This window comes from Streptomyces geranii (assembly GCF_002954775.1).
Classification (GTDB): Bacteria; Actinomycetota; Actinomycetes; order Streptomycetales; family Streptomycetaceae; genus Streptomyces; species Streptomyces geranii.
Map to the genome: position 1 here is coordinate 1 of NZ_PJME01000039.1, position 57211 is coordinate 57211.

Below are 57211 nucleotides of genomic sequence, written 5' to 3' on the forward strand. Positions count from 1 at the left end.
CGCCGGACGGGCTGGGGGTGGCGGGCGTTGCTGGGGAGGGCGGGGGACGGGTGGGTGGGTAAGTCGCGCTGAACGCGCTCGTCCTCAATCGCCGGACGGGCTGAAAACCAAGCGCCGGCCGGCACCCCTCAGCCCGTCCGGCGTTTGAGGACGAGGCCGTCAAGGCCGATCCACCACCCACTCACCCCCGCCTTGCCCACCCACCCAGGGGGGTCTGGGGGCACAGCCCCCAGGGATGGGACGGGTAGGGGCGGCGGGGGCGAAGAAACTCCCCTACCTCCCGCGCAACTCCCGATACTTCGCAACCAACGCCACCGTAGACGCATCCAACCCCGCCACCCCCACCCCCTCCGTCAACGCCGGCTCAACCCTCTTCGCCAGCACCTTCCCCAACTCAACCCCCCACTGATCGAACGAGTCGATGTCCCACACAGCCCCCTGCACAAACACTTTGTGCTCGTAGAGCGCGATCAACTGGCCGAGCACGGACGGGGTCAGCTCGCGCGCCAGCACGGTCGTCGTCGGGTGGTTGCCCTGGAAGGTCTTGTGGGCGACCAGTTCCTCCGGAACCCCCTCCCCCCGCACCTCCTCCGGCGTCTTCCCGAACGCCAGCGCCTGCGTCTGCGCGAAGAAGTTGGCCATCAACAGGTCGTGCTGCCCCCGGAGTTCCTCGCTCAACTCCCCCACCGGCGAAGCGAACCCGATGAAGTCCGCCGGGATCAGCTTCGTCCCCTGGTGGATCAACTGGTAGTACGCGTGCTGCCCGTTCGTCCCCGGCGTACCCCACACCACCGGCCCCGTCTCCCACTCCACCGGCACCCCGTCCCGCCCCACCGACTTGCCGTTGGACTCCATGTCCAACTGCTGCAGGTACGCCGTGAACTTGGACAGGTAGTGCGAGTAGGGCAGCACCGCATGCGACTGCGCACCGAGGAAATTGCCGTACCAGATGCCCAACAGACCCAGCAGCAGCGGCGCGTTCTCCTCCGCCGGAGCCGTCCGGAAGTGCTCGTCGACCAGCGCGAAGCCGTCCAGCATCTCCCGGAAGCGGTCCGGGCCGATGGCGATCATCAGCGACAGGCCGATCGCCGAGTCGTAGGAGTAGCGTCCGCCGACCCAGTCCCAGAACTCGAACATGTTCGCCGTGTCGATCCCGAAGTCGCCGACCTTGCCGGAGTTCGTCGACAGCGCCACGAAGTGCTTCGCGACCGCCGCCTCCTCACCCCCGAGCCCCGCGACCAGCCAGGACCGGGCCGAGGTCGCGTTGGTGATCGTCTCGATCGTCGTGAACGTCTTCGACGCGACGATGAACAGCGTCTCGGCCGGGTCCAGGTCCCGCACGGCCTCGTGCAGGTCGGCGCCGTCGACGTTCGACACGAAACGGAACGTCAACTCCCGTGCGGTGAAAGCCCGCAGGGCCTCGTAGGCCATCGCCGGACCGAGGTCGGAGCCGCCGATGCCGATGTTGACGACGTTCTTGATGCGCCGACCCGTGTGCCCGGTCCACTCGCCCGAACGCACCCGGTCCGCGAAGGCGGCCATCCTGTCGAGGACCGCGTGCACGGCCGGCACGACGTTCTCCCCGTCGACCTCGACCACCGCACCCCGCGGCGCCCGCAGCGCGGTGTGCAGGACGGCCCGGTCCTCGGTCGTGTTGATCCGCTCGCCCCGGAACATGGCGTCCCGCAGCCCGGCCACGTCCGTCACCGCCGCCAGCTCGCGCAGCAGCCGCAGTGTCTCGTCGGTGACGAGGTGCTTGGAGTAGTCGATGTGCAGATCACCGACCTGGAGCGTGTACCCCGTGCCGCGCCCGGGGTCGGTCGCGAACAGGTCCCGCAGATGGGTGTCCGCCAGCTCCTCCTGGTGCTTGGCCAGTGCCGTCCACTCGGGCGTCTGGTTGAGCCTGCTACGGCTGTCTGCGTTCATCTCGGACTTCCGCCTCTTTCGTGCCTGTGCTGCCGGTCTCGACCGAGCCAATCGATCAGCTCGGTCGGCGCGTTGGATGAGCTGTGGTCGTACCGTCGACGTCTTCTCGTCCAACAACAGATACGTCGGACTTCAGCGCCGGTATCAGTGCGGCGACCGACAGGATGAAGAAACCGGCGGCCAGCAGCGCCGGTGTGTTCAGTCCCCACGCCGTCGCGACAGCCCCGCCGAGCAGCGCGCCCACGGGTGCTCCGGCGACCGCCAGCGTGCGGAAGGCCGAGCTGACCCGGCCCAGCATCCCGGCGGGGCTGCGGCTCTGCATCAGGGTCGTCGTGTTGACGTTCCACACCATCCCCATCAGCCCGAACACCCCCAGGGCGACCACCAGCGCGACCAGGCTGCGCACCGAGCCCATGACGACCAGCGCGCCGATCTGCGTCGTACCGGCCAGCACCACCGCTCGTATGCGCCCGAGCCGCTCCACCAGCCGGCCGTTCAGCGCGCCGCCCGCGAGGCTGCCGACGGTGTACGCGGTCATCGCCGCCGCATACCCTCCGTTGCCCGCGTCCAGCCAGCCGGTCACCAGCAGCACCATGGTGGCGATGAGAGCGCCCATGCCGACGTTGCACAGTGCCGTCGCCGCGCACAGGCCCCGCAGCGGTCCGTCCCGCCACAGGGTGCGCAGGCCGGCCGTGATCTCCGTGCGCAGGGTGCTGCCCGCCGGTCTCGGTGCCCGCGCGGGCGGGCCCGTCCGCAGGGAGGCGACCAGGGCTGCCCCGATCAGGAAGGTGACGGCGTCGACCGCGAACGGGACGGCCGCTCCCAGCACGATCAGGACCGGCACCACCGGTCCGGCCAGCAGGCCGCCCGCTATGCGCTGACCGGTCATCAGACGGGCGTTCGCACCGCCGAGCGCCTCCTTGTCGACCAAGGTGGGCAGCAGGGCCGTAGAGGCGTTGTCGAAGAGGGTCTGGAGAGTGGTCAGCGCCAGGGCGAGGGCGATGAGCAGGCCGATCGAGGCGTGGCCGAGGCCGACGGCCACGGCGAAGCAGGCGACCAGCAGGCCTCGTAGCGCGTCGACCGTCCACATCGCGCGCCGCTGGTCCACCCGGTCCGCGACCGCACCGCCGAGGAGTCCGAAGAGCAGCCAGGGCAGATAGCCGCAGGCCGTCACGGCGGCGATGAGCAGCGGCTGGTCGGTGAGGGTCGTGGCGAGCAGGGGCAGGGCGGCCGTGCGCAGCGCGTCGCCGAAGCTGGAGAGGACGGCGGCGCTCCACAGCCGCCCGAATCCCCCGCGCCACGCGGGCGCACACGCTCCCGCCGTCTCGACCGTCGTCACCGATCCCCCTCGTGGTTCGCCCGATGCACAAACCGTAGAGGGCAGCACTGACAATCGGCCGGGGAGCCGGTGTGCGACGCCCCGTCAGACGGCTCCGGCCAGGCACCTGTTCGGTGCCTGGCCGGCCGTCAATTCCTAGATCTCGCCCCGCAGTTTGGCGAGCGCCTCGGCGAGGATCGCCTCGCCGTCCGCGTCGCTGCGTCGCTCCCGTACATACGCCAGGTGCGTCTTGTACGGCTCGGTGCGCGGCGGGTCCGGCGGGTTGTCCCGGTCCTGTCCGGCGGGAAAGCCGCAGCGCGGGCAGTCCCAGGTGTCGGGGACCTGCGCGTCGCTGGCGAAGCTGGGCTGCGTCTCGTGCCCGTTGGAGCACCAGAAGGAGATGCGCAGCCGTGGCGCGGACTCGCCACGCTCGGCCTCGCCCATCGGCCCCGCCCCGACCCGGCTTCCTCGGATCGCGTTGCCACTTGCCACGGTCGTAACTCCCTGCGTAATGGTGCCGCGAAGCGAGTCGGCGTTTTCGCTTCGTTGCGAGCGCCTCAGTCTACGTAAGGCCCAACGCGCGTCCAGTGCTTCGAGTTACAGGCCCGCAGCAAGACGCAAGCCCCATGATAGGCCGCCCTTGGCGGGGCGTACCGAACATGGGGCCTTACGTGCGGAATGTGCGTGCGTAATGTGCTGTCGTACCGGTATTTGACGACCGGTGTCAGCCGCTGATCAGTTGTTCACCTTCATCAGGATGCCGAGCACCACAATGCACGCGAACCACAGCAGACCGAGCACCACGGTGATGCGGTCGAGGTTGCGCTCGGCGACCGAGGAGCCGCCGACGGACGACTGCATGCCGCCACCGAACATGTCGGAGAGGCCGCCGCCCTTCCCCTTGTGCATCAGCACGAGCAGCATCAGCAGCAGGCTGAAGACGATCAGGGCGATCGAGAACCCCAAAACCACGGCTGGACCAACTTCCTCGGATTCTGATGGACGGGGATCGCGACCTAATTCCTGGACGTCCTGCCCAATTTTTTGGCCACGATCCCCGCCAGGGTACGACGGATCTCCGCTAGCGCATACTCACTGGTCGCGGAAGCGCACGATCTTGACGAACTCATCGGCGTCCAGGGCGGCACCGCCGACCAGTGCGCCGTCGATGTCGGGCTTGGCCATGATCTCGGCGACGTTCCCGGACTTCACGGAGCCGCCGTACTGGATGCGTACGGCGTCGGCGACGTCCTGCGAGTACAGCTCGGCGAGCTTGGCGCGGATCGCGGCGCAGACCTCCTGGGCGTCGTCGGCGCCACAGACCTTGCCGGTGCCGATGGCCCAGACGGGCTCGTAGGCGATGACAACGGTCTCGGCCTGCTCGGCCGGGAGGTCCTTGAGGCCGCCCTCGACCTGGGCGAGCGTGTGGGCGACGTGGTTGCCCGCCTCACGGACCTCCAGCTCCTCGCCGACGCACAGGATCGGGGTGAGGCCGTGCTTGTAGGCGACCTTCACCTTGGCGTTGACGAGTTCGTCGGTCTCGTTGTGGTACTGGCGGCGCTCCGAGTGGCCGATCGCCACGTAGGTGCACTTGAGCTTGGCCAGCATCGGGCCCGAGATCTCGCCCGTGTAGGCGCCCGAGTCGTGCGCGGAGATGTCCTGGGCGCCGTACTTGATCTTGAGCTTGTCGCCGTCGACCAGGGTCTGTACCGAGCGCAGGTCGGTGAAGGGCGGCAGGACCGCGACCTCACAGGCCTCGTAGTCCTTGTCCGCGAGAGCGAAGGCGAGCTTCTGGACGTGGGCGATGGCCTCAAGGTGGTTGAGGTTCATCTTCCAGTTGCCCGCCATCAGCGGCGTGCGAGTGGTCATGCTGGGTCAGTCCTCCAGTGCGGCGAGGCCGGGGAGCGTCTTGCCCTCTAGGTATTCGAGGGAGGCGCCGCCGCCGGTCGAGATGTGGCCGAATGCGGTTTCGTCGAAGCCCAGGATGCGTACGGCGGCGGCTGAGTCGCCGCCTCCGACGACCGTGAAGGCCGGGGAGTCGAGGAGGGCCTGGGCGACGGCCTTGGTGCCCTCGGCGTAGTCGGGGTGCTCGAAGACGCCCATGGGACCGTTCCAGAAGACGGTGGCCGCGTCGGCGAGCTTGGAGGCGTACAGCGTGCTGGACTCCGGACCGATGTCCAGGCCCATCTGGTCGGCCGGGACGGCGTCCGCGGTGACGGTGGTGGGGTCGGTGGGCGCCTTGGCCTTCAGGTCGGGGAAGCCCCCGGAGACCACGACGTCGACCGGGACGATCAGCTCGACGCCGTTCTTCTCGGCGCGCGCGATGTACTCCTGGACGGCCGGGATCTGGTCCTCCTGAAGGAGGGAGGCGCCGATCTCGTGGCCCTGGGCCTTGAGGAAGGTGTAGGCCATGCCGCCGCCGATGAGGATGCGGTCGGCCTTGCCGAGCAGTTGGTCGATGACGGCGAGCTTGTCGGAGACCTTGGCGCCGCCGAGCGCGACCACGTACGGGCGCTGCACGTCGTCGGTGAGCTTCTTCAGGACGCCGACCTCGGTGGCGATGAGGTAACCGGCGTAGTGCGGCAGCCGGGCCGGCAGGTCGTACACGGAGGCGTGCTTGCGGTGCACGGCACCGAAGCCGTCACCCACGTAGACGTCCGCGAGGGCGGCCAGCTGATCGGCGAACTCGCCGCGCTCGGTGTCGTCCTTCGACGTCTCACCGGCGTTGAAGCGCAGGTTCTCGATCACCGCGGTCTGGCCCGGCTGGAGGCCGCTCACGGCGGCGTGGGCGGCGGGGCCGACCGTGTCCTGGGCGAAGGCCACGGGGGCGCCCAGGAGTTCACCGAGGCGCTCGGCGGCGGGCAGCAGGGAGAAGGCGGGGTCCGGGGCGCCCTTGGGGCGGCCCAGGTGGGAGGCGACCACGACCTTGGCGCCGGCGTCCGCGAGGGCCTTGACGGTGGGCAGGACGGCCCGGATGCGGCCGTCGTCGGTGATGAGGCCGTCGGCCAGCGGGACGTTCAGGTCGGCGCGGACGAAGACCCGCTTGCCGTCGACTCCTTCGGCGAGGAGTTCGTCGATCGTCTTCATGAAAGGGGGCTCCTAAGGAAGGGCTCTTTTGTCCGGGAGGGGCTGGATCGATCAGCACGCGCCACAGGGCTCGGGCAACGCCTCCTCGCGTCGCCCGAGCCCTGTGCTCACATCGAAGTGCCTGCTCCGTGACTCAGAGCTGGTTGCCGACGAAGACCGTGAGGTCGACGAGGCGGTTGGAGTAGCCCCACTCGTTGTCGTACCAGCCGATGATCTTCACGCTGTTGCCCTGCACCATGGTCAGCGAGGAGTCGAAGGTGCAGGACGACGGGTCGCTGACGATGTCCGAGGAGACGATCTGGTCCTCGGTGTACGTCAGGTAGCCCTTCAGCTCGCCCTGGGCGGCCTTCTGGAACGCGGCGTTGACCTCTTCCTTGGTCACCACGCGCTCCGTCTCGACGACCAGGTCGGTGACGGAGCCGGTCGGGACCGGCACCCGCATCGCCATGCCGTTGAGCTTGCCCGCCAGCTCCGGGATGACCACGCCGAGCGCCTTGGCCGCACCGGTGCTCGCCGGGATGATGTTCTCGGCGGCGGCGCGGGCGCGGCGCAGGTCCTTGTGCGGGAAGTCCTGGAGGCGCTGGTCGCTGGTGTAGGCGTGGACCGTGGTCATCAGACCCGAGACGACGCCGAAGTTCTCCAGGAGGACCTTGGCCATCGGCGCCACACAGTTGGTGGTGCAGGAGGCGTTGGAGATGATGTGGTGGTTCGCCGCGTCGTACTTGTCCTCGTTGACGCCGAGGACGATCGTGATGTCCTCGTCCGACGCCGGAGCCGAGATGAGGACCTTCTTGGCGCCACCCGCGATGTGCTTGGCGGCGTCGGCCTTCTTGGTGAAGATGCCGGTCGACTCGATGACGATGTCGACGCCCAGCTCACCCCAGGGGATGTCGGCCGGGTCGCGCTCGGAGAGCACCTTGATGGTGTGACCGTCGACGGTGATCGTGTCGGCGGTGTGCGACACCTCGGCCTTGAGTCGGCCCAGGATGGTGTCGTACTTGAGCAGGTGAGCGGTGGTCGCGGTGTCACCCAGGTCGTTGACAGCCACGATCTCGATGTCAGCACCCTGCTCCAGCAGCGCGCGGAAGTAGTTACGACCGATGCGGCCAAAGCCGTTGATGCCTACGCGGATCGTCACGAACCGATCTCCTCGTTGGTACGCCGGCTTTCGTGCCGGCGAGTTGTATGGGATGTCCCCGACCGCCTACGACCCTACCTCCCTGAGGCCCCGGTGGTGACATCGAGATGCCCCATACACGGCAGGGCGGTCCGTACCCGCCAGTAGGGGTACGGACCGCCCATTGAACAGCCCTTCGATCAGCCCTTCAGCGCGGCCAGCGCCTTGCCGAGGAGCGCCTTGCGGTCGGCCGCCGCGGTGACGTGCTCCAGGCCGAAGCCCAGCAGCACGGTGTCGTCCGTGGTGACCGCTCCGTACGTCTTGGCCAGTTCACCCGACAGGCCCCAGTCCTTGATGACCGCGGGGCTGCCCGCGGGCGGTCCGGGGACGGTCCAGGCGCCCAGTGACGTCTCGAAGCCCTCGACCGCGCCCGGCGTGCCGCCGGTCACGACGGTGGCGTTGTCGGCGAGGACGCCGCGTCCGCCGGAGCCGGGGTCGGTGATGTAGCTGAGCGAGATCTCCACCGTCTTCCCGGCGTACGCGGAGAGGTCGAACTCGACCTGCTGCCAGCCCGCGGAGGACCCGGTGAAGCTGTTCCACGCGCCGCTGGTCCCGGTGGGCGTGCAGCCGCCCGAGCCGAGGGTCAGGTAGCGGGTGAGCGCGGGGTGGCCCTGGATGAAGAACCCGGCCTCGCACTCGGTGGGTACGGCGGTGCTGGTGGCGCCTCCCTTGTCGGGGAGCGTGGTCCAGTCACCCGCCCCGGCCGTGTGGGCTTCGAGCACGGCGTGGTCGTAGCCCTCCTCCGTGTCCCACAGGAGCTGGGTGCGGAAGGCCGGTGCCTGGGCCGCGGTCACCCCGGTGAGGTCGATGGTGCGGGTGAGGCGGTTCCAGGCGTAGTCGGTGTGCGTGACGGCGGCCATGGAGGCGCCCGCGTAGGGCCCGTACGGGTTGACCGTCCCGGGGTAGCTGCCCGCGCCCGCGCTGCCGAACTGCGGGTACGTCGCCACGGGCAGGGTGTCCGAGGTGACGCCGAAGGACCCGGCCGTGTTCAGCGGGTTGCCCGGCGCGTCGCCGAGGGGCCCGTTGAAGCCGGTGAGCTTCCCGGAGCCGTTGAAGGCGGTGACGGAAGGTGTGGTCGTACGGGAGTAGGCGCCCAGGTAGTACTGGCTGAAGTCGTTGGACAGGGTGCCCCCGCCGAGGTCCACGGAGCCGCCGGCGCTCTCGCCGGCCTCGATCAGCTTGCCGCCCTCGTTGAGGTAGGCGCGCAGCTGGAGCTGGGTGGCGTTGCCGGGCCGTACGGCGCCGGTGTAGTGGACGACCGTCTTGAAGTGGTCGAGCACGCCGAGCGCGTCGGGCGCGCCCAGGGCGGCGACGTCCCAGACGAGCGGCTTCCTGCCGTTGGCCTTCAGCGCGTCGACGTAGACCTGTGTCTGTGTGGCGGTCGCGCCCTCCTCGGCGAGGACGAGCGTGTCGGCGACCGGGCGTGCGGCGACCGTGTACGTGAAGTGCGTGCTGCTGGTGCGCTTCTTGTCCTTGGTCGTGCCTGTGAACCAGACCTCGACCTTGGCGCCCGGCTTACCGGCGGCGACCTTGGCGCGGTACTCGTCGAAGTACAGGTTGTCGTCCCCGCCGAAGGTCTCTCCGCCCTTCCAGGCCTTGAGCGGCGTGGTCTTCGTACGGCCCCCGTCGACGCGGTAGTTGAGCCGCTTGTCGTACACGGACTTGCGGACGACGACCGAGACCTCCTGGTCGGCGCCGCGCGAGTACGAGGTGGTGAAGGGTGCCGGGGTGAAGTCGGGGGCGGCGACGCCGACCGAGGACTTGGGCTGGTCCGGCTTGAGCGCCGACTCGGCGACGGACAGCGCGAACGGGATGTTCTTGGCGAACTCCTGCTGGATCAGCTTCTCGTCGTCCGGGAAGGTGAAGACCGAGGCGCAGTCGGCCGCGTTCCAGGCGTCGTCCGGATAGAGGTTCGACACGGTCTGGCAGGTCGACATCTCCGGGGTGAACATCGCCGTGCCGTTGACGTTGGCCGCGTGGCCGTCCGCCTCGCCGTTGGTGGTGTACAGCTCGGAGGAGAGCTGGGGGTGGTAGCCGGGGATCGCGGAGTTCTCGGGCGTACCGGCGAGCGACTTGTAGAGGACGTCGTCGGGGCTCGGCGAGGCGACCTGCCAGCCGACGCCGTAGAGGAGGAGTTCGGCGGCGGAGTGGTAGTTGATGCCGTACTCGAAGCCGATGCGCCGCTCGAAGGCGTCCAGGGCCTTGGTCTCGGGCTCCGAGCCCGGGCTCGCGCCGCGGTAGGTCTGGCTGGTGGGGAACGGGGAGGAGCCCTCGTCGTCGTAGCCCCACTTGTAGGAGAAGTTGCGGTTGAGGTCGACGCCGTCGCCGATGGTGTAGGCGCCGTCGCCGTTGACGTCGCGCATGTTCTTGCGCCACTGGCGGTCGCCCTCGGGCTTGAACGTCCAGTCGTAGCCGTCCGGGTTGGCGGACAGCACGAACCAGAGTTCGGTCGAGTCGACGATCTTCTTGATGCGCCGGTCGGTGGAGTAGTTGTCCAGGTAGTGGTGCATCAGCCGCCGGGTCATCTCCGGCGTGATCCATTCGCGCGCGTGCTGGTTGGAGACGTACAGGACGGACGGCTTGGCGCCGTCCTTGGTCTTCTTCGCGCCCTTGGTCAGTTTGAGCGCGAGGATGTCCTGGCCCTGCAGGGTCTTGCCGATGGAGACGACCTTGGTCAGGGCCGGGTTCTCCTGGGCGGTCCGGAGGATCTCCTCGCGGAGGTTGCCCGCTCCGCTGTAGGGCCGGAAGACACCGTCTCCGGCGGCGGCCACGCGCGCGCGTGCCTTCGCCGTGAGGGTGTGCTCCTTGAGGTCGACGCCCTTGTCCTCCAGTTCGCCGGCCTGCTTGTCGGTGAGGTAGACCTCGACCGTGGCCGTGCCCTTCTCGGGCGCCTGCTCCCCGAGTTCGTGACCGTCCTGGCCGGTCGCGAGGAGCAGCGGAATCTGCTCCTTGGTGACCTCGGCCCGGAAGACCTTGACCTCGTCGGCGTCCGGTGTACCGGCGTCCTGCGCGGCCACGGCGATCGGCGCGAGTCCAGCGCCGCCCAGCAGGAGTGCGCCGACAGCGAGGATCGTGCTCGCTCTTCGTCTCATGAACCCCCCTTGCGATGGTTCGCCACAATGGCGAACAGATGCCAGGCTCATGACAGTTCATGATCCAGTCAAGAGGGCGCCAAGGACAGGAAAACGCCGGTGGCGGTGCCCGAAGAGAGCACCGCCACCGGCGTGTTGAGGGCCAGTCAGCCCAAGGTGAGGCTTCGTCAGCCCGCGTCGGCCATCTCCTCGGAGAGGTTCGACTCCGTGCCCGGGATGCCGAGATCCTGGGCGCGCTTGTCGGCCATGGCGAGCAGCCTGCGGATCCGGCCCGCGACGGCGTCCTTGGTCAGCGGCGGGTCCGCGAGGGCGCCCAGTTCCTCCAGGGAGGCCTGCTTGTGCTCCATACGGAGCCGCCCGGCCGCCGCGAGGTGCTCGGGGACGTCGTCGGCGAGGATCTCCAGCGCGCGCTGGACCCGGGCCCCGGCCGCGACGGCCGCGCGCGCGGAGCGGCGCAGGTTGGCGTCGTCGAAGTTGGCGAGGCGGTTCGCGGTGGCGCGGACCTCGCGGCGCATCCGCCGCTCCTCCCAGGCCAGCACGGACTCGTGCGCGCCGAGCCGGGTGAGGAGGGCGCCGATCGCGTCCCCGTCCCGGACGACGACCCGGTCCACGCCCCGCACCTCGCGCGCCTTGGCGGCGATCGAGAGGCGCCGGGCGGCGCCGACCAGGGCGAGCGCGGCCTCGGGGCCGGGGCAGGTCACTTCGAGGGACGAGGAGCGTCCCGGCTCGGTGAGCGAGCCGTGGGCCAGGAAGGCGCCTCTCCAGGCCGCCTCCGCGTCACAGGTCGCCCCGGAGACCACCTGTGGGGGCAGACCCCTGATCGGGCGCCCGCGGCCGTCCACGAGCCCTGTCTGGCGGGCCAGCTGGTCGCCGCCCGCGACCACCCGGACCACGTAACGGGAGCCGCGGCGCAGTCCGCCGGGTGCCATCACGATCAGTTCGGAACTGTGGCCGAAGATCTCCAGGATGTCCCGCTTGAGACGGCGGGCCGCCATCGCGGTGTCCAGCTCCGCCTCGATCACGATGCGCCCGCTGACCAGGTGAAGGCCGCCGGCGAACCGCAGAATGGCGGAGACCTCCGCCTTTCTGCAGCAGGTACGGGTGACGGGGAGCCGGGAAATCTCGTCCTTCACCGCTGCCGTCATCGCCATGGGCCGATCCTTCCATGCATCCGAAAAATACGGTCGTACGCGGCGGCCAACAGCTCCGTATCGTGCCGAGGAGATCCGTCGGTCCGGGCCACCGGCGCCAGCTCGACCGCGGCGCCGAACCGCTTGGCGGCATCGGTCAGCAAGTCGCGGTCGGGCACGGCGGCCTCGTCGGCCAGCACCACGTCCAGGGCGAGTTTAGGGGCGTGTCGTCCCAAAACCTCCAAATGACGCTGCGGGGAGAAGCCCTCGGTTTCTCCGGGCTGCGGCGCGAGGTTCAGCGAGAGTACCCGCCGCGCCTTCGTCTCGGTGAGCGCTTCGAGCAGCTCCGGCACCAGCAGGTGGGGGATCACGGACGAGAACCAGGAGCCGGGACCGAGGACCACCCAGTCGGCGTCCAGGACGGCCGCGACGGCCTCCGGGACGGCGGGCGGGTCGTGCGGCACGAGGTGCACGGACTGCACCTCGCCCGGTGTCAGCGCGACCGTCGCCTGCCCGCGTACGGTGTCGACGTCCTCGGGCCGCTCCGGGTCGTGCCCCTTGACCAGGGCCTGCAGCTCCAGCGGTACGGCGGACATCGGCAGGACGCGGCCGTGCGCGCCCAGGAGCCTGCCGACCAGGTCGAGGGCCTGGACGTGGTCGCCGAGCTGCTCCCACAGGGCGACGATCAGCAGATTGCCCACGGCGTGTTCGTGCAGGTCGCCCTTGGACTGGAAGCGGTGCTGGATGACGCGGGCCCAGGTCTGGCCCCACTCGTCGTCGCCGCACAGCGCGGCCAGCGCCTTGCGCAGGTCACCGGGCGGCAGTACGCCCAGCTCGTCGCGCAGGCGCCCGCTGGAGCCGCCGTCGTCGGCCACGGTGACGACTGCGGTGAGGTCGCCGGTGATCCGGCGCAGTGCGGCGAGCGAGGCGGACAGGCCCATGCCGCCGCCCAGGGCGACGACCTTGGGCTGGGTGCCCCGGCGGCGCGGCCGGGCGCCGCGGGCCTCTACGGGCCTGCCCCCGCGGCCCTCGGGGGTGACCCGGCGCAGCCTGCTCAGCCGCGGTGTACGTCCCGTCATTCCCGTCCCATGTCCCGGTGCACGATCACGGTCTCCACGCCCTGCGAGGCGAGGCGGGCGGCGAGCTTCTCGGAGGTCGCGACCGAGCGGTGCTTGCCGCCGGTGCAGCCGACCGCGATGGTCACGTAGCGCTTGCCCTCGCGGCGGTAACCGGCGGCGATGAGCTGGAGCAGCTCGGCGTACCGGTCGATGAACTCCTTGGCGCCGGGCTGGTTGAAGACGTACGCGGACACCTCCTCGTTGAGGCCGGTGTACGGGCGCAGCTCCGGGACCCAGTGCGGGTTGGGCAGGAACCGCATGTCCACGACCAGGTCGGCGTCGACCGGGAGGCCGTACTTGAAGCCGAAGGACATCACCGTGGCCCGCAGCTCGGGCTCCTCCTCGCCGGCGAACTGGGCGTCCATCTTGGCGCGCAGCTCGTGGACGTTGAGGCTGGAGGTGTCGATCACCAGGTCGGCGTCGCCGCGCAGCTCGCGCAGCAGTTCCCGCTCGGCGTCGATGCCGTCGACGATCCGGCCGTCGCCCTGGAGGGGGTGCGGCCTGCGCACCGACTCGAACCGGCGCACCAGGGCGTCGTCCGAGGACTCCAGGAAGACGATCCGCCGGGTGACGCCCTTGACCGCGAGGTCGGCGAGCGACTCGCGGAGGTTGTCGAAGAAACGCCTGCCGCGTACGTCGACGACGACCGCGATCCTCGCCACGTTGCCCTGGGAGCGGGCGCCCAGCTCCACCATGGTGGGGATGAGTGCGGGCGGGAGGTTGTCGACGACGAACCAGCCGAGGTCCTCCAGACACTTGGCGGCCGTCGACCGGCCGGCTCCGGACATGCCGGAGATGATCACCAGCTCGGGGATGGCCGCTTCGGGGACCCCGGCTGTCTCGATGACCGTACCCACTTGCTCTCCGTCTTCCTGGCCCGGTGGTTCCTGGCCTGTCGGGCCGCCCGGTGCGGGGCCCTCCGCGTGCCGCGAGCGATCATCGCCCGCTTCCTTGTGGCCTGCCTGGCCCTCTGCTGTGGGCTCGGCCTTCGGTGTCTCGTGCTCGCTCATTGCTCCTGCCCCCGTCGCTCGTCCGGGGTGCCCGCGGCTACGGGCTCCCCCGGGGAACCCGTCCTCGTCCCGGGCTCCCCGTTCTGCGTCTCCTGCGTGTCCCGCGTTACCCGCGCGTCCTGTGTGTCCTGTGTGTCTTCCATGATCTCTCCGGTCGCCGTGTTGACGGCGGGTGCGGCCGGGGCCGCCTGTGCGAGGGCCACGGCGATCGTCTCGGCCGTCTTGAGGCCTATGCCGGGAACCTCGCGGATCTGGTCGATTGTGGCGGACCGCAGCTTCTTCACCGAGCCGAAATGCTTGATCAGCGCCTGTTTCCGGGTTTCACCGAGCCCGGGCACGTCGTCCAGGGGGCTCGCCCGGAAGCGTTTGGCCCGTTTGACCCGCTGGTAGGTGATCGCGAAGCGGTGCGCCTCGTCGCGCACGCGCTGGAGGAGATACAGGCCCTCGCTGGTGCGGGGCAGGATCACCGGGTCGTCGTCGCCGGGCAGCCAGACCTCCTCCAGGCGCTTGGCGAGACCGCAGACGGCGATGTCGTCGATGCCCAGCTCGTCCAGCGCGCGCTGCGCGGCGGCGACCTGCGGCTGCCCGCCGTCGACGACGACGAGCTGCGGCGGATAGGCGAACCGCTTGGGCCGCCCGTCGTCGTCCTTCAGCTCCTGGCCGGCCTCTTGGCCTCCGGCGGGTTCGGGACCGGATTCCTGGCCGTTTTCCTGGCCGTCCGCCCACTCGCCGGTCTTCTCCTTCTCGGCGATGTAGCGCTTGAAGCGGCGGGTGATCACCTCGTGCATGGACCGGACGTCGTCCTGTCCCTCGAAGCCCTTGATCTGGAAGCGGCGGTACTCGCTCTTGCGTTGCAGGCCGTCCTCGAAGACGACCATGGAGGCCACGACGTCGTCGCCCTGGAGGTGGGAGATGTCGTAGCACTCGATGCGCAGCGGGGCGCTGTCCAGGTCGAGGGCCTCGGCGATCTCCTCCAGCGCGCGCGAGCGCGTGGTCAGGTCGGAGGCCCGCTTGGTCTTGTGCAGCACGAGCGACTGCTGCGCGTTGCGCTGCACGGTCTCCATGAGGGCCTTCTTGTCGCCGCGCTGCGGGATGCGCAGCGACACGCCGGACCCGCGCCGCTCGGCCAGCCACTCCTGGACGGGCTCCACGGGGTCGGGCAGCGCGGGGACGAGAACCTCCTTGGGTACGGAGTCGCCCTTCTCCTCGCCGTAGAGCTGCTGGAGGGCGTGCTCGACCAGGGCGCCGGTGGTGATCTCCTCGACCTTGTCGGTCACCCAGCCCCGCTGGCCGCGCACCCGCCCACCGCGTACGTGGAAGATCTGGACGGCCGCTTCCAGCTCGTCCTCGGCGACCGCGATCAGGTCGGCGTCGGTCGCGTCGGCGAGCACGACCGCGCTCTTCTCCATGGCCTTTCGCAGGGCCTCGATGTCGTCGCGCAGGCGGGCCGCCCGCTCGTACTCCATCTCCTCGGCGGCTTCCGTCATCCGCTGCTCCAGGCGGCGGATGTACGTCCCGGTGCGGCCTGCCATGAAGTCGCCGAAGTCCTCGGCCAGCTCCCGGTGTTCGTCGGCCGAGACCCGTCCGACGCAGGGCGCCGAGCACTTGCCGATGTAGCCGAGGAGGCAGGGACGGCCGGTGCGGGCGGCGTTCTTGAAGACACCGGCCGAGCAGGTGCGCACCGGGAAGACCCGCAGGAGGAGGTCCACGGTGTCGCGGATCGCCCACGCGTGTCCGTACGGCCCGAAATAGCGGACGCCCTTGCGCTTCTGACCGCGCATCACCTGCACGCGCGGGTACTCCTCGTTCATCGTCACCGCGAGATACGGGTAGCTCTTGTCGTCGCGGTACTTGACGTTGAACCGGGGGTCGAACTCCTTGATCCAGGAGTACTCCAGCTGGAGCGCCTCGACCTCGGTGGAGACCACCGTCCACTCCACGGAGGCCGCCGTGGTGACCATCGTGCGGGTGCGCGGATGGAGTCCGGCCAGGTCCTGGAAGTAGTTGGCCAGGCGCTGGCGCAGGCTCTTCGCCTTCCCGACGTAGATCACCCGGCGGTGCTCGTCGCGGAATTTGTACACCCCGGGAGAGTCCGGGATCTGTCCCGGCTTGGGGCGGTAGCTGGAGGGGTCGGCCATGTCTCACACCCTACTGGCGGGGTGTGACAGCGCGGCGGTCCTGTGGACGACGCCGCAGGTCCCCGGGAGGGCCGGGGCGGAGGAGAGAACTCCGGCAGTCGGGCATGTTTGCGCCTGAAGTGTTGTCGCGCCTTGGTCAACACGCTTCAATGCGGGGGAACTCGGGGCCGTGGACGGCCGCGTACGCACGTGAGGACACGGGGGCGAGGACGCCGCGTACACCCACCGGACCGCCCCGGTTCGACCCACGCACGCGGTCCGACCAGCCGCCGCGACCATTCACAGAAGGGCCCCCTGCATGCGCCGAAGCACACCGCACGCGGACGAAGCCATCGCGGAGGACGCCACCGCGGAACTGGACACGGCCCTGCGCAACGGCCCCTTCCATGTGGCCCTGCGGGCGGCGATCACCGCGCGCGGTCTGCCGCTGCAGCGCGTCCAGCACCATCTGTGGCGGTACGGCGTCAAGGTCGGCGTCACCAGCCTGAGTTACTGGCAGCAGGGCGCCCGCCGCCCGCAGCGCCCCGAGTCGCTGCGGGCCGTACGGGCCCTGGAGGAGATCCTCCAGCTTCCGGAGGAGTCGCTGATCAGGCTGCTCGCCCGGGACGACGAACGCGCCGGCACCCAGCGTCCCGCCGCCCGCTCCTACCGCTCCCTGGTGGAGGCCTCCGGAGTCCTGGAGCAGCTGCTGACGGAGCTGGAGGCGCCCCTCGACGGGGGTCTGCACACCCTCGGCCTGCACGAACGCGTGCGGATCGGCACCCACCGCGAACTCCTCGTCCGCGAGGCCCACCACATCGTGCGCGCCCACCGGGACACCGACCGCTTCGTCGCCGTCCACCACGGCGACACCGGGTGCGCACCGGACCGCATGTCGGTGCACGCCCTGGAGAACTGCCGCACGGGGCGGATACGGCGGCACCACGACACCGGGGTGCTCGTCGCCGAGCTCCTCTTCGACACCCGGCTGTGCGCCGGAGATACGTTCCTCTTCCGCTACGCCGTCGAGGACGGCACCGCGGGCGTGTCCCGCGAGTACGTGCGCGGTTTCGGCGTCGCGGGCGGCCAGTACGCGCTCCAGGTCCGCTTCGACTGCGGGGCCCTGCCGGTGCGCTGCCACCGGTTCGCCCAGCACTCGGCCGCGGCGCCCCGCAGTGGCCGCCAGGAGCTCCCGGTGAGCGACCGCCACCGCTCGGTGCACCTCGTGGAGCCGAGGCTGCGACCGGGGATCCTGGGGATCGGGTGGGACTGGGAGTGACCGGCCCGGAGAGGGAGGAGCGCGGGGCGCAAGCGATTGCGTAAACGCTTGCGCAAGCGTTTACGTCATGCCGGGCATGCGGTACGTTTCCGCCATCGGCGCCGGACCGGGGCGCGGCGGGAAGGGCGGGGACCATGGCGACGATGGCCGACGTCGCGCGGCACGCGGGCGTCTCCGTGGCGACCGTCTCGCATGTGCTGAACGACACCCGGGTGGTGCGCCCCGCGACCCGGCAGGCCGTCCTCGACGCCATCGAGGTGCTCGGCTACACCCCGAACACCCTGGCCCGTTCGCTGGTCACCGCGCGGACGCGGTCCATCGGGCTCGCGGTGTCGGCGATCAGCAACCCGTACTTCACTGAGATCCTCCAGGGCGTCGAGGCGAGCGCCCTGGAGCACGGCTACAGCCTCCTCATCGCCGACCCGCACGACGACCCCGAGCACGAGCGCAAGGTCGTCCAGCTGCTGCACGAGCGGCGCGTGGACGGCATGATCGTCGCCCCGTCGGCGGATCCCGGCGCCCTGGTCGCGTACCTGACCCGGCACGACGTACCGACGGTGTTCCTGGACCGGCTGCTCGACACCCCCTCGGACGGCACACCCGCGGACAGCGCGCCGCGCTTCGACCAGGTGTGCGCCGAGAACACCGAACCCATGGCCCGGCTGGTCGCCCACCTCACCGCGCTCGGCCATGAACGCGTCGGCCTGGTCGCGGGCCGCCCCGGCCTGAGCACGACGACGGAACGGATCGAGGGCTACCGCATCGGGCTCGCGTTCGCCGGACTCGCCCACGACGAACGCCTGGTGGTCCACGGCGACTCCGAGTCGGCGGGGGCCGAGCGGGCCACCGCCGCCCTCCTCGACCTCCCGGCGCCCCCGACCGCCCTGGTCACCGCCAACAACACGATGACCATCGGCGCCCTGCGCGCCCTGCGCGAGCGCGGTCTCGCCGTGCCGGACGACCTGGCGCTGTGCTGCTTCGACGACTTCGCCTGGGCCGACCTCTTCTCCCCCGCGCTCACCGCGATGGCCCAGCCCGCCAAGGACATCGGCGCCAGGGCGGTACGGCTGCTCCTGGACCGGCTGGCCGACCCGGGCCGCCCGACCCGGACCGTGCGGCTGCCGTGCGCGTTCGTCCACCGCGAGTCGTGCGGATGTGCCCGACAGCGCCCCGAGAACCTCCAGCAGGCCGAGAAAGGACCCGTCTCGTGATCGTCGTCGCCGGTGAGGCCCTGATCGACCTGGTACCGCGCGCGCCGGGCGCCCTCGCGGAGCTGCGGCCGGCGCTCGGTGGCGGCCCCTACAACACGGCGGTGGCCCTCGGGCGGCTCGGCTCCCCCACCGCGTTCTGCTCCCGGGTCTCGTCCGACGCCTTCGGCGAGGCGCTGCTCGACGGGCTGCGCGGGGCGGGCGTCGACGTGTCCGCCGTACAGCGCGGCGGCGAGCCGACGACGCTCGCGGTCGCCTCGATCGGCGCGGACGGCTCCGCCGCCTACTCCTTCTATGTGGAGGGCACCGCCGACCGGCTGTTCGCGGCGCCGGACCGACTCCCCGTTGGCGCCCGGGCGGTGTCCTTCGGCACCTGCTCGCTGGTCCTGGAGCCGGGCGCGAGCGCGTACGAGGAGCTGATGCGGAGCGCCGCCGCGCAGGGCGTGTTCACCGCGCTCGACCCGAACATCAGGGCGGGGCTGATCCCCGACGCGGATGCCTACCGGGCCCGTTTCACGAGCTGGCTGCCGTCGGTGTCGCTGCTCAAGTTGTCGGAGGAGGACGCGAAGTGGCTCGGCGGGACCCCGCAGGAGTGGCTGGCCGCCGGTCCCGCCGCCGTCGTGGTCACCCGGGGCGGCGACGGACTGACCGTCTTCACCCGTGCGGGCGCCGAACACTCCGTACCCGGTGAGGAGGTCGACGTGGTGGACACGATCGGCGCCGGCGACACCGTGAACGCGGCGCTGCTGCACGGTCTGTCCGTCCGGGACGCCCTGTCTCCTGCTGCCCTGGCCGACCTGGGCGCCGACGGCTGGACCGAGCTGCTCCGCCTCGCGGCGCGTGCGGCGGCGGTCACCTGCTCACGGGCGGGGGCGGAACCGCCGTACGCGGCTGAACTGGGCCTCCTGTAGCGGCGGGTGCGTCCGCTTGTGCAACGGGCGGTGGCCCGCGGGGAGTTCCCGCGGGCCACCGTGTTTCCCGGCGTCTGCCGTGCTGGCCGGCGACTCAGGCCTTGCGGGCCCGGGTTGTCGTCTTCTTCGCCGGAGCAGCCTTCTTCGCCGCCGTGTTGTCGGCGGTCTTCACCGTCGACTTGGCGGCCACCGCCTTCTTGGCTGCCGTCTTGCGCGGGGCGGCCTTCACCGAGGTGCCGTCACTGATGCGTTCGGCCCCCAGGACATCCCTCAGGAACTTGCCGGTGTGGCTGGCCGGTACACCGGCGACCTCCTCCGGTGTGCCCTCGGCGACGACCAGGCCGCCGCCCGCGCCGCCCTCGGGGCCCATGTCGACGACCCAGTCGGCGGTCTTGATGACATCGAGGTTGTGCTCGATGACGATGACCGTGTTGCCCTTGTCGACCAGGCCGGAGAGAACCTTGAGGAGCTTGCTGATGTCCTCGAAGTGCAGACCGGTGGTCGGCTCGTCCAGGACGTACACCGTGCGGCCCGTGGAGCGCTTCTGGAGTTCGCTGGCGAGCTTCACCCGCTGGGCCTCGCCGCCGGACAGGGTCGTCGCGGACTGGCCGAGCCTGACGTAGCCGAGGCCGACGTCGTGCAGCGTGTTGAGGTGGCGGGCGATCGCCGGGACCGCCTCGAAGAAGTGGCAGGCCTCCTCGATCGGCATGTTCAGGATGTCGGCGATGGACTTGCCCTTGTAGTGGACCTCCAGGGTCTCCCGGTTGTAGCGGGCGCCGTGGCAGACCTCGCACGGGACGTAGACGTCCGGGAGGAAGTTCATCTCGATCTTGATGGTGCCGTCGCCCGCGCAGTTCTCGCAGCGCCCGCCCTTGACGTTGAAGGAGAAGCGGCCGGGCAGATAGCCCCGCACCTTCGCCTCGGCCGTCTCCGCGAACAGCCTGCGGACATGGTCGAAGACACCGGTGTACGTCGCCGGGTTCGAGCGCGGGGTGCGGCCGATGGGCGACTGGTCGACGTGCACGACCTTGTCGACCAGGTCGTCGCCGTCCACGCGCGTGTGGCGGCCGGGCACGCTGCGGGCGCCGTTCAACTCGCGGGCCAGGTGCGTGTACAGGATGTCGTTGACCAGCGTCGACTTGCCGGACCCTGAGACCCCGGTGACGGCGGTGAGGACGCCGAGCGGGAACGACACGTCGATGTCCCGCAGGTTGTTCTCGCGGGCACCGTGCACGGTGAGCCGACGGGACGGGTCCAGCGGGCGCCGGATGTCGGGCAGCGGGATGGCCTTCTTGCCGGACAGGTACTGCCCGGTCATCGACTCGTCGTTGGCGAGCAGCTCCTTCAGGGAGCCGCTGTGCACGACCTTGCCGCCGTGCTCGCCCGCGCCGGGGCCGATGTCGACGATCCAGTCGGCGACCTTGATGGTGTCCTCGTCGTGCTCGACGACGATGAGCGTGTTGCCCATGTCCCGCAGCCGGACCAGGGTCTCGATCAGCCGGTGGTTGTCGCGCTGGTGCAGGCCGATGGACGGCTCGTCAAGGACGTACAGGACGCCGACGAGGCCGGAGCCGATCTGGGTGGCGAGCCGGATGCGCTGGGCCTCGCCGCCGGAGAGGGTGCCTGCCGCGCGGTTGAGCGAGAGGTAGTCGAGGCCGACGTCGACCAGGAACTTCAGCCGTTCGTTGACCTCCTTGAGCACCCGCTCGGCGATCTTCTTGTCTCGGTCGTCGAGCTTCAGCTCGGCCAGGAAGTCCGCGCAGTCGCTGATCGACATGGCGGCGACCTCGGCGATGGACTTCTCCATGACCGTGACCGCGAGGACGATCGGCTTGAGGCGGGTGCCCTGGCAGGTGGGGCAGGGCACCTCGCGCATATAGCCCTCGAAGCGCTCCCGGCTGGCGTCGCTCTCGGACTCGCTGTGCCGCCGCTTCACGAACGGGACGGCGCCCTCGAAGGGCGTGGTGTACACGCGCTCCCGGCCGTACCGGTTGCGGTAGCGGACCTCGATCTGGGTCTTGTGCCCGTACAGGAGCGCCTTCCGCGCGCGCTGCGGGAGGCCCGCGAAGGGGATGTCGGTGCGGAATCCGAGGGCTTCCGAGAGAGCGGTGAGGAGCCGGCCGAAGTAGTCCTTGGTGTGGCCGTGCGACCAGGGGTGGATGGCGCCCTCGTCGAGGGACTTGTCCTCGTCCGGGACGATCAGCTCGGGGTCGACCTCCATGCGCGTGCCGATGCCCGAGCAGTCGGGGCAGGCGCCGAAGGGCGAGTTGAAGGAGAAGGAGCGGGGCTCCAGTTCCTCGAAGGACAGGTCGTCGTACGGGCAGTAGAGGTGCTCCGAGAACATGCGCTCGCGCTCGGGGTCGTCCTCGGGGAGGTCGATGAAGTCGAGCACGACCATGCCGCCGGAGAGGCCGAGCGCGGTCTCCACGGAGTCGGTGAGGCGCCGCTTGGCGGTGTCCTTGACCGTGAGGCGGTCGACGACCACCTCGATGGTGTGCTTCTCCTGCTTCTTCAGCACGGGCGGCTCGGACAGCTGGATCGTCTCGCCGTCCACCCGCGCGCGGGAGTAGCCCTTCGTCTGGAGGTCGGCGAAGAGATCGACGAACTCGCCCTTGCGCTCGCGCACGAGCGGCGACAGCACCTGGAAGCGGCTGCCCTCCGGCAGCTCCAGGACGCGGTCGACGATGGCCTGCGGAGACTGCCGCGAGATGGGGCGACGACACTCGGGGCAGTGCGGCTTGCCGATGCGGGCGAAGAGCAGGCGCAGGTAGTCGTAGACCTCGGTGATGGTGCCGACCGTCGAGCGCGGGTTGCGCGAGGTCGACTTCTGGTCGATCGAGACGGCCGGCGAGAGGCCCTCGATGAAGTCGACGTCCGGCTTGTCCATCTGGCCGAGGAACTGGCGGGCGTACGACGAGAGCGACTCGACGTAACGCCGCTGGCCCTCGGCGAAGATCGTGTCGAAGGCCAGGGAGGACTTGCCCGACCCGGACAGGCCCGTGAAGACGATGAGCGAGTCGCGCGGCAGGTCGAGCGAGACATTCTTGAGGTTGTGCTCTCGCGCGCCACGGACGATGAGACGGTCGGCCACGCCGGTCCGCACCTTTCTTGGGAGAAGTGACAGGGGCGGGGCCCCCGTGCTTTCTCAGACTAGGGGGAGCCACTGACAACGCCGGTCGGATTCCTGGGGCGGTAACAATCCCCGGCCATCCAGCATGCCCGACGCCGCACTCGACCATATAGCACGCACATTCGATTTACGGTCGTCGCCCGCCACCTTCACCCGAACGTGTGGTGGGGCTATCGTCGGCGCCATGGCCGATCATGTGCGCGACCTGGCATCTGTACGCGAAGCGACGGAACGGCTGCTCACCGCAGCCGCGAAATGGAACAACGATTCGGTGGCCGAGCCGTCACGGCTGCCGGGGTGGACCCGTGGTCACGTCCTCGCCCACCTCGCCCGCAACGCGGACGCTCTGGTGAACGTCTTCGAGGGACGTGTCATGTACGTCTCCCAGGAGGCCCGCGACGCCGACATCGAGCGGGACGCCGCGCGCCCCCTCGACGTACACCTCGCGGACATCGGGAGGACCGCGGCCCGCCTCCAGGAGGCGGGGGCCGTGCCCGCGGACTGGTCGCGCACGGTGGAGCTGCGCAACGGGGTCACCGACAGCGTCTCCCGGGTGCCGTTCCGGCGCTGGATCGAGGTCGAACTGCACCACGTGGACCTGGGCATCGGGTACGAGCTGGAGGATCTCCCGGCGGAGTTCGCGGAGCGGGAGATCGACTTCCTCGTCGAGCGGTTCACCGGGCACCCGGAGGTGCCGCCCACGGTGATCACGGACGGCACGCGCGCGTGGAGCACGGGAAGCGGGGCGGCCGGGCCCGAGGTCACGGTCACCGGCCCGGCGCCCGAGCTGCTGGGGTGGCTCGCCGGCCGCCGCGAGGGCTCCGCGCTGCACGTCGAAGGAGGGGCTCTGCCGTCGCTGCCCCCGCTATAGGCTGAACTCCATGACGTACAGCGGAGCGGTGAAGGTCGGCGGCCCTGCCGATGTGCACGAGTTGCGGGACCTGATGATCACCAAGGTCGCGGTGGGCCCGATGAACAACAACGCCTATCTGCTGCGCTGCCGGGCCACGGACGAGCAGCTGCTGATCGACGCGGCGAACGACGCCCATACGTTGATCACACTGATCGGCGACGACGGCATCGCGTCGGTCGTCACCACGCACCAGCACGGCGACCACTGGCAGGCGCTCGCGGAGGTCGTGGCGGCCACCGGTGCCCGTACGTTCGCGGGCCGGGAGGACGCCGACGGCATCCCCGTACCGACCGATGTGGCGGTCGACGACGGGGACACGATCCGCGTGGGGCGCGTGGAGCTGACCGCGCGCCACCTGGTCGGACACACGCCGGGCTCGATCGCGCTCGTCTACGACGACCCGCACGGACATCCGCACGTGTTCACCGGGGACTGCCTCTTCCCCGGTGGCGTGGGCAATACGCGCAAGGACCCGGAGGCCTTCGCGAGCCTGATCCACGACGTGGAGACGAAGATCTTCGAGCCGCTCCCGGACGAGAGCTGGGTCTACCCGGGGCACGGCAACGACACCACCCTGGGCGCGGAGCGGCCCCAGTTGCCGGAGTGGCACGCGCGGGGCTGGTGAACCGGCTCAACCCTCCTCAGGGGGCGCGCAGTTGATGGTCGCGCGCCCCGTGTGAAACGAACACACACGCTGGCGCCGCACACGCGCTCCCGGCGTGCGCGCGGGCGCAGTCCACTGGAGGCAGCCCCGCACAGGATGACGGCTCCTGGGCGGCACGGGCCGCCGACCTGTCGATCCCCGCCCTCGGTCGGCGGCCCCGGCGTTCGCAGGGGGCGTTCACAAGAACGCAACACACGTTCCCACTATGCGGACAATTCCGCGTGTGACCTGGACAAATGGCACGCCTCGCTGCCACTCTCCCGCCATGCATCCTGCCCCTCACGCGCTGCGCCGCGCAGTCGCCGCCACCACCGTCGCCCTGCTCGCCACCGCTGTCGGCTGCGCCCCGCAGCCGGAGGAGAAGAGCAGCGCCACCGCGACCTCCACCGCGTCGGCCGGCACCACCTGTGCCAAGGGCGAGTTGGCCACCCAGACCTCGGGCAAGCTGACGATCGCCACCGACGAACCCGCGTACGAGCCGTGGTTCAAGGACGACAAGCCCGCCAACGGTGAGGGCTTCGAGTCGGCGGTCGCGTACGCCGTGGCGAAGCAGCTCGGGTACGACAAGGCGGACGTGGTCTGGCAGAGCGTGCCCTTCAACAAGGCGTTCGCGCCCGGGGTGAAGACCTTCGACTTCGACATCAACCAGGTGTCGATCAGCGCCGAGCGCAAGAAGGCCGTGGACTTCTCGTCCGGCTACTACGACGTGCGGCAGGCCGTCGTCGCGCTGAAGGACTCCAAGGCCGCGAAGGCGACGAGCATCGCCGACCTCAAGGGCCTCAAGCTGGGCGCCCAGGTCGGCACGACGAGCCTCAACTACCTCGAAGACGTGGTGAAGCCGACCCAGGAACCGGCCGCGTACGCCAAGAACGACCAGGCCAAGGCCGCTCTGCAGAACGGCCAGGTCGACGCCATCGTCCTCGACCTGCCGACCGCCTTCTACGTCACGGCCGCCGAGGTGACCGACGCGAAGATCGTCGGGCAGTTCGAGAACCAGGGCGGTACGCCGGAGCAGTTCGGGCTCGTGCTCGACAAGGGCAGCGCCCTCACCTCCTGCGTGACGACCGCGGTGGACGCCCTGCGCAAGGACGGCACGCTCGCCGCGATCGAGAAGCAGTGGCTGTCGGACGCCGTCGACGCGCCGGTGCTCAAGTGACCGCAGTGAAGGAGGAGTCCGGCCAGGAGGACCCGTCCGGCATGCCGGGCGGGGGCGACGGCTACGTCCCCTCGCAGCGGCGGCTCGACCGGGAGCGCTTCAAGCGCACCCGCGCGCGCCGCGCGACGGGGATCGCCGCCGCGTCCACCCTGGTCACGGGGATCGTCCTCTACCTGGTCGTCGTCAACGCGCCGGGCTGGCCGCGCACCAAGGAGACGTTCTTCAACGGGCAGTACGCGCGCGAGGCGTTCCCCAAGGTCCTCGAAGGGCTGTGGCTCAACGTACGGCTGCTGCTGATCTGCGGTGTCGCGGTGCTCGTCCTGGGCATGCTGATCGCCATCGCGCGCACCCTACGCGGTCCGGTGTTCTTCCCGCTGCGCGCGCTGGCCGCCGCGTACACGGACTTCTTCCGCGGCCTCCCGCTGATCATCAATCTGATGATCGTCGTCCTCGGGGTGCCGGCCCTGCGGCTCCAGGGCATCACCGTGGACCCGGTGCTCCTCGGCGGTACGGCGCTGACGCTGACGTACTCCGCGTACGTCGCCGAGGTGTTCCGGGCCGGCATCGAGTCCGTGCACCCCTCGCAGCGGGCGGCGGCGCGCTCGCTCGGGCTGACCAACCGGCAGGCACTGCGGCACGTCGTACTGCCCCAGGCCGTACGGCGCCAGGTGCCGCCGCTGCTCAACGACCTGGTGTCGCTCCAGAAGGACACCGGGCTCGTGTCGATCGGCGGCGCGGTCGACGCCGTACGCGCGGCCGACATCATCGTGGGCCGCAGCCTCAACTACACGCCGTACATCGTCGCGGGGCTGGTCTTCGTCGCGCTGACCATCCCGATGACCCGGTTCACGGACTGGGTGACTGCCCGGATGGACCGGCAGCGGGCGCAGGGAGGAACACTGTGAGCGACATCGGCAGCCTCTCCAAGGGCTCCTCCCCCGTGCTGCGCATGGAGTCCGTGCGCAAGACGTTCGGCGACACGGTCGTCCTGCGGGACGTCGATCTGGAGGTCGCCTCCCACACCGTGACCGCGCTGATCGGCGCGTCCGGCTCCGGCAAGTCCACGCTGCTGCGGTGCGCGAACCTGCTGGAGGACATCGACGACGGCGCGATCTGGCTGGACGGCGAGGAGATCACCGACCCTCGGACCGACCAGGACGCCGTGCGCCGCCGGATCGGCGTGGTGTTCCAGGCGTACAACCTGTTTCCGCACATGACCGTCCTGGAGAACATCACCCTCGCCCCGCGCCGAGTGCACGGCGTGGACCGTACGGCGGCCGAGCAGCACGCGCGTGAGCTGCTGGAGCGGCTCGGGCTCGGCACGAAGGCGGGCGAGTACCCGGACCGGCTGAGCGGCGGCCAGCAGCAACGGGCGGCGATCGTCCGTGCCCTGGCCGTACGCCCCCGGCTGCTGCTCCTGGACGAGATCACCGCGGCCCTCGACCCGGAGCTGGTGGGCGAGGTGCTCGCCGTCGTCCGGGATCTGAAGGGCGAGGGCATGACGATGGTCCTGGCCACCCACGAGATGGGCTTCGCCCGCGATGTCGCGGACCAGGTCTGCTTCCTGGAGGGCGGTGTGGTCCTGGAACGCGGCACGGCCGAGCAGGTGTTCGGCGAACCGCAGCAGGAGCGTACGCGGCAGTTCCTGCGGCGGATCGTGGAGGCGGGGCGGTTGTAAGGAGGCCGTACGTCATGCCTCCGCGGTCGCCGCTAGCACCAGCGCGGCGACCCGCTCCACCCCGAACACGTACCCCTGCACACCGCACCCCGCGATGACGCCGTCGGCGCGCAGGGAGACGTACGAGTGGTGCCGGAACGTCTCGCGCCGGTGGATGTTGGAGATGTGGACCTCCAGCACGGGCAGGCCGTCGCAGGTGTTGAGGGCGTCCAAAATCGCGATGGACGTGTGCGAGTAGGCGCCGGGGTTGATGACGATGCCGGCGTGGGTGAGGCGTGCTTCCTGGATCCAGTCGACCAGTTCGCCCTCGTGGTTGGACTGGCGGAAGTCGATCGTGCCGCCGTGTCCGGCCGCCGCCTTGGCGCACAGGGCCTCGACCTCGGCGAGCGTGCCGGAGCCGTAGACGTCCGGCTGGCGCTGGCCCAAGAGGTTCAGGTTGGGCCCGTTGAGAATCATGATCGGGGCGTCGGCAAGGGTGCGGGGCATTGTTCCTCCGGTCCGTTCGGGGGTGACGGTCCGTCTCGGACCGCTGCTCAGCCCCGGTTTATCACGGTGCACCGACAGTGCGGCGGCCCGTACGCTCCCGGCATGACGACCCCCGCGTATCCGCCCAAGCCCTCTCCCGGCGACCGCATCGCCGTCATCTCGCCCGGCTCCGGGCTGCCCGGGCTCTTCCCGCGCCCGCACGAGCTGGGGCTGGAGCGGCTGCGCAAGGAGTTCGGGCTGGAACCGGTCGAGTATCCGGCGACCCGGAAGATGGGTTCGACGCCTCAGGAGAGGGCCGCCGACATCCACGCGGCGTTCGCCGACCCGGGCATCAAGGCGGTCATCGCGTCGATCGGCGGCGATGATCAGATCACCGTACTTCCGTTCCTGGACCGGGAGTTGATCCGGGCGAACCCGAAGCCGTTCTTCGGGATGAGCGACAATACGAACTTGCTGGCGTACCTGTACAACACCGGGATCGTCGGCTTCCACGGCGCGACCGTGATGACGGCGCTCGGCCGTCCCGTGGCCATGGACGCACTGACCGCCGAGTCGCTGCGGGCCGCCCTGTTCACCTCGGGCGCGTACGAACTGCGGCCCGCCGAGCGCTGGAACGACGTCAACCGAGACTGGGCCGACCCCGCGACCTTCGACAGCGAACCGGAGACCCGTCCCGGCACCGGCTGGACCTGGCAGAACGCCGACCGCGTGGTGGAGGGCCGCAGCTGGGGCGGCTGCCTGGAGATCCTCGGCTGGCTACTGATGGCCGACCGCGAGATCGACCATGATCTGACGGCGTACGACGGCGGAGTGCTGCTCCTGGAGACCTCCGAGGAGCTGCCGAGCGGCGAGGAGGTCTTCCGCGTCCTGCGCAACATGGGCGAGCGCGGGCTGCTCCAGCGCTTCTCGGCGCTGCTGATGGGCCGCGCGAAGACCTGGTCCTTCGAACACCCCAACAGCCCGGAGGAGGGCGCCCGTTACGCCGCCGAGCAGCGGGCGGCGGTCCAACGCGCGCTGCGCGCCTACGCGCCCGGCCTGATGACCGTCTTCGACGTGGACTTCGGGCACACCGATCCGCAGATCGTCCTCCCCTATGGAGGGTCGATCCGGGTGGACGGCCCCGACCGGCGCATCACCGTGACGTACTGATCCCGTTCGGCCCCCGCGCGCCCCCCGTAACGCGTCGTCACCGTGGGTAGTTGACCCGGCATGCACGATGTACGCACGGTAAAGGCACCCTCCATGGTGCGGCTGGCCACGGCCTCGCTCGCGGGGACGGCCATCGAGTTCTACGACTTCTTCGTCTACGGCACCGCGGCGGCGCTGGTCCTGGGTCCCCTGTTCTTCCCGACGTTCTCGCCACTGGCCGGGACGCTGGCGGCCTTCGGCACGTTCGGGGTGGGGTTCGTCGCCCGGCCGCTGGGCTCGGTGCTGTTCGGGCACATCGGGGACCGGCGCGGACGGCGGCCGGTCCTCGTCGCCTCGCTGCTGCTGACCGGTGCGTCGACGGTCGCGGTCGGCTGCGTACCGACGTACGAGTCGATCGGCACGGCCGCTCCGGTGCTCCTCCTGGTGCTGCGTTTTCTGCAGGGGCTCGGGCTGGGCGGCGAGTGGGGCGGGGCGGTGCTGCTGACCGCGGAGCACGCGCCCGCCGAACGGCGTGCCCTGTGGGCGAGCTTCCCGCAGATCGGGCCCGCGGTGGGCTTCCTGCTCGCCAACGGCGTGATGCTGGCGCTGTCCGCGTCTCTCACGGACGCGCAGTTCGCCTCGTGGGGGTGGCGGGTGCCGTTCTGGGCGGCCGGGGTGCTCGCGGTGGCGGGGCTGTGGCTGCGTTCGTCGCTCGCGGAGAGCCCGAGCTTCCTGGAGATCGACGACCACGCGCGCGTGCCGCTCGCCGAGGTGGTGCGCGACCACTGGCGGCTGGTCCTGCTGACGGCGGGCGCGCTCGCCGTCGGCTACGCGGTGTTCTACGCCGTGACGACCTGGTCCCTCGCCTACGGGACGGAACGCCTCGGCGTCAGCCGTACCGTCATGCTGGCCTGCATCATGGCCGCGGTGGTGGTCAAGGGCGCCCTGACCCCCCTGATGGCCCTCCTCGGCGACCGCTACGGCCGCCGCCCGCTGTGCCTCGCGGGCTGCACCGCCGCCGCTCTCTGGATGTGCCCGATGGTGGCGCTGCTGTCGACCGGCGAGCCGCTGCCGATGTTCCTCGGCTTCCTGGTGGCCATGATCGCCTTCGTCACGATGTTCGCGGTGATCGCCGCGTATCTGCCCGAGCTGTACGAGCCCCGCGTACGGTGCACGGGCGCCGCGGTCGGCTACAACCTCGGCGGGGTCCTCGGCGGCGCCCTCACCCCGATCGTGGCGACGGCCCTGGCCGAACAGGGGGGCCGGGTCCCTTGGGGCGTGGGCGTGTATCTGACCGGCATCGCGCTGTTCAGCCTGGGCTGCTTCGCCCTCCTGCCGGAGACCCGCCCGGTGCCCCGCCTGACCGCCGTCCCGGCCACGGAGTGATCCGCGGCGGACGGTGGCCGGGAGTGCCCTGTGGCGACCCCGGTAATGCTGGTCAGGGGTTGATCGCCAGCTCCAGGTAGGCCGCCAGCAGCACCAGATGTACGCCTCCCTGGAGCGGCGTGGCCCGCCCGGGCACGACCGTCAGCGAACCCACCACCACGGTCAGGGCGAGCAGCACCATGTGGGTGGCGCCGAGGCCGAGGACCAGTGGTCCGGAGAGCCAGATGGACGCCAGGGCCACGGCGGGGATGGTCAGGCCGATGCTGGCCATCGCGGACCCGAGCGCGAGGTTCAGGCTGGTCTGCACCTGGTCGCGGCGCGCGGAGCGGAGCGCGGCGATGGTCTCGGGGAGCAGCACGAGCAGGGCGATGACCACACCGACGACGGCATGCGGCAGGTCGGCCGCCTCCACCCCGGACTCGATGGTCGGCGACACTCCCTTCGCGAGGCCGACCACGCCGATCAGCGCCAGGGCGAGCATTCCGAGGCTGAGCCGGGTGTCACGGGTGGTCGGCAGCTCCGCGTGACTGTCCGGGGTGTGCTCCTCGCCCTGCCGGGTGATCGGCAGGAAGTAGTCGCGGTGCCGCACGGTCTGGGTCGCCACGAACAGGCCGTAGAGGATCAGCGAGGCGAGCGCGGCGAAGGTGAGCTGGGCGGTGGAGAACTCGGGTCCCGGCTTGCTCGTGGTGAACGTCGGCAGCACCAGGCTGAGCGTGGCCAGCGTCGCGACCGTGGCGAGGGCGGCGCCGGTGCCCTCCGGGTTGAAGACCGCGGTCCCGTGCCGGAGCGAGCCGACGAGGAGGCTCAGTCCGACGATGCCGTTGCAGGTGATCATCACCGCCGCGAAGACGGTGTCCCTGGCCAGGGTGGAGCTCTTGTCCCCGCCGTCGGCCATCAGCGTGACGATCAGGGCGACCTCGATGATCGTGACGGCGACGGCCAGCACGAGCGAACCGAAGGGTTCACCGACCCGGTGGGCGATCACCTCGGCGTGGTGCACGGCGGCCAGTACCGCTCCCGCGAGGACCAGTGTCACCAGCGCGACGACCGCACCGGGTAGGTCGCGCCCCCAGGTGAACACGAGCAGGACGACCGCGGCCACCGGCACGACGGCCGTCCACCGCGTCACGAGCGACCGCAGCCCGACGATCATTCAGCGATCGTCGCAGACGCCCACGGGCCCCGCACGCGCACACCGGCTCCGCGCCGGCCGCTCACGCCGGTCCCACAGCAGGACCTGTCCACTGCTCCACGCTCCCGTCGATCTCCCCGAACCGGGCTCCGCACCCAGCCCGTGTCTTGTGCCCGCCCAGGCGCACCTCATGGCTGCCCCGGCGCCCGTGCCTGCCCACGCTTTCCCATGCCTGCCCCGGACCCGCACACCGGTCTCCCCTCCGGTTCGCCCGGCCCGGGGCGGTTGCTGTCACCCGATGGCTCCACCACCCTGCCCAGCTCCCGACGAGGGATCGGGAACGGTGCCCGGCAACTCGCCGCGCACCGCTCCCGATGGTGGTTGCTCCTGTGTCCGGCGCGGTCAGGCGCCGATGCTGTCCTTCGGAGCGCCTTCGCTGTCCTCCTGGCCATCCTGCTGCGCCGCCTCGGCCGCCTCCTGCTTCCTGGAGGCGTACAGGCTGGTGATCGTGGTGACGATCAGGACACCGCAGATGACACCGAGGGAGACCGGTATGGAGATCTCCGGTACATGGACGCCCGACTCGTGCAGCGCGTGCAGCACCAGCTTGACTCCGATGAAGCCGAGGATGACCGACAGGCCGTACGAGAGGTGGACCAGCTTCCTCAGCAGACCGCCGATGAGGAAGTACAGCTGGCGCAGACCCATCAGCGCGAACGCGTTGGCGGTGAAGACGATGTACGGGTCCTGGGTCAGGCCGAAGATCGCCGGGATCGAGTCGAGGGCGAACAGGACGTCCGTCGTACCGATCGCGAGCATCACGACCAGCATCGGCGTCATGACGCGCTTGCCGTTCTGCTCGATCCACAGCTTGGTGCCGTGGTAGCGGTCGGCCACGCCGAACCGCTTCTCGGCGGCCTTGAGCAGCCTGTTCTCCTCGAACTCCTCGTCCTCGTCATCGGTGCGGGCCTCCTGGATGAGCTTCCAGGCGGTCCAGATGAGGAAGGCACCGAAGATGTAGAACACCCATGCGAAGCTCGCGAGGATCGCGGCGCCGGCGGCGATGAATATCGCGCGCAGGACGAGCGCTATGAGGACACCGATGAGGAGCACTCGCTGCTGATACTGCGAGGGCACCGCGAACTTCGCCATGATCAGGACAAAGACGAAGAGGTTGTCGACGCTCAGCGACTTCTCGGTGATGAAGCCCGCGAAGAACTCGCCGGCGGGCTCACCGCCGCTGAAGACGAGCAGTCCCAGGCCGAAGAGTCCGGCCAGGACTATCCAGACGACCGTCCAGATTCCGGCTTCCTTGATTGATACGTCATGGGGCTTGCGCCCGATGAAGAAGTCCACCGCGATCAGTGCGGCGAGACCCACGATTGTCAGGACCCAAAGGGTCACGGAAACATCCACTGCGCCTCCGGCAGTACGTAACGGCAAATTTCAGCGTCGTCGCTACCGGAGGTCTCTTCCACCCGCGACAGCCCGGCTCCTTCACGCGCCCGGTTGCCTGCGGGCCGACGCCCCGGGATCTGGATTGATCCGTATTGACGGGTACGCCGCAGCAGGTAGGGAGTACTCCCCTCCGTGGGGAAAACAATACCCCAATCACCAAGGAAAGGTAAAGAGATTGGTAAAAGAAAAACCAAATACGCAGGTCAGGTGGCTTTACTGATGCTTGGTGAAGCGCTCGCGGGCGTCAGCGGTTCCATGAGCGGCGGGCCGCCGCGACCTGGTCGAGCACCTGCTGGAGCACCTGGCTGCCGTGCGGCACGGCCAACGGCTCGTACGTCCACGCATGGCCGACCCACGGGTCGGCGAGGTGGTCGTCGGGCACCGGGGTGAGTCGCATGAGCGAACGCCAGAGCGGGTCGAGCAACGGCCCGTAGGCGGCGGCGTCCTCGCGGTCGGCGACCATCATCAGGTGGACGCCGACGGCCGGGCCCTCATCCGCGAGATAGCGCAGCCGGGTCACCGCCCGGTCGTCGAAACCGTGCGGGAAGTCATTGACGATCAGCAGCTGCTGAGCCGTGTCGAGGTCGGGCGGTAGCGAGTCGGCCGCACCGGCGCGCAGCGCCATCTGCACCAGGTCGACGCGCTGGGTCAGCCGCCCCAGGACGTCCGCGACACCGGCGGCCCCGGCCGCGGGCGGACCCGCGAGCACACCGGCCCGCACGAGCGGCGCGAGGGAGAGGGCGCCCGCGCCTGCCGGGTCGATGACATGCACGGCGAACTCGCCCGCCGGATGGACGGCCAGCAGCCGCGCCGCATGCGTCACCGCCGTGTCCATGGCGAGCCGGCGCAGCTCGCCGGAGTCGACGACCGAGCCGTCGAGCGACTCGCCGCCGCTGTCGATCCACAGCCCGCGCTCCAGCGGCAGCCGGACGAGCATCGGGATGTTGAGGGCGACGCTCTCGGGCAGCCGCAGGTCGCCCAGCCGCAGCGCCATGGGCATCTCCATCGGCACCCGGTAGCCGTGCCAGACGGGGCTGTCCCAGCGCGCGTACGCCAGGGGCAGCGCGGGCTCGACGACCTCGGCCTCGGCGATGAGCTGGGCGAGGTCGCGGTCGAGGGCGGCGCGGGCCTGGTCGACGAGCTGGGAGTGCTTGGCGCGGGCCGCTTCCCGGGCGCCGTCGCCCGGGCCGCCGAGCCGGTTGCGGGGATCGGCGAGCGCCCTGTCGATCTCCTGTTCCAGGCGTGAGTCGGCGAAGTCCACGGCGCTGCGGTAGGCGGCGACGGTTCTCGCCAGGTCCTCGAACATGCCCCAGACCTGGTTGTAGAGCCGCTCGTCCATCGACCAGCCGGTCGCGTCGCCCGCGACCGGCCGCGCGGGCTGTCCGGGCCGGGCCGGGGGCGCGGTCGGCGGTGCCGGGGGCGGAGCGGCCGTACGGCGGCCGGGATGGCTGTAGTCGACCGGGCCGCCGGTGGTGGAGGTTCCCGGCGGCGCGGCTTCCCCGGCGCGGCCCGCCGGAGGCGAGACGTCAGGTCGGCCGGCCTGTGCCGGGGTGTTCTGGGCGCCCTCGGCTCCGTACGGCGACGAGGGCTGGGCGGGGGCAGGACCGCCCTGGCCGCCCTGGACCACGGAAGGGGCCTGGTCCGAGGTGCCGGGAGCCGGGGTGTCCTGGGGTCCCTGAGCCGTGTACGGCGACGCGGACTGTGCGGGTGCCGGGGATGCCGTCCGGCGGGTGCGGTCGCTGTCCGGTGTGCGGGGCGGCGGGGGTGCCACCGAGCGGGAGTGGGCCCGGGACACCGCCTCGTTTATGGTGTCCGCGAGGCTGCGGGCCTCGGGCAGTCCCTGGTCGGCGAGGAGTTCGGCGAGGCCGCCGGCGTATCCCTGGCCGATGGCGCGCACCTTCCAGGCGTCCTGCCTGCGGTACAGCTCCAGGGCTACCACGGCCGACTCGGCCTCCAGGCCGGTGATCGTGTAGCTGGCGACCTCGGTGCCGTCGAGACCGGTGACGGCGACGAAGGGGGCGGCCACGGCGCCGAAGTGGACCGGGCCACCCACACCGGACGGCAGTGCGAGCAGCACGCTGACCCGGTGCACGGAGTCCGGCATGGCGCCCAGGTCGACGGCGAGCCGGTGGTCGGCGGCGGCCTGCCTGGAGACCTCAAGGCCGGGGAGCGTGGGGGCACCGGGGTGGGCGACCCACTCGACGCCGTGGACCTTGCCCCGCTCGTCGCCGATCGTGGCCCCCGCCACGATCGGCGCACCGGCCGAGATCCGCACTTCCAGGTGAACCTGGGAGAGCGGATGGTTCTGCCCCCGGACCAGCTCGGCCGTCATCGCCTTCGTCCCCCCGTGTCGTTCTCTTGCTTCCGTGGGCCGCCCGGCCCGGCTACAGGTGCGGCAGGATCGCCGGCATCAGGTCCTGGAAGGTGCGGCCGTTGGCCGGGGTGCCGAGGGCCGTCATCCGCCAGCCCGCGCCCACACGGTGCACCTTCGCCATGATCTGAGCCGTGTACTGGCCGCCGCCGTCCAGCGTGTAGCGGGCGAGTTCGTCGCCGTTGGCCTCGTCGACCAGTCGGCAGAACGCGTTCTGCACCTCCTGGAAGGTCTGGCCCGTGAAGGAGTTCACGGTGAAGACGATCTGGTCGATGTGCACCGGCACCCGCGGCAGATCGACGAGGATCGCCTCGTCGTCACCGCCCTGGCCGACACCGCCGACGAGGTTGTCACCGGTGTGCCGCACGGAGCCGTCGTCGCTCACGAGGTGGCGGAAGAACACGACGTCGACGGGCTGCTTGTCGGCGAAGAGCACGGCGGAGGCATCGAGGTCGATCTCCCGTGTACGCGAGCCGAACAGGCCGCGGCGGGGAGCCGCCTGCCAGCCGAGGCCCATGCGCACCGCGGTCAGGGTGCCCCCGTCACTCTTCTGCAGGTTGATGCCCTGACCCTTGGTCAGATTGACGCTGCCACCAGGCGTGCCGCCCTTGGATACGTCCACCACGCGCTGTTCCCCTCTCGAACCGAATCCCCTGTTGCCGCGGGGTCCGCGGATGACGTGAACCCTACGCAGGGGCACTGACAGTGCCGAAGCCTCGGGCGCACTTTGTGTCGGTCTTGCAACACTGCGCGTACGTACGGTCAGGCCAGGCCCGCCTCCTTCATCTGCCGCAGTTCCTTCTTCATCTCCGACACCTCGTCGCGCAACCGGGCGGCGACCTCGAACTGGAGGTCGGCCGCGGCGGCGCGCATCCGTGCCGTCATCTCCTCGATCTGGCCGGCGAGTTCGGCCGCGGGGCGGTCGGTCGGCACCGTCTCCCCGGCCTTGCCCTTGCCCGCCCTGGCGCCCTTGGCCGCCTTGCCGCCGAGCGAGGGCACCGGGGCCTTGGCGCCCTTGCCGTCCTTCGACTTGCGGTAGCCCGAGCCGAGGAGCTGTTCGGTGTCGACGTCCTCGCGGGCGATCTGCGCGACGATGTCGTTGATCTTCTTGCGGAGGGGCTGCGGGTCGATGCCCTTCTCCTTGTTGTACGCGACCTGCTTCTCCCGGCGGCGGTTGGTCTCCTCGATGGCCCTCTCCATCGACGGGGTGATCCTGTCCGCGTACATATGGACCTGGCCTGAGACGTTGCGCGCCGCGCGGCCGATGGTCTGGATGAGGGAGGTCCCGGAGCGCAGGAAGCCCTCCTTGTCGGCGTCGAGGATCGACACCAGGGACACCTCGGGAAGGTCGAGGCCCTCCCGAAGGAGGTTGATGCCGACCAGGACGTCGAAATCGCCGGCGCGCAGCTCACGCAGCAGCTCGACCCGGCGCAGGGTGTCGACGTCGCTGTGCAGATAGCGGACCTGGATGCCCAGTTCCAGGAAGTAGTCGGTGAGGTCCTCGGCCATCTTCTTGGTGAGCGTGGTGACCAGGACGCGTTCGTCCTTCTCGGCGCGGGTGCGGATCTCGTGGACCAGGTCGTCGATCTGGCCCTCGGTGGGCTTGACGACGACCTCGGGGTCGATGAGGCCGGTGGGGCGGATGATCTGCTCGACGTAGCCGTCGCCGCGCGACAGCTCGTACTTGCCGGGGGTCGCCGAGAGGTACACGGTCTGGCCGATGCGCTTCTGGAACTCCTCCCATTTCAGGGGGCGGTTGTCCAGTGCGGAGGGCAGCCGGAAGCCGTGGTCGACGAGGGTGCGCTTGCGGGACGCGTCGCCCTCGTACATGGCGCCGATCTGCGGGACCGTGTTGTGCGACTCGTCGATGACGAGCAGGAAGTCGTCCGGGAAGTAGTCGATCAGGGTGTTCGGCGGGGAGCCGGGGAGGCGGCCGTCGAAGTGCATCGAGTAGTTCTCGACACCGGAGCAGGAGCCGATCTGGCGGAGCATCTCCAGGTCGTACGTCGTCCGCATCCGCAGGCGCTGGGCCTCCAGGAGCTTGCTCTGCTTCTCCAGCTCGGTGAGGCGCTCGCCGAGCTCCTTCTCGATGTCGTTGACGGCCCGCTCCATGCGCTCGGGACCTGCCACGTAGTGGGTGGCCGGGAAGACGTACGTGTGCTGGTCCTCACTGATGATCTCGCCGGTGAGCGGGTGGAGGGTGGAGAGGGCCTCGATCTCGTCGCCGAACATCTCGATGCGGACGGCGAGTTCCTCGTAGACCGGGAAGATCTCGATGGTGTCGCCGCGCACGCGGAAGGTGCCGCGGGTGAAGGCCAGGTCGTTGCGCGTGTACTGGATGTCGACGAAGCGGCGCAGCAGCTGGTCGCGGTCGATCTCCTCGCCGACCTTGAGGGGGACCATCCGGTCCACGTACTCCTGTGGAGTACCGAGGCCGTAGATGCAGGACACGGAGGCGACCACGATGACGTCCCGCCGGGTGAGCAGCGAGTTGGTCGCGGAGTGGCGCAGGCGTTCGACCTCCTCGTTGATCGAGGAGTCCTTCTCGATGTAGGTGTCCGACTGGGGGACGTACGCCTCGGGCTGGTAGTAGTCGTAGTACGAGACGAAGTATTCGACGGCGTTGTTCGGGAGGAGTTCCCGGAACTCGTTCGCCAGCTGGGCGGCCAGGGTCTTGTTCGGCGCCATGACGAGGGTGGGGCGCTGGAGCTTCTCGATCATCCACGCGGTGGTGGCGGACTTGCCGGTGCCGGTCGCGCCGAGGAGCACGACGTCCTTCTCACCTGCTTCGATGCGCCGAGCCAGCTCGGCGATGGCCGCGGGCTGGTCGCCGCTCGGCTGGTAGGGGCTGACGACCTCGAAGGGCGCCACCGTGCGTTCGATCTTGGAAACTGGCCGCATGGCATCAACCGTACGGCCACCCACTGACAACGGGTCCTGATCAGCGGTTCTGCGGGGTGCGGGAGCCGCGGTGGCCGTGCTGCCGGCCGGCCTGCGGCGGGGTCCGTCGGCCGGGGTGCGGGACGGCGGGGTGGGCCGGGATGCCCGGCTTGTTGTCGGCGGGGCGCCGGTCGGGCTTGCCCATGACCGTCATCGGGTCGAACACCACGACGACTCCGGCCAGCAGGAGGAAGGCCAGCGGGCCGACCATCAGGGGGGCCAGCAGGGTCGCGGGCGAGTCGCCGGCCGGGCTGCCGGACGAGATGTGGACGTGGACCCGCAGGGCGGCCATGCCCGTGTAGTGCATGCCGCTGACGGCGAGTCCCATGACGAGGCTGGCGCCCACGCTCCACAGGAAGCCGCGGATCTGCCCGGCGGCCCACAGGGCGGCGGTGGCGGCCACGACGGCTATCACGACCGAGGCGGCGACGGTGAGGGTGTTGTACTCCAGCTTTCCGTTGAGGCGCATTCCGGCCATGCCCAGGTAGTGCGCGGACGCTATGCCGAGGCCCGTGATGGTGCCTCCGGTGAACAGTGCCGTCCCGCTCGCGCCCCGGTAGCCGACGATGAAGATCCCGACGCCGACCATGAGGATGGCGACGCCCAGGCTGGCGAAGGTCAGCCACATGTCGTAGTTGACCGGGGTCTCCTTGACCTTGAACCCCATCATCGCGATGAAGTGCATGGTCCAGATGCCGGAGCCGATCGCGGCCGAGCCGAGGGCCAGCCACCCTGGTCGCCAGGACCGGGCGACCAGCATCGATCTGGTGGTGCAGCGCAGGCCGAGCGCACCGCCGAGGCAGGCCATGAGGTAGGCCACCAGCGGTGTGACGAGTCCGTAGCTGAAGCCGTCGACCGTGCCCTGCATGTGCGGCTGCCCTTCCGCCCTGTTGCGTCCCTGAATTCCCTGAAATGCTCCCCCGCCCCAGGACCGGCCAGCGGTCAGGGTTGTGGCAGAGAGTATGACTGGCTCCGGAGGGGTCGAACGATTTTCCGGCAAAGAAACACGGCCTTGCCCCACTTGTGCGGCAGGAGTGTGCGGACTCGGGCAACGCCGTTCAATCTGTGTCTGTGTCGCACCTCTTTTTCCGTTGTCCCTCCGCTGTCACTCCCGCACCGTCCGGGCCCGCTCACGGCCCGCGCGCCGGGCGTTGTCAGTGGCGGGTCGTACGGTGGGGCGCATGGACAGGCATGGGCGGGACGAGCCGCGGGACCCGGAGAAGCGGCAGCAGGTCGTGTGGGCGGTCGTCGGCACCGGCATAGGTCCGCTGCTGCTGGCCGCGACGCGCGAGGGCCTGGTGAACGTGGTGTTCCACGCCACCGAACCGGTGCGCGAGAGGGCTGTCGAGCGGCTCGCCTCGCGGCTGGGCGCGGAGCCCCTGGAGGCACCCGGGTCCCCGCTCCTGGCCGAGGCGATACGCCAGTTCACGGCGTACTTCGCGGGCGAGCGGCAGGTGTTCGAGCTGCCGCTCGACTGGTCCCTGATCTCCGGCTTCAACCGGCAGGTGCTGCGCGAACTGGCGTCCGGTGTGCCGTTCGGCGCGGTCGTCGGGTACGGCGATCTGGCCGGGCGGGTCGGTCAGCCCGGCGCGGCCCAGGCGGTGGGCGCGGCGATGGGTGCCAATCCGCTGCCGGTCGTGGTGCCGTGCCATCGGGTCGTGGAGAGCGGCGGTGGTCTCGGCGGGTTCGGGGGCGGTCTGGAGACCAAGCGGAAGCTGCTCGCGCTCGAAGGGGTGCTGCCCGAGCCGCTGTTCTAGGAGCGGTTCCGCAGGGGACGGACCGCCGGGGGAAGCACAGGGAAGCAGGGGAAAGCAGGGGGGATCGTACGAGTGACCATGTCTTCCGCCGTGCCGCGGCGCCGGATCTCGGGTGTGCTGGTCGCGAGTCAGATCCTCGGCGGGCTCGGCGTGGCCACCGGTGTCGCACTGGCTTCCGTACTGGCGCAGCGGATCAGCGGTACGGAGTCGCTGTCGGGGCTCGCGCCGACCGCGATGGTCGCGGGCACCGCCGTCGCCTCGCTGCCGCTGGCGGCGCTGATGACCGCGCGCGGGCGGCGCCCCGGGCTGGTCCTGGGCTATCTCGTCGGTGCCCTGGGCGCGGGTGTCGTCGTGGTCGCGGCGGTCGTCGACAGTTTTCCGCTGCTGCTGTGCGGTATGGCCGGGTTCGGCGCCGGCTCGGCGGCGAATCTGGGGGCGCGGTTCGCCGCCGCCGACCTCGCCGAGCCGGACCGGCGGGCGCGGGCCATCTCGAACGTCGTGTGGGCGACCACCATAGGGGCGGTCCTCGGGCCGAACATCGCCGCTCCCGCCGGGCGGAGTGTGTCCGGGCTCGGGATACCGGCAACGGCGGGCGCCTTCCTGTGGGCGGCCGGGATCTTCCTGGCCGCCGCGGTGACGGTGGCCGTCCTGCTGCGCCCCGATCCGCTGCTCACGGCCCGTGCGCTCGCCCCGGTGGAGGAGCGGTCGGCCGAGGGCAGGTCACTGCGCGCGGGCCTCGCCGCCGTCACCGCTTCACCGCGTGCCCGGCTCGCGCTCGTGACGGTGGCCGGCTGCCACACGGCGATGGTCTCGGTCATGTCGATGACGCCGGTCGCGCTCGGGCACCACGGCGCGGGCATCGATCTGATCGGGCTGGTCATCAGCGGCCACATCGCGGGCATGTACGCGTTCTCGCCGCTCATGGGCCGGCTGTCCGACCGGGTCGGGCGGCTGTCCGGCATCGGCCTCGCCGTGGGGCTGCTGGCCTGCGCCGCGTTCCTCGCGGGTACGTCCGGCGGCGGTCACGGCCGTACGGCGGCGGGGCTCTTCGTCCTGGGCCTCGGCTGGTCGGCCGGGCTGGTCTCCGGGTCCGCCCTGCTCACGGACTCCGTGCCCGAGGCCGCCCGCGCCGCCGCCCAGGGGCTGTCCGACCTCGTCATGAACACCTGTGCGGGCCTCGGCGGGGCGGCCTCCGGGCTCGTGATGGCCCGGGCGGGCTACGGGTGGCTGAATCTCGCCGCCGCGAGCCTGCTGATACCCGTGGGCGCGCTCGCCCTGTTCACCAGGCACGGCCGACGGCGGGTCCGGGGCGCGACGGCGGGCGGCTGAGCCGGTTCACGCCGGTCCGCGCGCGAGGGGTGGCCGGGAGGCGGGAGCGGTAGCAGACTCCGCCGTGCGCACAGCCGCTGGCATCCGAAGTCACGGGGCCGAAGGGACGGCGATCACGTATGAGCGGGAACAGGGCAGTCGCGTATCTCAAGCCGGGCGCGGTCGAGGTCAGGACCATCGACTACCCGACGCTTGAACTCCAGGACGGGCCGGGCGTCGCTCCGCGGAACGTCGGCAGGAAGTGCCGGCACGGGGTGATCCTCAAGGTGCTCGCCAGCAACATCTGCGGAAGTGACCAGCACATGGTGCGGGGCCGGACGACCGCGCCGGAGGGGCTGGTCCTCGGACACGAGATCACCGGAGAGGTCGTCGAACGAGGGCCGGACGTCGAGTACGTCGACGTCGGGGACATCGTCTCCGTACCGTTCAACATCGCCTGCGGGCGGTGCCGCAACTGCAAGGAACGCAAGACCGGGATCTGTCTGAGCGTCAACCCGGCGCGTCCGGGGGCGGCTTACGGCTATGTCGACATGGGCGGCTGGGTCGGCGGGCAGGCCGAGTACGCGATGGTGCCGTACGCGGACTTCAACCTGCTGAGGTTCCCGGACCCCGACCAGGCGCGCGAGAAGCTCCTCGACCTGACCATGCTGTCGGACATCTTCCCGACCGGCTTCCACGGCGCGGTCAGCGCGGGCGCGGGCGTCGGTTCGACGGTGTACGTCGCGGGAGCGGGCCCGGTCGGGCTGGCCGCCGCGGCGTCGGCGCAGCTCCTGGGCGCCGCCGTCGTCATCGTCGGCGACCTCAACGCCGAACGCCTCGCCCAGGCGCGGAGCTTCGGCTGCGAGACCGTGGACGTCTCGCGCGGCGACATCGAGGGGCAGCTCGCCCAGATCCTCGGGGAGCCCGAGGTGGACGCGGCGGTCGACGCGGTCGGCTTCGAGGCCCGGGCGCACGGCCCGGACGCCCCGGAGGCGCCCGCGACGGTCCTCAACTCGCTGATGGGCGTCACGCGCGCGGGAGGTGCCCTGGGCATCCCGGGGCTGTACGTGACGGACGACCCGGGCGGCATCGACGGGGACGCCAAGTCGGGCACCCTGAAGATGCGACTGGGCCTCGGCTGGGCGAAGAGCCACGCCTTCACCACCGGACAGTGCCCGGTGATGAAGTACCACCGGGGCCTGATGCGGGCGATCCTGCACGAGCGCGTGCACATCGCCAAGGCCGTCAACGCGACCGTGATCGGCCTGGACGACGCACCGCGCGGCTACGCCGAGTTCGACCAGGGCGCGAGCCGCAAGTACGTCCTCGATCCGCACGGCGCGCTGGCGGGCGTACGGCCGGTCTGATCCTCGGACCCGGTCTTCCGGTGCCCGGAAGGGGGCACCCGCGCGCGGGTGCCCCCTTCCCGTGCCCTACGCGTAGTGCCGCGCCTCGAAGACGTTGCCGTCGGGGTCGCGGAAGTAGAAGTTGCGCCTCGCCAGGCCCCGGGCGCCGTAGGAGTCGTACGAGATGTCGGAGACGGGTACGTCCCGCTCCTCCAGGCGGGTGCGCAGGGCGTCGAAGGCGTCTGGGGTCAGGGACAGGCAGACGTGGTTGACGGGGTGGCCGGCACTGTCGGCGGCCCCGGGGAGCATGTTCATGCGCTCCGCCAGGGAGAGGGGCGCGAGGTCGAAGATGGTCTCCTCGTTGAGGCGTACGGAGGGGAAGGACACCGTTCCGGCGGCGAATTCGGTGGTCCTCAGAGGTGCCATGCCGACCGCCTTCTCGTAGAAGCCGGCCGCCGCGAGCGGATCGCGCACCCAGAGGACGACATGGTCGAGACGCGGCGAGTTGTCCGTCATGCACCCCAGGCTGGTGGTCTCTTCCACAGGCCGCAAGGGTTTGACCACGCGCGCCGCCCGCCAGAGATGAGGCAAGACCGAACGACAGGAAGCAGGCCCGTGATGCTGGTGGTGTCCGAAGAAGTGCGGGAAGCGGTCGACGCGCGTCGACCCGTGGTGGCCCTGGAGTCCACGATCATCGCGCACGGGCTGCCGCGCCCGCGCAATCTTCAGGTGGCGCTGGAACTGGAGGACGTCGTACGGCAGGAGGGAGCCGTCCCCGCCACCATCGCCGTGCTGGACGGGCGCCCCCATGTCGGCCTGGACAAGGAGCAGTTGGAGCGGGTCGCGAACGAGGACGGCATCCGCAAGCTGGGGCACCGCGATCTGCCGCTCGCGGTGGCCGCCGGGGCGAGCGGGGCCACGACGGTGTCGGCGACGGCGCTGCTGGCCGCCCGCGCGGGCGTACGGGTGTTCGCCACGGGTGGGCTCGGCGGGGTGCACCGGGAGTGGACGGTGACCCAGGACGAGTCCGCCGACCTCGGGCTGCTGGCGCGCACCCGGATCACGGTCGTCTGCGCGGGCGTGAAGTCGATCCTGGACGTCCCTGCCACCTTGCAGCGTCTGGAGACCCTGGGGGTCGCCGTGGCCGGCTTCGGCACCGGCAGCTTCCCCGGCTTCTACCTGTCCGACTCCGGGCACCCGGTGGACTGGACGCTCGACACACCGGAGCAGGTCGCGGACGTGATGCGGGCCCAGGACGCGCTCGACTCCCCGGAGTCGGCGTTCATCGTGGCCAATCCGGTGCCCGCGGAGGAGCAGTTGGATCCGGGGCTCCACGCGCGCGTGCTAGCCGACGCGCTGCACGCGTGCGAGGAGCAGGGGGTGAGCGGGCAGGCCGTGACGCCGTTCCTGCTCGACTACCTGGTGCGGCACACGGACGGCGCCTCGCTGAGCGCCAATCTGGCAGCGGTCCGCGGCAACGTACGGCTCGCGGGGCGGATCGCGGCGGCCTGGGCCGGGGCGTGACGGAGCCGGGCGGGGCGCTGCTCGTCGTCGGGGACGTGATCACGGACATCGTGGCCCGGCACCGGGGTCCGCTCGCGGCGGGCACCGACACGACGGCCGCGATCCGGACCCTGCCGGGCGGTGCGGGCGCCAACGTGGCCTGCTGGGCGGCCCATTGGGGGCACGCGGAGGTGCGGCTGCTCGGACGGGTGGGTACGGACGCGGCCGAGTGGCACGAGCGCGAGCTGCGGGCCTGCGGGGTACGGCCCCGCCTCGTCGTCGACCCGGAGGCGCCCACGGGGACGGTGATCTGCCTGGTGGACACGGGCGCGGCGGCCGAGCGGACGCTGGTGACGCAGAGCGGCGCCTCGGTACGGCTGGACGCCGACGACTGGTCGGACGCGCTGCTCGACGGTGTCGCGCGGCTGCACCTGTCGGGCTATCTGCTGTTCTCGGCGCCGAGCCGCGCGCTGGTGGCGGCGGCGCTGGAGTCGGCACGCGCGCGCGGCGTACCGGTGAGCCTGGACCCGGCGTCGGCGGGGTTCCTCGTCGAACTGGGTGTCGACCGCTTCCTGGAGCTGGTGTCCGGGGTGGACGTGCTGCTGCCGAGCCGTGACGAGGCCTGTCTGCTCACCGGGTTGCCCGACCCGGCGGACGCGGCGGCCAAGCTGAGCCGCCACGTCCCCCTGGTGATCGCCAAACAGGGTGCCGAGGGCGCGATCGTGGCCCGCGCGGGCACCGTGCGCGCCCGGGTCCCGGCCGTGCCCGCGGCACCCCGGGACACGACGGGCGCCGGTGACGCCTTCACCGGCGCGTTCCTCGCCGCCCTGCTGACGGGCGCCGAACCCGAGGACGCGGCGGCGGAGGGGTGCCGGGCGGGCGCGCGGGCGGTGGAACGGGTGGGCGGGAGACCGCCGGCCGCCGAATGAGAGGCCGGAGGGGGCACCGCCGTCGGCTACCCCTTGCGTCCCCACGCCGAGATCATCGGTGCCGTGGCCAGGTCCATCCCGCCCGAGGCGACGTTGGCCAGGTGGCGGTCGATCTCCTCGTCCGTGGCGTGGCCCCCGGCGACGAGCCGCTCCCGGATCTGACGGATCGTCGCGGACTCCAGCGCGGCGCAGGCGGGCGAGGTGACGGGGAAGTACGCGTCGGCCTGGACGTTGCGCAGACCGGCCTCGCGCAGCAGCCGCGGGAGCCTGCGGCCGTACGCCAGGTCGGCGCCGCTGTCCGCGAGCAACTGGCGGAAGCTGTGCCGCAGGCGGTTGGCGAGCTGCTGCTCGGGGCCGTGCTCGTCGGGGCAGAGCAGGGGCTGCAGGGCGGGGTCGGCGTCCTCGATCAGCAGACGTCCGCCGGGACGCAGCGACTTGATCATCGAGCGCAACGCCCGCTCCCGGTCCGGCACATGGACGAGGACGAGCCGGGCGTGCACGAGGTCGAAGCCCTCCCCCGGCGGCTCTTCGACACCGACGTCGTGGACGCGTACCTCGATGGGCGGACGGGCGGCCTGGGCGACCCAGGAGGTGTCGAGGTCGGTCGCGACGACCTTTCCGGTCGGGCCGACCTTCTTGGCCAGCCAGGAGACCACCGAGGTGCCTCCGACGCCGACCTCCCAGCAGCGCCAGCCGGCTCCGACGCCGAACCCTTCGAAGTGCCGGAAGGTCGTGGGATCGAAGAGGGCGGCGAAGGCGTCGAAGCGTTGTCCCGCCTCGGTCTGCCGGTTGTCGAGGAGATACCCGTCGGTTCGCGTCATGCCGAGATCATCCCAGTCATCCGCTTTGTTCGACCGGGTCGACGCTCCCGCATCGGCGAAAGCGGAGCGGAACCATCCGTTCCCACAGGTCTCTTCGGCGTTCGCGAAGGGCTGGCAGACTGGCGGGCCAGGCGCAGGGTGCGGACAGTGCGGCGCGAGGAGATCCAGATGTCCATGGCAGGGAATCTGCGGAGGGTGACGAGCCTCGGCAGGGTCGGCGGCCTCCGCAGGGTGGCCCGGCTGGCACGGCGGCGCCCGCGGGTCGACCTGAGTCACCACGCCCGGTCACCGCTGGGCTCCGCGGTCGTGAACTGCGTGGCCTACGAGGACGGCGTACGCGTCCCGGCCGGCCGGGATCTGCTCGACACCGTGCGCCGGGTCCGCAAGAGCGACGAGGGCTTCGTCTGGCTCGGCCTCCACGAGCCGACGGACCAGGAGTTCGCGGGCATCGGCCGGCTCTTCGACCTGCACCCGCTCGCGGTCGAGGACGCGGTCGACGCCCATCAGCGCCCGAAACTGGAGCGGTACGGCGAGACGCTGTTCGCGGTGTTCAAGACGGTCTGCTACGTCGAGCACACCGAACTGACGGCGACGAGCGAGGTGGTGAACACCGGCGAGATCATGGTCTTCGTCGGCGAGGACTTCGTGATCACGGTACGACACGGACGGCACGGCTCACTGGGCCCGCTGCGCGAGGGTCTGGAAGCCGATCCGCAGCAGCTCGCCAAGGGCCCCGCGGCGGTGCTGCACGCCGTCGCGGACCATGTGGTCGACGACTATCTGCACGTCACGGACGCGGTGCAGGCGGACATCGACCAGGTCGAGACGGATGTGTTCGCGACGAACGGCGCCCGGGCCGACCCCGGCCGGATCTACCAGCTCAAGCGGGAACTCCTGGAGCTGAAGCGGGCCGTGGCTCCGCTGCACCGCCCGCTGGAGGAACTGGCGACCCGGCCGATCCGGGTCATCGACCCGGAGATACAGGCCTACTTCCGGGACGTCTCCGACCATCAGCTGCGGGCGACGGAACAGATAGCCGCGTTCGACGAACTGCTCAACTCGATTCTGCAGGCGCACCTCGCGCAGGTCACGGTCGCGCAGAACGAGGACATGCGCAGGATCACCGCGTGGGCGGCGATGATCGCCGTGCCGACGATGGTCTGCGGGGTCTACGGCATGAACTTCGATCACATGCCGGAGCTGCACTGGCAGTTCGGCTATCCGCTGGTGATCGGGCTGATATCCGTCATCTGTCTGGTCCTGTACCGGAGCTTCCGGCGCAACGGCTGGCTCTGACGCCCGCGGCCCGCGCCGTCGCGCAGCCGCGCCGGGAGGGGGCGCGGCGGGGGGGGGGTGTTCCGCGCCGCGTGGTCCGGGCGTAGACGCTCTCGGCCCAGGACGCGATCTGGTCCTCCGTGAGGTGCTGGGCCAGATCGGCCTCGCTGATCATGCCGACCAGACGCTTGTTCTCGATCACCGGGAGCCGGCGGATCTGATGGTCCTTCATCTCCACGAGCACCTCGCTGACATCGGCGCTCGACTCGATCCAGCGCGGGGTGCCCTGGGCCATCTCGCCCGCGGTGACCTTCGCCGGATCGTGGCCCATGGCCACACATCCGACGACGATGTCGCGGTCCGTGAGGATGCCGCAGAGCCGTTCGTTCTCGTCGCTGATGGGCAGGGCGCCCACGTTCAGTTCACGCATCAGCTGGGCGGCCCGATCGAGGGTCTCGTGAGCGGGGATCCACTGGGCGCCGCGGTGCATGATGTCTCCGGCGGTGGTCATGAAGTACCTCCCGGTGCCGGACGGCCGGCGCGGCGCGGAGGGCACCGCTAGTCCCGGCGCCCTACATTCTCGCCGCGCTCCCGGGGATGCGCACCCGGAAGTCCGCGGCTTTCGAACACCGTGCGCGGGGCCGGGTCAGCCGTTCCAGGCCGGGTGGCGCGGGTCGTCCGCGCGGACCAGCACGTCTGCGGTGCCGGCGGGGTCCGTCTCGCTCTCGTAGCGCTCGAAGGCGGGGAGGGTCCAGTGCTCGGCCTCGGGGGTACGGCGGCGCAGGGCGGCCGGGGACTGCAGGACGTGGACGGTCAGGTCGAAGGGGAACCAGTGGCGCAGCAGGAAGGGGCCGTGCAGCAACAAAAGCCCGCCGGGCGGGAGTTGGACATAGGGACTGCGGGTCGAGCGGTCGGTGAGGGGGTCGCGGAGGTCGGGCAGGACGCGGCCGTCGCCGCCGGGTTCGAGGGGGCCGAAGACCTCGCGCCAGAGGGCGCCGGTGTCGAACCAGCCGTCGTAGTAGGCCTCCACGTCCTCGTGGCCGTACTCCAGCCGGAGGGAGGCGGGGCGCAGGAAGCCCGCGGTGCCGACGGTGAGCGAGGGTCTGCCGCGTACGCGCAGCGCCTCGGCCACGCGTTCGGCGAGGTCTCCCGGGCGGGCCGCCGGGGCCCCGTCGAAGGCGATGCGCGGCCAGGGGCTGCCGTCGTCGGGCTTCAGGTCGAGCACGCGCTCGGCGAGGAGGTCGCCGAGCCGGTCCCAGGTGATCGGTTCCAGTCGCACCCGGCCCATGATGCCGGGTGGCCGCCGGTGGGAATCAAGCAGTCATGACCAGCCGCCCGACGCCGCCGCTCCACCCCGGACCTGTCGTCGTACAGCCGCTCAGGCGCCGGCACTGTGCCGAGTGCCGGCGGGGACCGTTGGCGTTGCTAGTGCTGGAGGAGAGGACGCCCCGGTGTCTCGACTGCGCCGATCTCGGGCATCTGGTGTTCCTGCCGAGGGGCGACACCGCGTTGACACGCAGGTCGCGGGAGGAGAGCGGGCTGTCCGCGGTGGTCGTGCGGTTCAACCGGCGGCAGGGGCGGTACGAGCGGCAGGGCGTCCTGGTCGAGGAGGCCGGGCTCGCCCGGGCCGAGGAACGGTGCCTGGCGGACGCCGAGGCCCGGCGGAGGCGCCGGACCCGGGACGCTCGGCGCCGGGCCGCGGAGGACCTGCGGTTCACGGAGACGTTCGCACGGGAGATCCGCCGGCTGTTCCCCGGCTGCCCGGCGGACCGGGCGGCGGAGATCGCCGCGCACGCCTCGGTGCGTGGCAGTGGGCGGGTAGGACGGAGCGCGGCGGGGCGTGCGCTGTCCGAGGGGGCGGTGGTGTCGGCGGTCGTGGCGTCCGTACGGCATGTGGACACGGCGTACGACCGGCTGCTGATGAGCGGGGTCGCACGGCACGAGGCCCGGCGGCGGATCGCCGGTGCCGTGGAGGCGAGGCTTCGGGAATGGCGGACGGAGGCGGGGGCGGGGGACGGTAGCGACCGGCGGGCCGAGCCGGCGTAGGTGTGACGGCGGGTCCCGCGGACCGCTCACGGCCGGTTCCGCCGCCGCCCAGGCCCCTCCCGTTCCCCGCGCCCGCGCCCGTGCCCGAAGCCTCGTCTCCGCTGGACGCTCGCGTATGGCGTCGCGGTGTTCGGCCATGGGCGTTGTCAGTGGCAGGGGGTTCACTGGAGGGGACGGATGGGGATCGACCTGGGAGTCGGCATGATCGATGGGGCGTACTTCGTACTCGTGGTGCTGGGTGTGCTCGGTACCGGGCTGGTGGCCGGGGTGTTCTGCGGGTTCTCGACCTTCGTGATGCGGGGGCTGGCCGCGCTGCCGCCCGCGCAGGGCGTCGCGGCGATGCGGGCGATCAACGTCACCGCGCTGAACCCGCCGTTCATGCTCGTGTTCATGGGCTCGGCCGTCCTGTGCCTGGTGATAGTCGTCGTCACGTTCGTGGTGTGGCCGGACGAGGGCGCGGTGGAGCTGCTGGTGGGCAGCGCGCTGTATCTGCTCGGCTCGTTCGGGCTCACCATGGGCGCGAACGTGCCGCGCAACAACACGTTGATGAGGCTGGAGCCGGGCACGTCGGAGGCCGCCGCGTACTGGCCGGTGTACGTGCGCGAGTGGACCCTCTGGAACCACATACGCACGGCCGCCTCGGGAGCCGCCTCGGTGCTGTACGTCCTGGCCGTCGCCTGACCCGCTTTCCCGCTCGGCGTCCCTGGCCGATGAGTCGTATCGTGGCCGAAGGAAAGCGCCGCCCGATGACGCACGGCCGCGTCACGTGCAAGCAGGGCAGACGGCAAGGACACGGCCATGGGCGATCCCAAGGGTTTTCTCACCACCGCACGCCAGGACCAGCCCCGCAGGCCGGTCGGGGAGCGGGTCCGTGACTGGGACGAGGTGTACGTCCCGGGAGCGCTGCTGCCCATCGTCGGCGCGCAGGCCGGTCGCTGCATGGACTGCGGCATCCCGTTCTGCCACGACGCCTGTCCGCTGGGGAACCTGATCCCCGAGTGGAACGACCTGGTGTCCCGGGCGGACTGGCGGGCGGCGAGCGACCGGCTGCACGCCACGAACAACTTCCCCGAGTTCACCGGGAGGTTGTGCCCGGCGCCGTGCGAGGCGGGGTGTGTGCTGGCCATCAACCAGCCCGCGGTGACCATCAAGAACGTCGAGGTGGCCATCGCCGACCGGGCCTGGTCCGAGGGGTTCGCGCCACCGCGTCCGCCGGACCGGCTGTCGGGGCGCACGGTCGCGGTGGTCGGGTCGGGACCCACCGGGCTCGCCGCGGCCCAGCAGCTGACCCGGGCCGGGCACACCGTCGCCGTGTACGAGAAGGACGACCGGCTCGGCGGGCTCATGCGGTACGGCATCCCCGAGTTCAAGATGGAGAAGCATCATCTGGAGCGGCGCGTCGAGCAGATGCGGGCCGAGGGGACCAAGTTCCGTACGTCGACCGCCGTCGGCCGGGATGTCGGGGCCGCCGAGCTGCGGGCGCGCTACGACGCCGTGGTGCTGGCCGTCGGGGCCACGGCCTGGCGTGAACTGCCGCTGCCCGGACGGGAGTTGGCCGGTGTCCAGCAGGCGATGGAGTATCTGCCGCTGGCCAACCGGGTGTGCCAGGGGGATCTGGCGGTGTCCCCGATGTCCGCCGCCGGAAAGCACGTCGTGATCGTCGGCGGCGGTGACACGGGCGCCGACTGTCTGGGCACCGCGGTGCGTGAAGGGGCCGCCTCCGTCACCCAGTTGGACATCTACGCCCAGCCCGGCGCGGAGCGCGACGAGAACGCCGATCCCTGGCCGACGTACCCGAAGGTCTACCGGCTGTCGGCCGCGCACGAGGAGGCCCGCGAGCTGGAGTCGGCGCCCGCGGCCGACGCCGACGCGCGGCTCTTCGCTGCGTCCACGCTCCGCTTCACGGGCGACGCGGCCGGGCACGTAAGGGAGTTGCACCTCGTCGAGGTGGACGCGGAGCGCCGGCCGCTGCCCGGGTCCGGGCGGACACTGCCCGCCGACCTCGTGCTGCTCGCCCTGGGCTTCTCCGGTCCCGACCAGGAGGACGGCCTGGTCGAGCAGCTCGGGCTGGTCCTCGACCCGCGCGGCACGATCGCCCGTGACGCGGACTTCGCGACGAACGTGCCGGGCGTGTTCGCGGCGGGCGACGCGGCCCGGGGGCAGTCGCTGATCGTGTGGGCGATCGCGGAGGGGCGGGCGGTGGCGGCGGCCGTGGACCGCCGCCTGACCGGCACCACACGGCTGCCTGCGCCCATCGGGCCGTACGACCGGCCGATGACCGTGTAGGGCCCGCGCAGAGCCGCCCCTCGGCCTTCCGGGCCGCCCCCAGCCCTTCCTGAGGCGGGGTCAGCGCCCGTCCGTGCCCGCCACCATGCGGGTTGCCAGGGCCACCCGGTTCCAGGTGTTGATCGTGAGGATCAGGGACAGCACCTGGGCGAGTTCCCGCTCGTCGAAGTGGGCCCCCGCCTCGCGGTAGACGTCGTCCGGGACACCCGCGTCGGCGATCAGGGTGACCGCCTCGGTGAGGGCCAGCGCCGCCTGCTCCCTCGGGGAGTAGAAGTGGCGGGCCTCGCGCCACACCGCGACCAGGTGCAGCCGGTCCTCGCTCTCGCCCGCCTTGCGCGCGTCGTTGGTGTGCATGTGGAGGCAGTACGCGCAGTGGTTGAGGTGCGAGGCGCGGATCTGGATCAGTTCGACAAGCGCCGGGTCGAGGCCCTCGCGGGCCGCCGCGTCGAAGCCGACGAGGGCGCGGAAGACCTTGGGTGCCGTCTTCGCGAAGTTCAGCCTGGGCTCTTCGGCCGCCTCCGTGAGGTGGGCGGTCGTGGGGTTCGCGGTGTTCGTGTTCGTCGTCATGACCATGAATCTACGAGCCGGAAAGACCGGCTGTAGGGTGCATTTCCATGGCAGAAACATGGGTCAATTCCGCCGAGCGGATCGGCGCCGACCTCCATCTGGAACTGGAGCCGACGGGGCCCGGCGGGCGGCGGGCCGCGCTGATCCGCGCCCTGCGGGACGCCGTCCGCGGTGGCCGTCTCGCGCCCGGCACCCTGCTGCCGCCGTACCGCTCCCTCGCCGCCGATCTCGGCGTGGCCCGCAACACCGTGGCCGACGCGTACGCCGAACTCGTCGCCGAGGGCTGGCTGACCGCCCGCCAGGGCTCGGGCACCCGGGTCGCCGAGCGCGCCGAGCCGCTGAGGGCAGCCGCGCGTGTCCCCGTAAAGGCACCTCCACGCGCGCGTGGACCTCGGCACGATCTGCGTCAGGGCAAGCCGGACGCCTCGGAGTTCCCGCGTGCCGCCTGGCTGGCCTCCTACCGGCGGGCCCTCCAGCAGGCGCCCAACGAGGCGTTCGGGCCCGGCGATCCCGCCGGCCGGGTCGAACTGCGGGAGGCGCTCGCGGAGTACCTGGCACGCGCGCGTGGTGTCCGTACCGAGCCCGCGCGGATCGTCGTCTGCTCGGGCTTCGCCCACGCCCTGCGGCTGCTCTTCGGGGGTACGAGCGGCGGCGGGGGCACGGGCGCCGTGCTGCGCGGGCCGTTGGCCGTGGAGGCGTACGGCCTCGGCTTCCACCGGGAGTTGCTGGCCGCCGCCGGGGTGCGGACCGTACCGCTGCCGCTCGACGAGGACGGCGCCCGGGTCGGCCAACTCGACCGCGAGCGGGCCGTACTGCTCACGCCCGCACACCAGTTCCCGACCGGCGGCCCGCTGCATCCCGAGCGCCGGGCGGCCGTGATCGACTGGGCACGCGCGCGTGGCGGGCTGATCCTGGAGGACGACTACGACGGGGAGTTCCGCTACGACCGCCGGCCCGTCGGCGCGGTCCAGGGCCTCGACCCGGAGCGGGTGATCCACCTCGGCTCGGTCAGCAAGAGCCTCTCCCCCGCGCTGCGGCTGGGCTGGATGGTGCTTCCGGAGCGGTACGTGGCACCCGTACTCGCGGTGAAGGGCGAGCGCGAGGGGTGGGCGAGCGCGCTCGACCAGCTGGCGCTCGCGGACTTCCTCGCCTCCGGGTCGTACGACCGCCATGTGCGGCGGATGCGGCAGCGGTACCGGCGCCGCCGTGACCGGCTCGTCGCCGCGCTCGCCACGCACGCGCCGCGGGTCGAGGTCACCGGGGTCGCGGCCGGGCTGCACGCGGTGCTGCGGCTGCCGCCCGGGACGGAGCGGTCGGCGGTGAAGGCGGCGGCCTGGCACGGAATCGCCCTCGACGGGCTCGCGGAGTTCCGGCATCCGGAATTCCAGGACCCGGAAGGGGGCCTGTCCGACGGGCTCGTCGTGGGGTACGCGGCACCCTCGGAGGCCGCCTACGGGGCGGCGTTGGAGGCCCTCTGCCAGGCACTTCCCCCAGGCTGACGGACCGCCGACAACGCGAACGCCCCACACTTGGTTGCTCTGGGTGACCTTATTCACGGTGACCGGAAAACGGCTCTCCGCGGACGTGGAATAAGGGCCCCGGTGAGATCATTGACGTCAGGTGACGGGCCCCCCACGGGCCTGCCGCCAAAATCCTTCGTTCCGTCGTCAGGCGCAGGGCCAACCCTACGCGTCCCCCCTGTTGGCGGTCGGTCCTGGAGGGTGTTCTATGACGACGCTCGATGAACGTCACGGAGAAGGCGCGCGCGACGGGGACGACCCCCGCGGCGGAGCGGTCCTGAACGCGGTCGGGGCACATGTCCACGACACCGTCGGGGCGCCCGGTCTCCTCGCCCCGGTCGGGGCCCACGGCAGGGAAGCCGTCCCCCTCGACCAGCCGGCCGCCGCGCTCCCCCTGCTCGCCGGTTCCAAAGCGGCGAACCTCGCCCGCGCGGCCGGCGCCGGGCTGCCGGTACTGCCCGGATTCGTCATCCCGCACCCCGCCCCCGACCTCCACGGCTCGTCCGGCGACCTGTCCGCGCTGCGCGACGCCTGGGACGGCCTCTCCGACGGCGGGGTGCGACCGCTCGTCGTGCGGTCCTCCTCGCCGCAGGAGGACACCCAGGAGTCGTCCCTGGCGGGCCAGTTCGCGTCCGTGCTCGACGTCAGGGGCTGGGCGGACTTCCTCGCGGCGGTACGGACCGTGCTCGACTCCGCGCACCGGCCAGGCGAGCCGCCCGCGCCGATGGCGGTGCTGGTCCAGCCGATGCTCTCCGCGCGCGTGGGAGGCGTGATGTTCGGCGCCGATCCCGTGGAGGGACGCGCCGACCGGATGCTGGTGAGCGCGGTGCGCGGCGGCCCCGACAGCCTGGTCAGCGGCGAACAGGCGGGCACCAACTACTGGCTGAGCCCCCGTGGCCGCATGCTGCGCACGGAACCTGCGGACGCCGAGCCGCTCCTCGGCACCTTCGAACTGCACCGGCTGGCCCGGCTCGCCCAGCACGCCCGCAAGGTCTTCGACGGGCCCCAGGACATCGAGTTCGGGTTCGACGACCACGGCCGGCTGTGGCTGTTCCAGAGCCGCCCGATCACCGCGATGGCCGTCCGCCCGTCGCGCGGGGCCCGGCTGCTGGGCCCGGGGCCGGTCGCGGAGACCCTCCCGGACCAGCTGGAGCCGCTGGAGGAGGACCTGTGGGTGGCCCCGATGGCCCGCGGACTCGCCGCCGCGCTCGACATCGGCGGCACCGCGCCCCGGCGTCGGCTGCGTGCCGTGCCGGTGGTCACGGCGGTCGGTGGCCGCGCCGCCGCGGATCTGGAGCTGCTCGGCGCCGCCCCGCCCCGGCACCGCTGGCTCGCGCTGCTCAACCCGGCGCCCGGCGGACGCCGCCTCGCCGCCGCCTGGCGGACGGGACGGCTGGTCTCGGCGCTGCCCGGCCTCGCCGTGGACCTGGTGGCGGACGTCGACCGCCGCCTGGCCGAGACGCCGCCACCCGCCGAGATCCCGTCGACCGGACTGGCGTCCACCCTGCGCTGGACGCGTACGACCCTGGTCGCGCTGCACGCCCAGGAGGCGCTGGCCGGCGCGCTCCTCCACGAGGGCCCGGGCGGCGGGGCCGGCGGCAGCAGCCGTACGGCCGCCGGTGCCGCCCTCAGCGCGCTCGCGGACGCCCGTGCCCAGGGGATGGCCGACGAGCACGTGGTGACCGCCGAGCCGGTGGTCCTGGCGCTCACGGCACCGAGCCTGCGCGGCCGGATCAGGCTTCCGGCAGCAGCGGCGGCGACCGTGCCGGAAGAGGTCCCGCGCGCGGGACACCGTCCCGACGCTGACGTACACCGGCGGGCGGCGACCGTGGCCGTCGTACGCCCCTTCCGGCACCCTGTCGAAAAGCCGACCGCCACCGCGCCCGCGCTGCCGCCCCGTGAGGCGTTGCGGCTGCGGGTGCGGTGGGTGCAGGAGCTGCAGGTGCGGCTCGTGCGGGAGGGGGCGCGCAGGCTGGTCGTACGCGGTGGGCTGGACGACGGTGCGCGGGTCGGGCTGCTGCGTTGGCCGGAGCTGATGACCGCGCTGGAGGGCGGGCCGCTGCCCGCGGACGTGCGGAAGCGGCAGCCGCAGCCCGTGTCCGCCCCGCTGCCGGACGCCTTCCGGGTCGCCGGGGACGGGACGGTGGTCGCCGAGCGGAGCGCCGGAGCCGCGGGGGACGGCGGCCGGGGAGTGTCCGGCGGGCGGGCCGCCGGGACCGTCTGGGACGGCTCCGGCACCCCGCCCGCGGACGCGGTGCTCGTCGTCCGCACCCTCGATCCGGCGCTCGCGCCGCTGCTGCCGGGGCTCACCGGTCTGGTCGCGCAGACCGGCAGTCCGCTGTCCCATCTCGCCGTGCTCGCACGGGAGTTCGGGCTGCCCGCGGTCGTCGGTGCGGCGGACGCCGTGGACCGGTTCCCGGTGGGCACGCGTCTCACGGTCGACGGGACCACCGGTGAGGTGCGCACCGGGGACGGGTCCGGGACGGAGGACGGGCGATGAGGCGTCTCGCGTATGTGTTCGCCTGGCTGGCCGCCGCCGGGGCGGGCACCTATGTCGTCATCTATCTCTACCGGTGGCAGTGGCAGCGGGCCGTCCTGTGCGGGGTGCTGCTGCTCGTCGTCGAGGTGATGCTGCTCGGGATCATGCTGATCGGGCGGCTCTCGCGGATCGAGGAGCAGGTCCGCGAGACCCAGGACCAGGTGCGGGAGTCCGGCCGCAGGCAGCAGGACGTGCTGGCCCGGCTGCGGGAGTCGCCGGCCCGGCAGGGCGCCGGACGGTTCCGCTGGCTGGACGAGCCAGCCGAACGCACGTACGTCTTCGTGCCGGTGCTCATGGTCACCGGTGTGCTGCTGTCCGGGCTCGCCTGGCTGGTGCAGCGGGTCGCGTCGATCACCGCGAAGCCCGCGGAACGGCGGCTCGCGGGACGTCTCTCTGTGCTGGCCGCGCCCGATCCGGCGGCCGACGCCGATCTGGACGACCTGCCTCCGGCGGGCGGGCGGCGGTCACCGGGGCAGGTCGCGCGCACCGCGGCCGTCGGGGTCGTCGGCGTCGCACTGCTCGGCGCGCTCGTCGTCGGGCTGGCCAACCTCACCCAGACCCGGGAGGAGAAGCCGCACGAGGGCAGCGCGGCGACCTCCGTCCTCGTGCAGGTCGATCTGCGTGGCAGCGGTGGCGTCATCTCGGAGGAGCGGCGCAGCCTGGCCGCGCGCCAGGTCTGGGAGCAGTGCCGGGACTCCACCTCCGTGCCGCTCGACCGCGCGGCGCTCGGCGATCTCGGCGACGGGGTGTTCGCCGGTGTGGTCCGGCCCGCGCTCACCGAGCACGACCGGATGCGGCTGCGCGGCTGCCTGGAGGACACCACGCTCGACCGCGCCCACCTCACGGTCGTCGGCATCGGGGACGCGGAGGCGAACAGGCACTGAGGACACCGAGAACGTCTGGATCGGGACAAAAGATCCCATAGCCAGGAAAAAGAGGTGTACCTCACGTAAAGACTTCGCTGTCAGTGGCCCGGGTTACGATGCAAAAGCGCTCTCGTCCCCTGCACGACACACGATCGCGCCCCCGTCCCCAACCCCCTCGGGTCCCCCATGGCTGCCGTCACCGCTCCCCCGCCCCCGTTCCCGCTGCCCACCCGCCCGGTGGTCCGCCGTACGCTGCGGATCCTCGGCAGAGTCGCCGTCGGCTATCTCGCCCTGTGGGCCACCGGCGCGCTCGGCATCCTGGCGGTGTCGCACTGGATCGGCCAGGAGACTCCGGCCCCGCCGGGGACCCGCACGATCCAGGGCGTCCACCACTTCCAACCCGTGGACGGCCAGGGGCGGTTGTGGCGCGGAGCGGCGCCCTCGCCGGCCGGGTACCGGGCCCTGGCGGGCCTCGGCATCACCACGGTCGTCGACCTGCGCGCCGAGGACCTGAGCGCGGCCCAGCTCGCCGAACCGGCCAAGGCCGGGCTGAAGGTCGTACGACTGCCGATACGCGACGGGCAGACGCCCACGACGGGGCAGGTGCAGCGGTTCCTCGACGTCGTCGCGTCG

At 71.2% G+C, this 57211-nt stretch carries 47 protein-coding genes and 1 pseudogene (1 of these 48 cut by a window edge); 23 read left to right on the forward strand and 25 right to left on the reverse strand.

The window, feature by feature from the left end:
• Nucleotides 1-273: 273 nt before the first annotated feature.
• From pgi to uvrC, 12 genes are all read right to left on the reverse strand, one after another.
• Nucleotides 274-1926 carry a glucose-6-phosphate isomerase gene (gene pgi / locus CW359_RS32980; RefSeq protein WP_105973874.1) on the reverse strand — a complete coding sequence of 551 codons (1653 nt, stop codon included), beginning with the start codon at nucleotides 1924-1926 and terminating at the stop codon, nucleotides 274-276.
• Between the two features lie 55 nt (nucleotides 1927-1981).
• Nucleotides 1982-3265, reverse strand: a complete 1284-nt coding sequence (locus CW359_RS32985; protein WP_105973875.1) for an MFS transporter — start codon at nucleotides 3263-3265, stop codon at nucleotides 1982-1984.
• Between the two features lie 135 nt (nucleotides 3266-3400).
• A complete protein-coding gene (locus CW359_RS32990) occupies nucleotides 3401-3736 on the reverse strand; it encodes an RNA polymerase-binding protein RbpA (protein ID WP_003957010.1) in 336 nt (111 codons plus the stop codon).
• A 243-nt stretch (nucleotides 3737-3979) separates the two neighbouring features.
• Entirely contained in the window at nucleotides 3980-4216 is a 237-nt protein-coding gene (secG, locus tag CW359_RS32995; protein ID WP_079054207.1) for a preprotein translocase subunit SecG, read from the reverse strand.
• Between the two features lie 120 nt (nucleotides 4217-4336).
• Nucleotides 4337-5113: a triose-phosphate isomerase gene (gene tpiA / locus CW359_RS33000; protein WP_105973876.1), complete on the reverse strand. Its 777-nt coding sequence runs from the start codon at nucleotides 5111-5113 to the stop codon at nucleotides 4337-4339.
• A 6-nt stretch (nucleotides 5114-5119) separates the two neighbouring features.
• Complete coding sequence (locus tag CW359_RS33005) at nucleotides 5120-6331, reverse strand: phosphoglycerate kinase (protein WP_105973877.1); 1212 nt, start codon at nucleotides 6329-6331, stop codon at nucleotides 5120-5122.
• A gap of 133 nt (nucleotides 6332-6464) precedes the next feature.
• The gene (gap, locus tag CW359_RS33010; RefSeq protein WP_105973878.1) at nucleotides 6465-7469 is read right to left on the reverse strand and encodes a type I glyceraldehyde-3-phosphate dehydrogenase; all 1005 of its coding nucleotides are present in this window, start codon (nucleotides 7467-7469) and stop codon (nucleotides 6465-6467) included.
• Nucleotides 7470-7648: 179 nt separating this feature from the next.
• Nucleotides 7649-10600: a M14 family metallopeptidase gene (locus CW359_RS33015; RefSeq protein WP_105973879.1), complete on the reverse strand. Its 2952-nt coding sequence runs from the start codon at nucleotides 10598-10600 to the stop codon at nucleotides 7649-7651.
• 167 nt (nucleotides 10601-10767) lie between these two features.
• On the reverse strand, nucleotides 10768-11751 hold the full coding sequence (whiA, locus tag CW359_RS33020) for a DNA-binding protein WhiA (RefSeq protein ID WP_105973880.1): 984 nt from the start codon (nucleotides 11749-11751) through the stop codon (nucleotides 10768-10770).
• Nucleotides 11742-12809 (reverse strand): gluconeogenesis factor YvcK family protein, encoded by a 1068-nt coding sequence (locus CW359_RS33025; protein ID WP_105973881.1) that lies wholly within the window; start codon nucleotides 12807-12809, stop codon nucleotides 11742-11744. Before CW359_RS33025 ends, whiA begins: the two co-directional genes overlap by 10 nt.
• Complete coding sequence (rapZ, locus tag CW359_RS33030; RefSeq protein WP_105973882.1) at nucleotides 12806-13858, reverse strand: RNase adapter RapZ; 1053 nt, start codon at nucleotides 13856-13858, stop codon at nucleotides 12806-12808. Before rapZ ends, CW359_RS33025 begins: the two co-directional genes overlap by 4 nt.
• Nucleotides 13855-15996, reverse strand: coding sequence for an excinuclease ABC subunit UvrC (gene uvrC / locus CW359_RS33035; protein ID WP_105973883.1), 2142 nt, complete (start codon nucleotides 15994-15996; stop codon nucleotides 13855-13857). Before uvrC ends, rapZ begins: the two co-directional genes overlap by 4 nt.
• A gap of 298 nt (nucleotides 15997-16294) precedes the next feature.
• Between uvrC and CW359_RS33040 the strand changes: the two genes are divergently transcribed.
• The 3 genes from CW359_RS33040 (at nucleotide 16295) to CW359_RS33050 (ending at nucleotide 19373) form a co-directional block, all read left to right on the forward strand.
• On the forward strand, nucleotides 16295-17254 hold the full coding sequence (locus CW359_RS33040) for a hypothetical protein (protein WP_105973884.1): 960 nt from the start codon (nucleotides 16295-16297) through the stop codon (nucleotides 17252-17254).
• 134 nt (nucleotides 17255-17388) lie between these two features.
• Nucleotides 17389-18465, forward strand: a complete 1077-nt coding sequence (locus tag CW359_RS33045) for a LacI family DNA-binding transcriptional regulator (protein WP_105973885.1) — start codon at nucleotides 17389-17391, stop codon at nucleotides 18463-18465.
• The gene (locus CW359_RS33050; RefSeq protein ID WP_105973886.1) at nucleotides 18462-19373 is read left to right on the forward strand and encodes a carbohydrate kinase family protein; all 912 of its coding nucleotides are present in this window, start codon (nucleotides 18462-18464) and stop codon (nucleotides 19371-19373) included. Before CW359_RS33045 ends, CW359_RS33050 begins: the two co-directional genes overlap by 4 nt.
• Nucleotides 19374-19467: 94 nt before the next feature.
• On the opposite strand, the gene uvrA is transcribed toward CW359_RS33050, so the two are convergent.
• Nucleotides 19468-22464 (reverse strand): excinuclease ABC subunit UvrA, encoded by a 2997-nt coding sequence (uvrA, locus tag CW359_RS33055; RefSeq protein ID WP_105973887.1) that lies wholly within the window; start codon nucleotides 22462-22464, stop codon nucleotides 19468-19470.
• 223 nt (nucleotides 22465-22687) lie between these two features.
• Between uvrA and CW359_RS33060 the strand changes: the two genes are divergently transcribed.
• The 5 genes from CW359_RS33060 (at nucleotide 22688) to CW359_RS33080 (ending at nucleotide 26914) form a co-directional block, all read left to right on the forward strand.
• Complete coding sequence (locus tag CW359_RS33060) at nucleotides 22688-23374, forward strand: maleylpyruvate isomerase family mycothiol-dependent enzyme (RefSeq protein WP_105973888.1); 687 nt, start codon at nucleotides 22688-22690, stop codon at nucleotides 23372-23374.
• A 10-nt stretch (nucleotides 23375-23384) separates the two neighbouring features.
• Nucleotides 23385-24041 carry an MBL fold metallo-hydrolase gene (locus CW359_RS33065; protein WP_105973889.1) on the forward strand — a complete coding sequence of 219 codons (657 nt, stop codon included), beginning with the start codon at nucleotides 23385-23387 and terminating at the stop codon, nucleotides 24039-24041.
• Nucleotides 24042-24345: 304 nt separating this feature from the next.
• A complete protein-coding gene (locus tag CW359_RS33070; RefSeq protein ID WP_105973890.1) occupies nucleotides 24346-25236 on the forward strand; it encodes an ABC transporter substrate-binding protein in 891 nt (296 codons plus the stop codon).
• On the forward strand, nucleotides 25233-26141 hold the full coding sequence (locus CW359_RS33075; protein WP_105973891.1) for an amino acid ABC transporter permease: 909 nt from the start codon (nucleotides 25233-25235) through the stop codon (nucleotides 26139-26141). Before CW359_RS33070 ends, CW359_RS33075 begins: the two co-directional genes overlap by 4 nt.
• 44 nt (nucleotides 26142-26185) lie before the next feature.
• On the forward strand, nucleotides 26186-26914 hold the full coding sequence (locus CW359_RS33080) for an amino acid ABC transporter ATP-binding protein (protein ID WP_105973949.1): 729 nt from the start codon (nucleotides 26186-26188) through the stop codon (nucleotides 26912-26914).
• A gap of 12 nt (nucleotides 26915-26926) precedes the next feature.
• On the opposite strand, the gene aroQ is transcribed toward CW359_RS33080, so the two are convergent.
• Entirely contained in the window at nucleotides 26927-27400 is a 474-nt protein-coding gene (gene aroQ / locus CW359_RS33085; RefSeq protein ID WP_105973892.1) for a type II 3-dehydroquinate dehydratase, read from the reverse strand.
• A 102-nt stretch (nucleotides 27401-27502) separates the two neighbouring features.
• Here aroQ and CW359_RS33090 point away from each other — a divergent pair, with 102 nt between their 5' ends.
• Nucleotides 27503-28549 carry a S66 family peptidase gene (locus CW359_RS33090; protein WP_105973893.1) on the forward strand — a complete coding sequence of 349 codons (1047 nt, stop codon included), beginning with the start codon at nucleotides 27503-27505 and terminating at the stop codon, nucleotides 28547-28549.
• A 93-nt stretch (nucleotides 28550-28642) separates the two neighbouring features.
• Entirely contained in the window at nucleotides 28643-29914 is a 1272-nt protein-coding gene (locus CW359_RS33095) for an MFS transporter (RefSeq protein WP_105973894.1), read from the forward strand.
• 52 nt (nucleotides 29915-29966) lie between these two features.
• Here CW359_RS33095 and CW359_RS33100 read toward each other — a convergent pair whose 3' ends face one another.
• The 6 genes from CW359_RS33100 to CW359_RS33125 form a co-directional block, all read right to left on the reverse strand.
• Nucleotides 29967-31067, reverse strand: a complete 1101-nt coding sequence (locus tag CW359_RS33100; RefSeq protein WP_105973895.1) for a calcium:cation antiporter — start codon at nucleotides 31065-31067, stop codon at nucleotides 29967-29969.
• A gap of 381 nt (nucleotides 31068-31448) precedes the next feature.
• Entirely contained in the window at nucleotides 31449-32462 is a 1014-nt protein-coding gene (locus tag CW359_RS33105; protein WP_105973896.1) for a TerC family protein, read from the reverse strand.
• 286 nt (nucleotides 32463-32748) lie between these two features.
• Entirely contained in the window at nucleotides 32749-34836 is a 2088-nt protein-coding gene (locus tag CW359_RS33110) for a TerD family protein (RefSeq protein WP_105973897.1), read from the reverse strand.
• A 52-nt stretch (nucleotides 34837-34888) separates the two neighbouring features.
• Entirely contained in the window at nucleotides 34889-35455 is a 567-nt protein-coding gene (locus CW359_RS33115) for a TerD family protein (protein ID WP_105973950.1), read from the reverse strand.
• A gap of 182 nt (nucleotides 35456-35637) precedes the next feature.
• Nucleotides 35638-37776 carry an excinuclease ABC subunit UvrB gene (uvrB, locus tag CW359_RS33120; protein WP_105973898.1) on the reverse strand — a complete coding sequence of 713 codons (2139 nt, stop codon included), beginning with the start codon at nucleotides 37774-37776 and terminating at the stop codon, nucleotides 35638-35640.
• 40 nt (nucleotides 37777-37816) lie between these two features.
• Nucleotides 37817-38683 carry an MHYT domain-containing protein gene (locus CW359_RS33125; protein WP_105973899.1) on the reverse strand — a complete coding sequence of 289 codons (867 nt, stop codon included), beginning with the start codon at nucleotides 38681-38683 and terminating at the stop codon, nucleotides 37817-37819.
• 313 nt (nucleotides 38684-38996) lie between these two features.
• On the opposite strand from CW359_RS33125, the gene CW359_RS33130 reads away from it, so the two are divergent.
• The 3 genes from CW359_RS33130 to fdhA all read left to right on the forward strand — a co-directional run bounded on the left by CW359_RS33130 (nucleotide 38997) and on the right by fdhA (nucleotide 42247).
• On the forward strand, nucleotides 38997-39572 hold the full coding sequence (locus CW359_RS33130) for a methylated-DNA--[protein]-cysteine S-methyltransferase (RefSeq protein WP_105973900.1): 576 nt from the start codon (nucleotides 38997-38999) through the stop codon (nucleotides 39570-39572).
• A 78-nt stretch (nucleotides 39573-39650) separates the two neighbouring features.
• Nucleotides 39651-40901, forward strand: coding sequence for an MFS transporter (locus CW359_RS33135; protein WP_105973951.1), 1251 nt, complete (start codon nucleotides 39651-39653; stop codon nucleotides 40899-40901).
• 119 nt (nucleotides 40902-41020) lie between these two features.
• Complete coding sequence (fdhA, locus tag CW359_RS33140; protein ID WP_105973901.1) at nucleotides 41021-42247, forward strand: formaldehyde dehydrogenase, glutathione-independent; 1227 nt, start codon at nucleotides 41021-41023, stop codon at nucleotides 42245-42247.
• 66 nt (nucleotides 42248-42313) lie between these two features.
• On the opposite strand, the gene CW359_RS33145 is transcribed toward fdhA, so the two are convergent.
• The gene (locus CW359_RS33145; protein ID WP_105973902.1) at nucleotides 42314-42742 is read right to left on the reverse strand and encodes a VOC family protein; all 429 of its coding nucleotides are present in this window, start codon (nucleotides 42740-42742) and stop codon (nucleotides 42314-42316) included.
• Nucleotides 42743-42841: 99 nt separating this feature from the next.
• Here CW359_RS33145 and CW359_RS33150 point away from each other — a divergent pair, with 99 nt between their 5' ends.
• A complete protein-coding gene (locus CW359_RS33150) occupies nucleotides 42842-43750 on the forward strand; it encodes a pseudouridine-5'-phosphate glycosidase (RefSeq protein ID WP_198655484.1) in 909 nt (302 codons plus the stop codon).
• A complete protein-coding gene (locus CW359_RS33155) occupies nucleotides 43747-44658 on the forward strand; it encodes a carbohydrate kinase family protein (protein ID WP_105973904.1) in 912 nt (303 codons plus the stop codon). The genes CW359_RS33150 and CW359_RS33155 overlap by 4 nt, the downstream gene beginning before the upstream one ends.
• Before the next feature lie 26 nt (nucleotides 44659-44684).
• Here the strand turns inward: CW359_RS33155 and CW359_RS33160 are convergent, their stop codons facing one another.
• Nucleotides 44685-45479: a methyltransferase domain-containing protein gene (locus CW359_RS33160; protein ID WP_105973905.1), complete on the reverse strand. Its 795-nt coding sequence runs from the start codon at nucleotides 45477-45479 to the stop codon at nucleotides 44685-44687.
• Between the two features lie 168 nt (nucleotides 45480-45647).
• Between CW359_RS33160 and CW359_RS33165 the strand changes: the two genes are divergently transcribed.
• On the forward strand, nucleotides 45648-46775 hold the full coding sequence (locus CW359_RS33165) for a magnesium and cobalt transport protein CorA (protein WP_105973906.1): 1128 nt from the start codon (nucleotides 45648-45650) through the stop codon (nucleotides 46773-46775).
• A gap of 73 nt (nucleotides 46776-46848) precedes the next feature.
• On the opposite strand, the pseudogene CW359_RS33170 reads toward CW359_RS33165, so the two are convergent.
• Together CW359_RS33170 and CW359_RS33175 are read right to left on the reverse strand one after the other, a co-directional pair.
• Nucleotides 46849-47265: pseudogene (locus CW359_RS33170) on the reverse strand (CBS domain-containing protein); the annotation flags it as partial.
• Between the two features lie 135 nt (nucleotides 47266-47400).
• The gene (locus CW359_RS33175; RefSeq protein ID WP_105973907.1) at nucleotides 47401-48042 is read right to left on the reverse strand and encodes a nucleoside/nucleotide kinase family protein; all 642 of its coding nucleotides are present in this window, start codon (nucleotides 48040-48042) and stop codon (nucleotides 47401-47403) included.
• A 35-nt stretch (nucleotides 48043-48077) separates the two neighbouring features.
• On the opposite strand from CW359_RS33175, the gene CW359_RS33180 reads away from it, so the two are divergent.
• The 3 genes from CW359_RS33180 (at nucleotide 48078) to CW359_RS33190 (ending at nucleotide 51086) form a co-directional block, all read left to right on the forward strand.
• Nucleotides 48078-48800 (forward strand): DUF2293 domain-containing protein, encoded by a 723-nt coding sequence (locus CW359_RS33180; RefSeq protein ID WP_105973908.1) that lies wholly within the window; start codon nucleotides 48078-48080, stop codon nucleotides 48798-48800.
• Between the two features lie 201 nt (nucleotides 48801-49001).
• A complete protein-coding gene (locus CW359_RS33185) occupies nucleotides 49002-49481 on the forward strand; it encodes an anthrone oxygenase family protein (protein ID WP_105973952.1) in 480 nt (159 codons plus the stop codon).
• Between the two features lie 117 nt (nucleotides 49482-49598).
• Nucleotides 49599-51086, forward strand: coding sequence for a glutamate synthase subunit beta (locus CW359_RS33190; protein ID WP_105973909.1), 1488 nt, complete (start codon nucleotides 49599-49601; stop codon nucleotides 51084-51086).
• A gap of 60 nt (nucleotides 51087-51146) precedes the next feature.
• Here the strand turns inward: CW359_RS33190 and CW359_RS33195 are convergent, their stop codons facing one another.
• Nucleotides 51147-51653, reverse strand: coding sequence for a carboxymuconolactone decarboxylase family protein (locus CW359_RS33195; RefSeq protein WP_198655485.1), 507 nt, complete (start codon nucleotides 51651-51653; stop codon nucleotides 51147-51149).
• Nucleotides 51654-51700: 47 nt separating this feature from the next.
• Here CW359_RS33195 and pdxR point away from each other — a divergent pair, with 47 nt between their 5' ends.
• The 4 genes from pdxR to CW359_RS33215 form a co-directional block, all read left to right on the forward strand.
• Nucleotides 51701-53152 (forward strand): MocR-like pyridoxine biosynthesis transcription factor PdxR, encoded by a 1452-nt coding sequence (pdxR, locus tag CW359_RS33200; protein ID WP_105973910.1) that lies wholly within the window; start codon nucleotides 51701-51703, stop codon nucleotides 53150-53152.
• A gap of 229 nt (nucleotides 53153-53381) precedes the next feature.
• Nucleotides 53382-55673 (forward strand): PEP/pyruvate-binding domain-containing protein, encoded by a 2292-nt coding sequence (locus CW359_RS33205; RefSeq protein ID WP_105973911.1) that lies wholly within the window; start codon nucleotides 53382-53384, stop codon nucleotides 55671-55673.
• A complete protein-coding gene (locus CW359_RS33210) occupies nucleotides 55670-56596 on the forward strand; it encodes a hypothetical protein (protein WP_105973912.1) in 927 nt (308 codons plus the stop codon). The genes CW359_RS33205 and CW359_RS33210 overlap by 4 nt, the downstream gene beginning before the upstream one ends.
• Before the next feature lie 168 nt (nucleotides 56597-56764).
• A protein-coding gene (locus CW359_RS33215) for a fused DSP-PTPase phosphatase/NAD kinase-like protein (RefSeq protein WP_105973913.1) crosses the window boundary here: on the forward strand, nucleotides 56765-57211 show its 5' portion. The gene runs 258 nt beyond the window's last position; the window shows 447 of its 705 coding nt (coding positions 1-447); its start codon is at nucleotides 56765-56767; the stop codon falls past the right edge of the window.

What these genes read in the sequence shown, in the direction of transcription:
- CW359_RS33160 (WP_105973905.1), bottom strand. Translation starts at nt 45,479, where the DNA reads ATGACGCGAACCGACGGGTATCTCCTCGACAACCGGCAGACCGAGGCG.
- CW359_RS33080 (WP_105973949.1), top strand. Translation starts at nt 26,186, where the DNA reads ATGGAGTCCGTGCGCAAGACGTTCGGCGACACGGTCGTCCTGCGGGAC.
- rapZ (WP_105973882.1), bottom strand. Translation starts at nt 13,858, where the DNA reads ATGAGCGAGCACGAGACACCGAAGGCCGAGCCCACAGCAGAGGGCCAG.
- CW359_RS33145 (WP_105973902.1), bottom strand. Translation starts at nt 42,742, where the DNA reads ATGACGGACAACTCGCCGCGTCTCGACCATGTCGTCCTCTGGGTGCGC.
- whiA (WP_105973880.1), bottom strand. Translation starts at nt 11,751, where the DNA reads ATGGCGATGACGGCAGCGGTGAAGGACGAGATTTCCCGGCTCCCCGTC.
- pgi (WP_105973874.1), bottom strand. Translation starts at nt 1,926, where the DNA reads ATGAACGCAGACAGCCGTAGCAGGCTCAACCAGACGCCCGAGTGGACG.
- CW359_RS33100 (WP_105973895.1), bottom strand. Translation starts at nt 31,067, where the DNA reads ATGATCGTCGGGCTGCGGTCGCTCGTGACGCGGTGGACGGCCGTCGTG.
- CW359_RS33005 (WP_105973877.1), bottom strand. Translation starts at nt 6,331, where the DNA reads ATGAAGACGATCGACGAACTCCTCGCCGAAGGAGTCGACGGCAAGCGG.
- CW359_RS33125 (WP_105973899.1), bottom strand. Translation starts at nt 38,683, where the DNA reads ATGCAGGGCACGGTCGACGGCTTCAGCTACGGACTCGTCACACCGCTG.
- CW359_RS33065 (WP_105973889.1), top strand. Translation starts at nt 23,385, where the DNA reads ATGACGTACAGCGGAGCGGTGAAGGTCGGCGGCCCTGCCGATGTGCAC.
- CW359_RS33165 (WP_105973906.1), top strand. Translation starts at nt 45,648, where the DNA reads ATGTCCATGGCAGGGAATCTGCGGAGGGTGACGAGCCTCGGCAGGGTC.
- fdhA (WP_105973901.1), top strand. Translation starts at nt 41,021, where the DNA reads ATGAGCGGGAACAGGGCAGTCGCGTATCTCAAGCCGGGCGCGGTCGAG.
- CW359_RS33195 (WP_198655485.1), bottom strand. Translation starts at nt 51,653, where the DNA reads ATGACGACGAACACGAACACCGCGAACCCCACGACCGCCCACCTCACG.
- CW359_RS33070 (WP_105973890.1), top strand. Translation starts at nt 24,346, where the DNA reads ATGCATCCTGCCCCTCACGCGCTGCGCCGCGCAGTCGCCGCCACCACC.
- CW359_RS33040 (WP_105973884.1), top strand. Translation starts at nt 16,295, where the DNA reads ATGCGCCGAAGCACACCGCACGCGGACGAAGCCATCGCGGAGGACGCC.
- CW359_RS33205 (WP_105973911.1), top strand. Translation starts at nt 53,382, where the DNA reads ATGACGACGCTCGATGAACGTCACGGAGAAGGCGCGCGCGACGGGGAC.
- CW359_RS33175 (WP_105973907.1), bottom strand. Translation starts at nt 48,042, where the DNA reads ATGGGCCGGGTGCGACTGGAACCGATCACCTGGGACCGGCTCGGCGAC.
- CW359_RS33060 (WP_105973888.1), top strand. Translation starts at nt 22,688, where the DNA reads ATGGCCGATCATGTGCGCGACCTGGCATCTGTACGCGAAGCGACGGAA.
- CW359_RS33190 (WP_105973909.1), top strand. Translation starts at nt 49,599, where the DNA reads ATGGGCGATCCCAAGGGTTTTCTCACCACCGCACGCCAGGACCAGCCC.
- CW359_RS33210 (WP_105973912.1), top strand. Translation starts at nt 55,670, where the DNA reads ATGAGGCGTCTCGCGTATGTGTTCGCCTGGCTGGCCGCCGCCGGGGCG.
- uvrB (WP_105973898.1), bottom strand. Translation starts at nt 37,776, where the DNA reads ATGCGGCCAGTTTCCAAGATCGAACGCACGGTGGCGCCCTTCGAGGTC.
- CW359_RS33090 (WP_105973893.1), top strand. Translation starts at nt 27,503, where the DNA reads ATGACGACCCCCGCGTATCCGCCCAAGCCCTCTCCCGGCGACCGCATC.
- CW359_RS33180 (WP_105973908.1), top strand. Translation starts at nt 48,078, where the DNA reads ATGACCAGCCGCCCGACGCCGCCGCTCCACCCCGGACCTGTCGTCGTA.
- tpiA (WP_105973876.1), bottom strand. Translation starts at nt 5,113, where the DNA reads ATGACCACTCGCACGCCGCTGATGGCGGGCAACTGGAAGATGAACCTC.
- CW359_RS33025 (WP_105973881.1), bottom strand. Translation starts at nt 12,809, where the DNA reads ATGACGGGACGTACACCGCGGCTGAGCAGGCTGCGCCGGGTCACCCCC.
- CW359_RS33130 (WP_105973900.1), top strand. Translation starts at nt 38,997, where the DNA reads ATGGACAGGCATGGGCGGGACGAGCCGCGGGACCCGGAGAAGCGGCAG.
- uvrC (WP_105973883.1), bottom strand. Translation starts at nt 15,996, where the DNA reads ATGGCCGACCCCTCCAGCTACCGCCCCAAGCCGGGACAGATCCCGGAC.
- aroQ (WP_105973892.1), bottom strand. Translation starts at nt 27,400, where the DNA reads ATGCCCCGCACCCTTGCCGACGCCCCGATCATGATTCTCAACGGGCCC.
- CW359_RS33135 (WP_105973951.1), top strand. Translation starts at nt 39,651, where the DNA reads ATGTCTTCCGCCGTGCCGCGGCGCCGGATCTCGGGTGTGCTGGTCGCG.
- CW359_RS33015 (WP_105973879.1), bottom strand. Translation starts at nt 10,600, where the DNA reads ATGAGACGAAGAGCGAGCACGATCCTCGCTGTCGGCGCACTCCTGCTG.
- CW359_RS33095 (WP_105973894.1), top strand. Translation starts at nt 28,643, where the DNA reads ATGGTGCGGCTGGCCACGGCCTCGCTCGCGGGGACGGCCATCGAGTTC.
- CW359_RS33110 (WP_105973897.1), bottom strand. Translation starts at nt 34,836, where the DNA reads ATGACGGCCGAGCTGGTCCGGGGGCAGAACCATCCGCTCTCCCAGGTT.
- CW359_RS33045 (WP_105973885.1), top strand. Translation starts at nt 17,389, where the DNA reads ATGGCGACGATGGCCGACGTCGCGCGGCACGCGGGCGTCTCCGTGGCG.
- pdxR (WP_105973910.1), top strand. Translation starts at nt 51,701, where the DNA reads ATGGCAGAAACATGGGTCAATTCCGCCGAGCGGATCGGCGCCGACCTC.
- CW359_RS33185 (WP_105973952.1), top strand. Translation starts at nt 49,002, where the DNA reads ATGATCGATGGGGCGTACTTCGTACTCGTGGTGCTGGGTGTGCTCGGT.